At 42.4% G+C, this 57,671-nt stretch carries 47 protein-coding genes, 1 tRNA gene and 1 pseudogene (2 of these 49 cut by a window edge); 8 read left to right on the forward strand and 41 right to left on the reverse strand.

Annotated features, from left to right (window positions below):
- The 8 genes from OQ279_RS07420 to OQ279_RS07455 all read right to left on the reverse strand — a co-directional run.
- Positions 1-238 carry the start of a carboxypeptidase regulatory-like domain-containing protein gene (locus OQ279_RS07420; protein WP_266069232.1) on the reverse strand. It extends 1,265 nt beyond the left edge of the window, so the window shows 238 of its 1,503 coding nt (coding positions 1-238); its start codon is at positions 236-238; its stop codon lies beyond the left edge, outside the window.
- Between the two features lie 22 nt (positions 239-260).
- On the reverse strand, positions 261-1,640 hold the full coding sequence (locus tag OQ279_RS07425; protein WP_266069233.1) for a CsgG/HfaB family protein: 1,380 nt from the start codon (positions 1,638-1,640) through the stop codon (positions 261-263).
- 5 nt (positions 1,641-1,645) lie between these two features.
- On the reverse strand, positions 1,646-2,053 hold the full coding sequence (locus tag OQ279_RS07430; protein ID WP_266069234.1) for a curli assembly protein CsgF: 408 nt from the start codon (positions 2,051-2,053) through the stop codon (positions 1,646-1,648).
- A 5-nt stretch (positions 2,054-2,058) separates the two neighbouring features.
- Positions 2,059-2,814: a CsgE family curli-type amyloid fiber assembly protein gene (locus OQ279_RS07435; protein WP_266069235.1), complete on the reverse strand. Its 756-nt coding sequence runs from the start codon at positions 2,812-2,814 to the stop codon at positions 2,059-2,061.
- A 31-nt stretch (positions 2,815-2,845) separates the two neighbouring features.
- Positions 2,846-3,364, reverse strand: coding sequence for a hypothetical protein (locus tag OQ279_RS07440; RefSeq protein ID WP_266069236.1), 519 nt, complete (start codon positions 3,362-3,364; stop codon positions 2,846-2,848).
- 81 nt (positions 3,365-3,445) lie between these two features.
- Positions 3,446-4,843, reverse strand: a complete 1,398-nt coding sequence (locus OQ279_RS07445; protein ID WP_266069237.1) for a hypothetical protein — start codon at positions 4,841-4,843, stop codon at positions 3,446-3,448.
- A 676-nt stretch (positions 4,844-5,519) separates the two neighbouring features.
- Positions 5,520-5,593, reverse strand: a tRNA-Arg gene (locus tag OQ279_RS07450).
- A gap of 146 nt (positions 5,594-5,739) precedes the next feature.
- Positions 5,740-6,192: a GatB/YqeY domain-containing protein gene (locus OQ279_RS07455; RefSeq protein ID WP_266069238.1), complete on the reverse strand. Its 453-nt coding sequence runs from the start codon at positions 6,190-6,192 to the stop codon at positions 5,740-5,742.
- 108 nt (positions 6,193-6,300) lie between these two features.
- Here OQ279_RS07455 and OQ279_RS07460 point away from each other — a divergent pair.
- A pseudogene (locus OQ279_RS07460) lies at positions 6,301-6,456 on the forward strand (hypothetical protein); the annotation flags it as partial.
- Between the two features lie 152 nt (positions 6,457-6,608).
- Here OQ279_RS07460 and ftsZ read toward each other — a convergent pair.
- The 13 genes from ftsZ to mraZ form a co-directional block, all read right to left on the reverse strand.
- Entirely contained in the window at positions 6,609-8,600 is a 1,992-nt protein-coding gene (ftsZ, locus tag OQ279_RS07465; protein WP_266069239.1) for a cell division protein FtsZ, read from the reverse strand.
- A gap of 62 nt (positions 8,601-8,662) precedes the next feature.
- A complete protein-coding gene (gene ftsA, locus OQ279_RS07470; RefSeq protein WP_266069240.1) occupies positions 8,663-10,006 on the reverse strand; it encodes a cell division protein FtsA in 1,344 nt (447 codons plus the stop codon).
- Positions 10,007-10,009: 3 nt separating this feature from the next.
- Positions 10,010-10,729 carry a cell division protein FtsQ/DivIB gene (locus OQ279_RS07475; RefSeq protein WP_266069241.1) on the reverse strand — a complete coding sequence of 240 codons (720 nt, stop codon included), beginning with the start codon at positions 10,727-10,729 and terminating at the stop codon, positions 10,010-10,012.
- Entirely contained in the window at positions 10,716-12,071 is a 1,356-nt protein-coding gene (murC, locus tag OQ279_RS07480; RefSeq protein ID WP_266069242.1) for a UDP-N-acetylmuramate--L-alanine ligase, read from the reverse strand. Before murC ends, OQ279_RS07475 begins: the two co-directional genes overlap by 14 nt.
- Positions 12,072-13,175 (reverse strand): undecaprenyldiphospho-muramoylpentapeptide beta-N-acetylglucosaminyltransferase, encoded by a 1,104-nt coding sequence (gene murG, locus OQ279_RS07485; RefSeq protein ID WP_266069243.1) that lies wholly within the window; start codon positions 13,173-13,175, stop codon positions 12,072-12,074.
- On the reverse strand, positions 13,172-14,380 hold the full coding sequence (locus OQ279_RS07490) for an FtsW/RodA/SpoVE family cell cycle protein (RefSeq protein ID WP_266069244.1): 1,209 nt from the start codon (positions 14,378-14,380) through the stop codon (positions 13,172-13,174). Before OQ279_RS07490 ends, murG begins: the two co-directional genes overlap by 4 nt.
- Positions 14,381-14,405: 25 nt before the next feature.
- Positions 14,406-15,767, reverse strand: coding sequence for a UDP-N-acetylmuramoyl-L-alanine--D-glutamate ligase (gene murD / locus OQ279_RS07495; protein ID WP_266069245.1), 1,362 nt, complete (start codon positions 15,765-15,767; stop codon positions 14,406-14,408).
- The gene (gene mraY / locus OQ279_RS07500; RefSeq protein WP_266069246.1) at positions 15,767-17,008 is read right to left on the reverse strand and encodes a phospho-N-acetylmuramoyl-pentapeptide-transferase; all 1,242 of its coding nucleotides are present in this window, start codon (positions 17,006-17,008) and stop codon (positions 15,767-15,769) included. The genes murD and mraY overlap by 1 nt, the downstream gene beginning before the upstream one ends.
- 27 nt (positions 17,009-17,035) lie before the next feature.
- Complete coding sequence (locus tag OQ279_RS07505) at positions 17,036-18,499, reverse strand: UDP-N-acetylmuramoyl-L-alanyl-D-glutamate--2,6-diaminopimelate ligase (protein WP_266069247.1); 1,464 nt, start codon at positions 18,497-18,499, stop codon at positions 17,036-17,038.
- Positions 18,496-20,502, reverse strand: coding sequence for a PASTA domain-containing penicillin-binding protein (locus tag OQ279_RS07510; protein WP_266069248.1), 2,007 nt, complete (start codon positions 20,500-20,502; stop codon positions 18,496-18,498). Before OQ279_RS07510 ends, OQ279_RS07505 begins: the two co-directional genes overlap by 4 nt.
- Positions 20,502-20,819 carry an FtsL-like putative cell division protein gene (locus OQ279_RS07515; RefSeq protein WP_266069249.1) on the reverse strand — a complete coding sequence of 106 codons (318 nt, stop codon included), beginning with the start codon at positions 20,817-20,819 and terminating at the stop codon, positions 20,502-20,504. Before OQ279_RS07515 ends, OQ279_RS07510 begins: the two co-directional genes overlap by 1 nt.
- The gene (gene rsmH, locus OQ279_RS07520) at positions 20,816-21,718 is read right to left on the reverse strand and encodes a 16S rRNA (cytosine(1402)-N(4))-methyltransferase RsmH (protein WP_266069250.1); all 903 of its coding nucleotides are present in this window, start codon (positions 21,716-21,718) and stop codon (positions 20,816-20,818) included. The genes OQ279_RS07515 and rsmH overlap by 4 nt, the downstream gene beginning before the upstream one ends.
- Entirely contained in the window at positions 21,705-22,178 is a 474-nt protein-coding gene (gene mraZ, locus OQ279_RS07525) for a division/cell wall cluster transcriptional repressor MraZ (protein WP_266069251.1), read from the reverse strand. Before mraZ ends, rsmH begins: the two co-directional genes overlap by 14 nt.
- A gap of 286 nt (positions 22,179-22,464) precedes the next feature.
- Between mraZ and OQ279_RS07530 the strand changes: the two genes are divergently transcribed.
- From OQ279_RS07530 to OQ279_RS07540, 3 genes are all read left to right on the forward strand, one after another.
- Complete coding sequence (locus OQ279_RS07530; RefSeq protein ID WP_266069252.1) at positions 22,465-23,229, forward strand: alpha/beta fold hydrolase; 765 nt, start codon at positions 22,465-22,467, stop codon at positions 23,227-23,229.
- Between the two features lie 9 nt (positions 23,230-23,238).
- A complete protein-coding gene (yihA, locus tag OQ279_RS07535) occupies positions 23,239-23,841 on the forward strand; it encodes a ribosome biogenesis GTP-binding protein YihA/YsxC (RefSeq protein WP_266069253.1) in 603 nt (200 codons plus the stop codon).
- Positions 23,842-24,098: 257 nt separating this feature from the next.
- Positions 24,099-24,437 (forward strand): hypothetical protein, encoded by a 339-nt coding sequence (locus OQ279_RS07540; protein WP_266069254.1) that lies wholly within the window; start codon positions 24,099-24,101, stop codon positions 24,435-24,437.
- Positions 24,438-25,540: 1,103 nt separating this feature from the next.
- Here the strand turns inward: OQ279_RS07540 and gldC are convergent.
- Both gldC and gldB read right to left on the reverse strand, forming a co-directional pair.
- The gene (gene gldC, locus OQ279_RS07545; RefSeq protein WP_266069255.1) at positions 25,541-25,876 is read right to left on the reverse strand and encodes a gliding motility protein GldC; all 336 of its coding nucleotides are present in this window, start codon (positions 25,874-25,876) and stop codon (positions 25,541-25,543) included.
- Positions 25,876-26,835: a gliding motility lipoprotein GldB gene (gldB, locus tag OQ279_RS07550; protein WP_266069256.1), complete on the reverse strand. Its 960-nt coding sequence runs from the start codon at positions 26,833-26,835 to the stop codon at positions 25,876-25,878. Before gldB ends, gldC begins: the two co-directional genes overlap by 1 nt.
- 103 nt (positions 26,836-26,938) lie before the next feature.
- Between gldB and nadE the strand changes: the two genes are divergently transcribed.
- Together nadE and OQ279_RS07560 are read left to right on the forward strand one after the other, a co-directional pair.
- A complete protein-coding gene (nadE, locus tag OQ279_RS07555; protein WP_266069258.1) occupies positions 26,939-27,727 on the forward strand; it encodes an NAD(+) synthase in 789 nt (262 codons plus the stop codon).
- 139 nt (positions 27,728-27,866) lie between these two features.
- Positions 27,867-28,505, forward strand: a complete 639-nt coding sequence (locus tag OQ279_RS07560) for a response regulator transcription factor (protein WP_266069259.1) — start codon at positions 27,867-27,869, stop codon at positions 28,503-28,505.
- On the opposite strand, the gene dnaG is transcribed toward OQ279_RS07560, so the two are convergent.
- The 6 genes from dnaG to OQ279_RS07585 all read right to left on the reverse strand — a co-directional run bounded on the left by dnaG (position 28,498) and on the right by OQ279_RS07585 (position 33,611).
- Positions 28,498-30,450, reverse strand: coding sequence for a DNA primase (dnaG, locus tag OQ279_RS07565; RefSeq protein WP_266069260.1), 1,953 nt, complete (start codon positions 30,448-30,450; stop codon positions 28,498-28,500). The genes OQ279_RS07560 and dnaG overlap by 8 nt on opposite strands.
- Positions 30,451-30,571: 121 nt before the next feature.
- Positions 30,572-30,712 (reverse strand): type II toxin-antitoxin system RelE/ParE family toxin, encoded by a 141-nt coding sequence (locus OQ279_RS17935; RefSeq protein WP_370866509.1) that lies wholly within the window; start codon positions 30,710-30,712, stop codon positions 30,572-30,574.
- 136 nt (positions 30,713-30,848) lie between these two features.
- The gene (locus OQ279_RS07570; RefSeq protein WP_266069261.1) at positions 30,849-31,082 is read right to left on the reverse strand and encodes a hypothetical protein; all 234 of its coding nucleotides are present in this window, start codon (positions 31,080-31,082) and stop codon (positions 30,849-30,851) included.
- A gap of 172 nt (positions 31,083-31,254) precedes the next feature.
- Positions 31,255-32,283, reverse strand: coding sequence for a hypothetical protein (locus OQ279_RS07575; protein WP_266069262.1), 1,029 nt, complete (start codon positions 32,281-32,283; stop codon positions 31,255-31,257).
- Between the two features lie 64 nt (positions 32,284-32,347).
- Positions 32,348-33,079 (reverse strand): hypothetical protein, encoded by a 732-nt coding sequence (locus tag OQ279_RS07580; protein WP_266069263.1) that lies wholly within the window; start codon positions 33,077-33,079, stop codon positions 32,348-32,350.
- Positions 33,042-33,611 (reverse strand): RNA polymerase sigma factor, encoded by a 570-nt coding sequence (locus tag OQ279_RS07585; RefSeq protein WP_266069264.1) that lies wholly within the window; start codon positions 33,609-33,611, stop codon positions 33,042-33,044. The genes OQ279_RS07580 and OQ279_RS07585 overlap by 38 nt, the downstream gene beginning before the upstream one ends.
- 197 nt (positions 33,612-33,808) lie before the next feature.
- On the opposite strand from OQ279_RS07585, the gene OQ279_RS07590 reads away from it, so the two are divergent.
- Positions 33,809-34,708: an alpha/beta hydrolase gene (locus OQ279_RS07590; RefSeq protein WP_266069265.1), complete on the forward strand. Its 900-nt coding sequence runs from the start codon at positions 33,809-33,811 to the stop codon at positions 34,706-34,708.
- A gap of 18 nt (positions 34,709-34,726) precedes the next feature.
- Positions 34,727-37,321 (forward strand): glycoside hydrolase family 2 TIM barrel-domain containing protein, encoded by a 2,595-nt coding sequence (locus tag OQ279_RS07595; protein WP_266069266.1) that lies wholly within the window; start codon positions 34,727-34,729, stop codon positions 37,319-37,321.
- A gap of 205 nt (positions 37,322-37,526) precedes the next feature.
- Here the strand turns inward: OQ279_RS07595 and bglX are convergent, their stop codons facing one another.
- From bglX to queA, 12 genes are all read right to left on the reverse strand, one after another.
- The gene (gene bglX, locus OQ279_RS07600) at positions 37,527-39,797 is read right to left on the reverse strand and encodes a beta-glucosidase BglX (protein WP_266069267.1); all 2,271 of its coding nucleotides are present in this window, start codon (positions 39,795-39,797) and stop codon (positions 37,527-37,529) included.
- A gap of 36 nt (positions 39,798-39,833) precedes the next feature.
- Positions 39,834-41,639, reverse strand: a complete 1,806-nt coding sequence (locus OQ279_RS07605; protein ID WP_266069268.1) for a family 43 glycosylhydrolase — start codon at positions 41,637-41,639, stop codon at positions 39,834-39,836.
- Positions 41,640-42,446 (reverse strand): carboxylesterase family protein, encoded by an 807-nt coding sequence (locus tag OQ279_RS07610; protein WP_266069269.1) that lies wholly within the window; start codon positions 42,444-42,446, stop codon positions 41,640-41,642.
- A gap of 51 nt (positions 42,447-42,497) precedes the next feature.
- Complete coding sequence (locus OQ279_RS07615; protein ID WP_266069270.1) at positions 42,498-43,874, reverse strand: glucoamylase family protein; 1,377 nt, start codon at positions 43,872-43,874, stop codon at positions 42,498-42,500.
- Between the two features lie 17 nt (positions 43,875-43,891).
- Positions 43,892-45,235 (reverse strand): glucoamylase family protein, encoded by a 1,344-nt coding sequence (locus tag OQ279_RS07620; RefSeq protein WP_266069271.1) that lies wholly within the window; start codon positions 45,233-45,235, stop codon positions 43,892-43,894.
- A gap of 74 nt (positions 45,236-45,309) precedes the next feature.
- A complete protein-coding gene (locus OQ279_RS07625; RefSeq protein WP_266069272.1) occupies positions 45,310-47,022 on the reverse strand; it encodes a LamG-like jellyroll fold domain-containing protein in 1,713 nt (570 codons plus the stop codon).
- Between the two features lie 2 nt (positions 47,023-47,024).
- The gene (locus OQ279_RS07630; RefSeq protein WP_266069273.1) at positions 47,025-48,602 is read right to left on the reverse strand and encodes a RagB/SusD family nutrient uptake outer membrane protein; all 1,578 of its coding nucleotides are present in this window, start codon (positions 48,600-48,602) and stop codon (positions 47,025-47,027) included.
- A gap of 12 nt (positions 48,603-48,614) precedes the next feature.
- Positions 48,615-51,620 carry a SusC/RagA family TonB-linked outer membrane protein gene (locus tag OQ279_RS07635; protein ID WP_266069274.1) on the reverse strand — a complete coding sequence of 1,002 codons (3,006 nt, stop codon included), beginning with the start codon at positions 51,618-51,620 and terminating at the stop codon, positions 48,615-48,617.
- Positions 51,621-51,839: 219 nt separating this feature from the next.
- Complete coding sequence (locus tag OQ279_RS07640) at positions 51,840-54,584, reverse strand: helix-turn-helix and ligand-binding sensor domain-containing protein (protein ID WP_266069275.1); 2,745 nt, start codon at positions 54,582-54,584, stop codon at positions 51,840-51,842.
- Positions 54,585-54,760: 176 nt separating this feature from the next.
- Positions 54,761-55,738 (reverse strand): polyprenyl synthetase family protein, encoded by a 978-nt coding sequence (locus OQ279_RS07645; protein ID WP_266069276.1) that lies wholly within the window; start codon positions 55,736-55,738, stop codon positions 54,761-54,763.
- A gap of 66 nt (positions 55,739-55,804) precedes the next feature.
- A complete protein-coding gene (gene rlmN, locus OQ279_RS07650) occupies positions 55,805-56,860 on the reverse strand; it encodes a dual-specificity RNA methyltransferase RlmN (RefSeq protein ID WP_266069278.1) in 1,056 nt (351 codons plus the stop codon).
- 274 nt (positions 56,861-57,134) lie between these two features.
- A protein-coding gene (gene queA, locus OQ279_RS07655; protein ID WP_266069309.1) for a tRNA preQ1(34) S-adenosylmethionine ribosyltransferase-isomerase QueA crosses the window boundary here: on the reverse strand, positions 57,135-57,671 show its 3' portion. 513 nt of this gene lie beyond the right edge of the window; 537 of the gene's 1,050 nt are visible here — the last part of the coding sequence; the start codon falls outside the window, past its right edge — the gene reads right to left on this strand; it ends in the stop codon at positions 57,135-57,137.

Consider the following 57,671-nt stretch of genomic DNA (forward strand, 5'->3'; position numbering starts at 1 on the left):
TGACAGAATATTGATCAACAAGAACATCTTCAATAACAAATTCTCCATTTTCATCTGTAAAGACTGTACTTGAAGCAGGGCTGGTCGTAATTTTGACATTTTCGAGAGGTTCATTACTAGTACGTTCAACTACTTTCCCAGATATACCACCTGTTAAAGATTCCCCGACTGTATCTTCAGAACAACCTATTAGGAAGAATAAACCTGCAATTGTAATATATTTTAAGAATGTCTTCATAAGTTCTACAAGTTCAAATCAATTAAAAGTAAATATTTAGGCCTAAACCAAAATTGAAGTAGTGATCATCTCTTTTTCCATGGACAAAATTATCCAGCTTATCATTTGTAATAAGATTATGTTCAGCAAAAATTTGTGCACCCAACCTGGAATTAAATAAGTATCGCAATCCGCCCCCATATTGAAATTTAAAAAAGTTGGATTCAAGGTTCTCCTCATCAGTGGCTAGATCCGGATTCCCCAGCTCCATAAGAAATCCGGGGCCTCCGTATACAAAAGGAGCAAAATCATCTTTTGGCAAAAAGTTAAATCTCGCATTAATATCTACTCCCGCAAACTCTCCTTTAAATTGCCTGCCATTATCGAGGCTGATGTAATTTAAATTTCCACCTATACTTAGGTTCGGAAAAAGCCTTTTTTGATATCCAATCCGTGCAAAATAACCAGGTTCTTTATTTGAATAGTCGCCATCCATTAAAGATAAACCACCTGAAAAACTTAAGTTATTCTCTGGCACATCTTCAATAAGTAACCTGTCATACAAGCCCATGTCTTCCTCTGCCTTTTTTTCGGCCACGTAATTATCTACCAGTTGCTGGTTTACCTCCCTACCTCCCTGGGCAGCCCACAAGCGATCTTTAACCCCTTCAAGAATAAGATCTCTTACAGCTTTTTCTATTGCGTCCTGTACTGCTAATTGTACTGGCTCGTTCTGAGTTATTCCTGTTTCTGCTTCAAGCAATCTCTGGAACTTCACAAATCTAAAGAAACTACCATCCAGGCCTTGAGAAAGTATGGTCTTTGAAACATATACAGTTTTGAGGATTTCTCCTGTATTTGTTGAAACAGCTCTTAAGTAAACTGTAATTCTATCCTGCCTGTATTTAGCTGAACCTCCCAGACCAAAATATCTTGCTCCTATTCCACCGGTAAGAATGTTTGTATCATAGGAAATGATACCTCCTTCAAGAATAAGACCTGCATAAAGTAAAGCTGGTAAAGGTGGTTCATTAGGATTCAGGTTTTTAATATATTCCTGCTTGGTATTTCTTATAATATTTCTTTCGGTAGAAAGGTTGCTTAAATTCTCTCTCTCAATAGGAATAAACCATCCGGAATCTTCCAGAGCTTTGATTAAAATAGTAGTCGCGCCCTGGGTTACGGCTGTACTAAAAGTAGAGCCATTTTCTACGGCTTTGTATTGCCCCGTTTGGTCACTAAAGTTATAGACAGCTACTTCAACAGGATCATTAGCCGGAGGCAAGCTGGTTAAAAGATGGGAATTTGTAGATTTCTCCCCCGGCCGGGCCGGATCATTATTAAATGGTTGATTGAAGTATGCCCCGCAAGAGCTTAGAGTGCTAATTGCAAAAAATAGCACTACCTGGTAGGTCTTGTTCATAAAGCTTAATTATTTGGGATAACTATTTGTGATTCTTCCCCCGTCGAGGTGTCTAAAATATTTATTACCAACCCCTCCAGGGTTTCATATATTTCGATGCTTAAAGATCCAAAAGTAAAGGTTCCTTCCTCATCAAACTTAAACCCGTCTAACTGTTCCCGTAAGAGGGATCGTGAAATTTGTGTTAGGATCTGTCGGTTTATATCTTTTCCTAACCTGTCGAGTTCAGATTCCTGTTGAGCCTGATTTCCGGGAGCTTTTAATTGATTTTGCGCGGTAGCAGACGCCAACATCCAACTATAGTTAAGATAATTACCCCCAAACGCAGGATTGGTAGGTTGATAAGTGAGTTGTTGACATTGAACGTTTAAGCCGAAAAAAAATAAACAGCTGAGTAAAAGTAATTTTTTCATCAAATTTAATAGTGTTTAAAATTATTGGCCTGCTGTTCCAGTCTCTGTATTTGAGCTAATACACGAGCCAGTGTTACGTTGGCCATTTGCTTGAGGTATTCTTTTTTAGGTTGGGCAAAGAACCGCATCACAAGTTGATCTCCCACATTCACAGAAATACGCGTCATTCTACCCCTTCCCGGCACTTCTTCAATTTCAATATTCTGGGGACTCACAATTTCCCGATTATAGTATTCTGAATAAAAATAACGGTAAAAGTCGCGTCCTGCCTTAGTAATTGTATTTTCTATCACAAGGCCGTTAATAATTACTCCGTCCTGTGGTTTGGCCTGATCTTTTGGAAGCGCTATTACCTGCTTTTCCTGTTCCTTTATCTCCTGAATAGATTCTTCTGTTATTTTAAACTCCAGCCTGTCTTTCCCAACTGGTTTATCATCCTGATCGTAAATCATAAGAAGAATAATAATTCCCCCTTCATCACTCCTGTTGACTTGTGTTGAGGAAAGAATAACTTTTTGATTTGGCTCTAAATAGAAGCGGTTTCCCTGGTTGGATTTCGTAACGTTTCCAGCCCCATCCTTTTTGAAGAGCGTGAAATCATACCTTAAATTATGACCCGCAGGAGTCACATTCTCGGCAGTTGCACTAAAATTTAAAAATTCACCTCTGTCTTCTACTTTAATTTTAGCTACAATCTCTTTATTGTAAAACTGCGAAAAACAACTACCGGAAAGAAGAAGTGCCACAGACACTATAAACATCTTTACAATATTTGTTTTCCTAATTCTCATATTAATTATAGCTTCTAATTATTAGCGAAGGCGTGGCATCGGTTTGTATGAACTTTAAGGATTGAGTAAGATCGTTAGCCCCATTTCTCTCAAAAACCTTGTCGTCACCCCTTTGCTCAAGTTCAAGTGAGATATTTGTTCCTGCATCGTTCACATAATCCCTAATTTGATTATTATCACCTTCCTGAAGAAGCTTAGCTATAGCTGTATTAGCTATATAATCAAGTTTAGTATAATTATACCTGCCATTCTGAGTTAGTGTAATTTCACTTGAAGTTGTTTGAGTTCGAATCTCAGCTTGATTATACTCCCCAATTTGCTTCAAAGCCACAGCATTTCCCTGTACAGTATTGAAGTTGGGTTGGATTATAGATATCCCGCCTATCAAACCATTCAAATTGGCCTCCAGTACCTTCTGATCGACTTCTTCTTCATTAATGTAAGTCTGCGCTAAAACTCCAGAGCTCATAGACAGCAGAAAGCAGGACAAAATCATTTTTATAAAAACATGAACTCTCATAATAATAAATTTATCAAAATTTTATTAAAAAAGTAAACAGAAGGAATGTTTTTCCTTCTGTTTACAAATAAAACACAATTATTAGTTACAGTTTCCTGTTGCACAAGGATCACTGATAGTTATGTCTGGCACAGGAGTTGGGTTTGGAATATCCATTGGATTATCAAAACCACAACCTATTAAAGCTCCACCCCATGGTCCTGCCTGAAATATGTTGGCAGAGTTTCCAGAACCTGACTGGAACATATTAGCACTTTGACCATCATATTGTACTACCAGCCCTGAGTTATCATTTCCCCATTGTGCAGTAATGGCGTAGTTATCACTGCCTATTTGGTGAGTGTTTAATTTATTGTCGTTACCATTTTGTAGAGACCATACATAGTTGTCGTTACCATCCTGAACTTGAAGAGATTTATTTCCTTCTCCTGTCTGATTTAAGCTTGCAGAGTTATCATCACCTTCCTGATATTGTCTAGCATAATTATCATCTTGCCCAGAACCAAGACCATAATAGTTTTGAGTCATTGTAGCTGTGTTACCATCACCTAATTGAATTTGTTCCCCATGGTTTGAAGCAGAATTGTTACCACCATATTGGTTCATAGTAGCGGTATTCTCTTCACCTACCTGAGACTGGTAAGCCTCAGCATCATAAGAGTAGTATCCCTGGTTAACTGTTGCAGTATTACCTTCTCCGGCATCATCTGAAGTTGCAAACTGATATTGGAAAGACTTATTTTGATCTCCAAACTGATTTAAATAAGCCTCGTTACGAGCACCTTCTCCATCCTGCACAATTAAACCTCTGTTTGCATCTCCCTGTTGAATAGCTCTGGCAAGTTGACCTTCATTTGCATCTCCAGGATCTGGATCAGAAGACTGTTTTACCTGAACCTTATTGAAGTTTCCAGTTTGATTTGTCCAGGCGTCATTATTATCATCATTTTGCTGAATTAAAGACTGGTTGTAAAAACCATTCTGCACTCCATAAGCGTAATTTTGTGTGGATATATCAGACACTGGATTGTTAACACCTTGCTGTACTAAAATTTTATTTCTAGCACTGGAAATGCCCTGAGTACCCTGCTCTGTACGTGCGTCATTCATTAAACCTTTTTGATTAATGGAGGATTCATTGTTCCAGCCCTGTTGATTAATTTCTGCCTCATTATTGACAGCCATACTATAAGGGCCCCACCATGTAGGAATATTAGGCCCCTCTTGTGTAATGCGGGCTTCGTTGTTATCGGGACCTGCCGCGTCTGCTTGAAAAACTTTAGATGAATTCAACACTCCCACCTGAGTCACTTCCAAACGTTGATCATTGCCATACTGATCTGTTTCTGTAGTGTTTGCCAATGGCGCTCCTCCGGGGTTTTGATTGGCTACAGGTGTGGCATTGTTTGCCCCTGGTACCTGAGCAAATCCAATTGCCCCAATCATTAGCGCTGCTGCGCTTAACATAACTTTTTTCATAATAAAAATAATTTAAGGTTAAAAATTTAGTTTAGTTTACACATCCTTGTTTGGGGCAAAGACATTTTCGGCACCATCAATACAGCATCTAATAATAAAAGGGGGAATAATTGGAACTCAAAAATTGAATTCACCTGAAAGAAGTAGTAGGGTAGATTTTTTTAATCTTTATCTCTTTCACTATGCTAATTTACTTAAAATGAATTCCCTGCCAACAGTCTGATCGACGAATCGATGAACTACAATACCTACTTCTAGGTAGTTTTAATTCAAAACAACCATTCTCCCAAGAATTTCTTAAAAAGTTAAATTTGTGTTAAAGAGAAAATCGTAATTTGTTATGAGGAAAAAACTTACAAATATGTATGGTTATTAATATCTTATTCCACAAAAAGATGCTGATTTCCACACTTTTATTCAAAAATTCCTCCGTTATCAATCATACCAAAGTGAATTTTCTCATTCTTCAACCGTGAGAAGAAGAACGTTAATTCCTAATTTTTAAGAAGTCATATCAAAAAGAACTATTAAAAACATAAACAATTGTTTATCAGTATAATATGACTTTCAACTAAAAATAGACATCTCTAAATTTGATCTATAGAATCTGTAAGATGTGAGATAAAACAAAAAAGCCTGTAGAAATTCATCTACAGGCTTTTACCATATTTAAAAGTGACCCCGGAGGGATTCAAACCCCCAACCCTCAGAGCCGAAATCTGATGCGCTATTCAGTTGCGCCACGGGGCCTTTTAAGAAGGCGCAATTTACATAAATTCTTTAAACTGTAACAAGAAATTTACGCTCTTTCCATCTGAATTAAAGGTGTCAAAAATGCAATTTTTGAAAGGTATATAATCGCATACTTCTGACTTTGTAATTCTAAAATCTCCCTTCTAATTTGCCAGCTTCTTCTTTACTATTGCCGATATGGTTTTACCATCGGCCCTTCCTGCAAGTTCTTTTGAAGCCATTCCCATTACTTTACCCATATCCTGCATGCCATTGGCACCAGATTCAGATATGATCTTATCCACCTCTACCTCAATTTCCTGTTCACTCATTTGTTCCGGAAGGAAACCTTCTATAACAGCCGCCTGGTCCAATTCGGGTTGAGCTAGATCTTCCCTTCCCTGCTCCTTATATATAGCCGCACTTTCCTTGCGCTGTTTTACGAGGCGCTGTAAGAGCTTTAATTCTTCATCTTCACTCAATCCATCTTTGCCCGAAGCATCTGTGCGAGCAAGTAAAATAGCACTTTTAACCGCTCTTAAAGCTTCTAGTTTATTGCTGTCTTTTGCTCGCATGGCATCTTTCATTTCGGCCATGACCTTGTCCTGTAAACTCATTGTATTTGGATTTTTTATTCGTTATGCGAAGATAAGGAAATCGGGCAGTGCAAACTCTTCTGAAATAAAAAAACCTTTCGTTCTGTATAAGCCCTTGGTTTTTGTCCTGCCACTCTAACCTCTCCTTATATTATTCCACTTGAGGATTTAAAAAAAGGCTCCCATACGCTCCAGGTCATCATTGATCAGGGGCCCGTAGAGGGTTCGGGCTTTAGCCACTGGAATGTGTCAGGTGTGCTTGTGGGCGAAACTGTGCAGGAATAATTAGGAATGAGCTTGTCATTCTCACTTTCATTCCTGCCTGTATAAATTGGCAGGTTAAAGAGCACACATCAAAACCAAAAATCAACTTGCAGCAAATAAAAAACCCGAAGCTGGTATTGCCGCTTCGGGTTCTCATTTATTAAGGGAATTTCTTAATCTACATTGTCATGTAAAAAAGAATTATTTGTCCTAAACCTCAATTCATCATCATTGCCGCTTCCCAAAGTAGTGCGCGACAACTTTCCCTCTCCGGGCTCGGTGTGGTCAAGGTCTATACCCTGTCTTTTGTATGCAGGTTGTCTTTCATACTCGTCAACCTTACTTACGTTATTCCTGAACTTATAATTGAACTCCTTCATCTTGGCTCTTCTCTCGGCCGATCTTTTTATCAAATTCTCATTGATAGGAATATTAAAAGGATCTACGTCATCTTCTGGCGTCTCCTTATTTTCTTCGGGTGCAGGATTTCCTTTTGAAACAGGAGGCTGCACCGGTGCTGACTGACTCTTAAGTTTTGGCTCAGGTTGTGGCTGGGGCCTGCTCTTCTGCACAGGCTGAGAGCTCTTCAGCATTTCTTCCACCTGCATGTAATCCTGTAGCGAATATCGGGTCACCCCATTTTCAGTCTTTGCCTGTATCGCACTTTCCTTCTTTACAGAATTTTTTGCTTCAGTATCTTCAGAAAGCGTATGAATTATACGTTGTTCCTTTGCAGGTTCTTTATGCTCTCCTGGTGTAGGTTGTTCCTGTTGCGCCTTAGGCTCATTTCTTTCTTCTGAAGCATTGTTCTTAGGCATGTCAAAAGTAAACATAAACTGTTGCTCCTGCGGCTCTGGCTCAACAACCTCAGGTTCCGAAACCTCTACATCCCTTACGCTGTCAGTAATAATAAATTCAGGTGCTTCTTCAGGCTGAACTTCTTCGTACTCCACATGCATATCCCTTACAGCATTTGAAGGATGGTTAGTTTCGGGCTCTCCATCTATATCTTCATCTTCTAGTGATAGGGTGTGAACTATCTTATTTTCTTCTTCTGGCGCCGGTGCAGGCCCGTCGTAAACCGAAGATGTTTTCTTTGGAGAAAGCTCGTGCTCTGCCCTTTGCTCATCTTCAAGAGTGTGAATGATCTTCTTGGTTTCGGTATTTACAATATCATTTTGTTGCTCAATGTCGAAACCCGTAGCAATGATAGTTACAGAAATTGCATCATCAAGATTTTCATCTTCACCAACCCCCATGATGATGTTGGCACTGTGCCCGGCTTCTGCCTGAATATGATCTGAAATCTCCCCAATTTCATCAATAGTAATTTCTTCGGAACCGGAAATGATAAGCAGCAGCACATTTTTGGCACCTGTAATTTTATTATCGTTAAGCAGCGGTGAATCTAACGCCTTTGAAATAGCATCCTGGGCACGGTTTCCACCTGAAGCCTGTGCAGATCCCATAATGGCAGTTCCACTATTGCTAAGAACGGTCTTAGCATCCCGCAAGTCAATGTTTTGGGTATAGTGATGCGTAATTACTTCGGCTATTCCTCGAGAAGCTGTGGCCAAGACTTCATCGGCCTTAGAGAATCCTGCTTTGAATCCGAGATTTCCATATACTTCCCTTAGTTTATTATTGTTGATCACGATCAACGAGTCAACATGACTTCGCAGGTTTTCTACTCCCAGTTGTGCCTGCTCGTTTCTGGTCTTTCCTTCAAACAAAAAAGGACTGGTTACGATCCCCACCGTAAGTATCCCCATATCTTTTGCCTGTTTGGCAATGATTGGCGCAGCACCTGTTCCTGTACCACCGCCCATTCCTGCCGTGATAAATACCATTTTTGTGTTGGTATCCAAAAGGGCTCTTATCTCGTCAAAACTTTCCTCTGCTGCTTTGCGACCGACTTCAGGATCGGCACCTGCACCAAGGCCTTCTGTTTCTCTTACTCCCAACTGGATCTTGTTTGGAACAGGGCTATTTTCAAGAGCCTGTGCATCTGTATTACAAATGACAAAATCAACCCCTTTTATTCCCTGCTGAAACATGTGGTTTATCGCGTTGCTACCGCCTCCACCTACACCAATAACTTTTATGACGTTCGATTGATTCTTGGGGAGATCGAATGTGATGTTTCCGAATTCTGTGCTGCTCATAAATTCTTTTTTACTGGTTTTCTACTTCTTTTATTCTTTTTCATAGTTATTTCCTCGCCGATCTACTCGGCGTTGTCTAAAAAATCCTTGAATTTTTCAAACCATTTTTCAAATATTGTTCTGCGGGGCTGGCTTATGGTAACCGGCTCTTCCCGCTCTTCTGGCTCCTCTTGCGGCACTGCTGTAGGCGTAGCTCCAGAGGCTACTTCTTCCTGCTCGTCTTCTTCGTTTACATGGTGCCTGCTGTTAATCTCGAGGCTGTTCAATACCAACCCAACTGCAGTGGCAAAAACAGGACTTGTAGTCTCGCTGTCACTATCTCCTGCCAGGTGCTCGTTTGGATAACCTATTCTCGTGTCCATCCCGGTAATGTACTCTACCAGCTGTTTTATATGCTTTAACTGGGCACCGCCTCCGGTTAGTACAATCCCGGCGATAAGTTTTTTCTTCTGCTCTTCGTGACCGTAGTTCTTGATCTCCAGGTAAACCTGTTCAATGATTTCCACAACCCGTGCATGAATGATCTTAGAAAGGTTCTTTAAAGTAATCTCTTTTGGTTCCCTGCCTCTCAGGCCAGGGATAGAAACAATCTCGTTATCTTTATTTTCACCCGGCCAGGCCGAACCAAATTTCACTTTCAGCAGCTCTGCCTGCTTTTCAATGATAGAGCAACCTTCTTTGATATCTTCAGTAATAACTCCGCCACCAAAAGGGATTACAGCGGTATGCCTGATTATTCCGTCTTTAAAGATGGCTAAATCTGTAGTTCCACCTCCTATATCGACTAAAGCCACACCGGCTTCTTTTTCTTCCTGACTTAAAACAGCATTTGCAGATGCCAACGGTTCTAAAGTAACTGCCGAAAGCTCCAGTCCCGAACTTTTCACACACCTGCCCACGTTCCTTATCGACGATACCTGGCCAACTACTACATGAAAGTTAGCTTCCAGCCTTCCGCCATACATTCCAATAGGTTCCTTGATCTCTGCCTGCCCGTCAACTTTAAATTCCTGCGGAAGCACGTGAATAATCTCTTCTCCCGGAAGCATAACCAGCTTGTGCACCTGGTTACATAAAGTTTCAATATCCGAAGCGTCTATCACTTCATCGGGGTTAGGGCGCGTAATATAATCGCTGTGTTGTAAACTGCGAATATGCTGGCCGGCAATGCCCACCACCACATCTTTTATCTTCATGCCGCTATCGGCCTCTGCCTCCTGTATGGCCTGCTGTATAGATTGTATAGTTTGGGTAATGTTATTTACAACTCCACGATGAACCCCAAGGCTTTTTGCCTTGCCTATACCAATGATCTCCATTTTACCGTAATCATTCTTACGGCCTATCATGGCTACAATCTTAGTAGTACCAATGTCTAATCCTACTGCGATGTCGTTCTGTTCCATACCTTACTTTTTAGTGCATACAACCTGATTACCAAATTGTAGATCCACTTTTTTATATGCGTCAAGCTTTTTATCCTTAAGTGCCTTTTGATAAAAAGCTTTAAAATTTTTAAACTTCAATTCAATGTCTTTCACTTCGCCAAAAACCACCTCAAAATCAAGCCGCCTTAAATGTATCTCGTACTTCCCGTTTGGCTGGCGGTTAATACCCGTCACGTGTTGGGTAAGAAACTCATCGGCATTTATAAAGGCCATAAGCGGATGCAATTCTTCCAGCTGCTCCTCCTTCACCCCGGTCACCAGGGGCACCCTTGCCGAATGGTACTGTGACAGTGGCATCATCAACCCCTGCCTGTCCAGGTAGAACGGCGCACTAGCCATTACTCTGGCCAAAGGCTGCCTCTGGGTGATCTCTGCCCCCATCTTTCCGTCAACAGTGAGGAACACTTCAGCATTCTCAACCATATCATGCGATTCCAGTAAAGTTTCGACCCTACTCAAATCTAAAGTTTCTTTACCTATACTTCTGGGTCTCACCTCATTTTGTATTAACAATTTATTAACCGCTTCTTCAGTGAGATACAGATTTTCGCTGTTCGTAAAATGCAGATTAACTTCGGAAAGAACCCGCGCGTGATTGCGCTTTTCGGCGAATGCAAATAAAAAGAACACTACGCCAATGAGCAAGAATGTTTTTATGTAATTCCAATTAATTTTCACCACTCAGTTCTTTACGTATTTTCTCTACTTCTTCCCCTATATCACCGGCTCCCATAAGCACCACTACCTCAGCTTTTTTAGCTTTAATTACTTCGGAAAGATCTTCCTTTTGAACCAGCTCTTTTTTGTCATTTTTGATCATTTTCAGAAGCCATTCTGAAGAAATTCCATCAATTGGCTTTTCCCTCGCCGGATAAATATCCATCAGCAGCAGCTCATCAAAGAGATTTAGGCTGTCTGCAAAGCCTTCAGCAAAGTCTCTTGTACGGCTGAAGAGGTGTGGCTGAAATACTGCCAAAACACGTTTCCCCGGATGCATTTCCTGCACCGCCTGGTGTACTGCAGCGATCTCTGCCGGGTGATGGGCATAATCATCAATCAATACCAGGTCAGTACGTTTAATTCGGTACGAAAAACGCCGTTGCACGCCTTTAAAAGAAGCCAAAGCTGTGGCAAGGAACTCGGGGGGGGCACCGTATTCCATTGCCATAGCCAAAGCTGTAACTGCATTCTGTAAATTATGTTTCCCCGGAAGGCTCAATTCAAAGCCTGTGTAGGTTTTTTCTTTTGTTCTTAAATCGAAGTGATAACTGCCATTTTTGACACCTATGTTCACGGCAGCTATATCTGCATCGTCATTTACGCCTACAGATGTTCCTTTTAGAGGCAGCCCGTTAGCGTAAAACAGCTTCCCGTCTTTAGGTACCAGGGCTGCAAAGGCATTAAAAGACTCTTTTATTTGAGAATCTTCCCCATAAATGTCAAGATGGTCGGCATCCATTGAGGTAATTGCCGCAATATTGGGGGCAAGCTTCAAAAATGACCTGTCAAACTCGTCGGCTTCCACTACCATGGCCCTGTCTCCGTCCAAAATGAGGTTAGAGTGATAATTCTCGGCTATACCTCCCAAAAATGCCGTTATTGAGCTGCCTGTTACCTTGAGCAAATGGGCCAGCATACTGCTGGTAGTGGTTTTTCCATGAGTTCCGGCAACAGCAAGGGTAAAATGCCCTTTTGTGAGGTTCCCCAGTACAGCAGCGCGTTTCTCCATGGTATAACCATCGGCTGCGAAGTGCAGATATTGCGCATGATCTAGCGGAATTGCCGGTGTATAAACGATAAGCGATTGTTTATCTTCTAAAATGGCATCTGGAAGATCTTCTACTTTAGGGGAAGTGATTACCTCTATACCCTCTTTTTGAAGTTCGCGGGTAAGCTGAGTTTCAGTTTTATCAAACCCTGAAACATTTTTACCCCGGGCACTAAAATACCGGGCAAGAGCACTCATCCCGATCCCGCCGATGCCTATAAAATAGATGTTTTGTATGTTATCGTAATGTCCCATTTATGGCCAGGTTGTCAATAATTTTTCAACTTCATTTACAATATTTGCAGTTGCATTCGGCTTTTCCAGCTTCTTGATGTTCTTCCCGAGATTCCGCATCTTTTCATCAGATTGCACCAATGGAAAGAAGATCGACCTGAATCCCTGTTCCAGGTGACTTTCAGAAAGGATCACTGCAGCATCTTTTTCGGCTACTGCCATAGCGTTCTTTGTCTGATGGTCTTCGGCCACGTTTGGTGACGGAATAAAGACCACCGGTTTTCCAACAATACACAGCTCAGACACCGTACCGGCACCTGCGCGTGAGATGATCACATCTGCCGCAGCATAGGCCAGGTCCATCCTCTTTAAAAAGGCAAAAGTCTGGATGTTTTCGAGCTCTGCATATTTGCTGTAATCTTCAAAATATAAAGTTCCGGTTTGCCACAATACCTGTAGGTTGTGTTTTTCAAATTCCTTCAGGTTGTCTTCTACCAGTTGATTTATCTTTCTTGCACCAAGGCTTCCTCCCAAAACGAGCACCGTCTTCCTTGAGGGATCAATTCCGAAGAAATCCTGAGCCTCTTTTCTCTTTTGGTCAACCTTCAGCAAATCCTGGCGTACAGGATTCCCAGTAAGCACGATCTTTTCTTCAGGAAAAAACCTGCCCATATCTGGATATGCGGTGCAAATAGTATTGGCTCCTTTTGCGAGAAGTTTATTGGTGATCCCCGGATAGGAATTCTGCTCCTGTATCAAGGTGGGGATATTCTCCCTATTTGCCATTTGCAGTAAAGGGCCACTGGCAAAACCGCCAGTTCCAATAACCACATTAGGTTTAAACTTTTTAATAATATCTCGAGACCTCCACAGGCTCTTTACAAGTTTCACCGGGAATAGCAGGTTTTTGGCGGTAATACGTCGCTGTAAACCGCTTATCCAAAGACCCTCGATTTCATAACCGGCCTCGGGTACTTTTTGCATTTCCATTTTATCCTGTGCCCCAACAAAAAGGATCTCACAGGAAGGGTATCGCAACCTGAGTTCATTGGCAATAGAAATTGCCGGAAATATATGTCCTCCCGTTCCGCCACCCGATATGATCACTCTCAATTGATTTTTCATATTGCCTCACTTAATATTTCCAACGGATTGTCTTCATCCGCTTTGGTTTCCTGTTCTATTTGTTCCAGCTCCTCTTCCCGCTTGGCGCTTACACTCAACACCATCCCAAGGGCAAGGCAGGTCATCCAGATAGAAGAACCCCCGCTACTTATAAGCGGCAGGGTTTGCCCCGTCACTGGAAATAATTCTACGGCAACGGCCATATTGACCAGCGCCTGAAAAACTATGGGCAGGCCTACCCCTATTACCAGTAATTTCCCAAATACCGTATTGGCTTTTGTAGCCACAATAATTATTCTAAAAAAGAGCAGCAAATAAGCAAACATGACCCCAATGCCCCCAATCAATCCCATTTCCTCAACAATAATGGCGTAAATAAAGTCTGAAGATGACTGCGGAAGAAAATTTCGTTGTACGCTTTTTCCTATCCCCTGTCCGGTCACTCCGCCGCTGGCAATAGCTATTTTGGCCCTTTCTATTTGATAATCGGCTTCAGTGACCTCATCATTAGTAAAACTTTCCACCCGGCTTATCCAGGTATCTACCCGGTTGGGGAACAGCCCGGGAAAAGCCTTGGCAGTTAAAATAAAGATACCCAGCATAACAACCCCCACGCCTATGATGCCCAAAAGGTACTTCCACGGATACCCTCCAATAAAGGTGACCAGCAGCACCATGAGAAATAGTATAGCGGTTGTGGAAAAGTTGGCGGGCAAAATGAGCCCCATCACCACAGCCACGGGCAACCAAAGCGGAAGAATGGTCTGCTTGAAAGTATATGTCTTATCCTTGACTCTTGCCATATACTTGGCCACGTAGGTCAACAATACTACCGAGGCCAGCGTAGAAGGCTGAAAGGTCTTATTAAGAATAGGAATATTGATCCACCGGCTGGCGTTGGCACCGTCTATTACCACTCCCTGTGATACTGTGAACAGTAACAAGAGAATCAAGAGCGGAAGCGTAATGATTGAGAGGCCTACAAAATAGTGGTAAGGCACTTTGTGCACAAAGAACATAATGACAAACCCAAGGAATAAATGGATAAAATGGCTCACCAGGTAAGGCAGCGTGCTGCCGTCACCGTAAAGGTAAGCTAGGTTGCTACTTGCACTGTACACCGGCAGAAACGAAAAAATCGCCAGCAGTGCAGCCGCAGCCCAGATAGTTTTATCTCCTTTTACCCTTGAAAAAAATCCTGTCATTATCCCCTTTTTGACACTTTAGTTTTTATAAATTCCTAACGGCTTCTTTAAATTGTCTTCCCCTGTCTTCATAGTTTTCAAATAGATCAAAACTTGCACAGGCCGGTGAAAGCAGTACCGCATCTCCTTTTTCTGCCAATTTGTATGCCTGCTGTACAGCATCTTCCATAGACCTGGTTTCCAGAATAGTGTCAACACAGTTCCCAAATGCATTAATTATGGGTTCGTTATTGATCCCCAGGCATACAATAGCTTTAACTTTCTCATTGACCAAAGGCAACAGCTCGGCATATTCATTGCCTTTATCTACACCTCCAACAATCCAGATAGTTTCAGATTCCATACTCTCAAGCGCGTAGTAAGTAGCGTTTACGTTAGTAGCTTTAGAATCGTTAATATATTGTACACTATTTATTTTAAGCACTTTTTCAAGCCGGTGTTCTACCCCTTGAAAACTCTCCATGCTCTGTCTTATGGTCTCTTTTCTAATGCGTAGTAATTGCGCAACTGTTGCTGCTGCCATCGCATTCTTGGCATTATGTTTTCCCTCTATGGTTAATTTGGATGTTGACATGGTCATTTCTGAATTATCTGTACGAATAATAAGTTGTTCATCTTTAATAAAAGCTCCTTTTTCCAGTTCCTCCCGAAGGGAAAAAGGCAATTTTTGAGATAGTATCGGGTTTTCCTGGAGCCACTTCATGATCACAGGATCGTCTGCGTCATAGATGAAATAGTCTTTTTCTGTCTGATTCTTTACAATTCTGAATTTACTGGCTATGTACTGGTTAAAGTCATGCCGGTAACGGTCCAGATGATCTGGTGTTATATTGGTTAATACCGCTATGTGCGGTTTAAAATCTTCAATCCCGTCAAGCTGAAAGCTGCTTAGTTCAAGCACGTAGTGATCGGCATCGGTTTCGGCCACCTGTTTGGCAAAACTCTTCCCAACGTTACCTGCCATTCCTACATTAAGACCGCCATTCTTTAAAAGATGGTGGGTGAGTTTTGTAGTTGTGGTTTTGCCATTACTTCCTGTAATTCCCACCAAAACTGCGCTGGTATAGGTGTAGGCAAATTCAATTTCAGAAATTACGGGAATTCCTTTTCCTCTAAGCCGGCTGACGAGGGGGGCATCGTCAGGTATCCCCGGACTTTTCATTACTAAATGAGCTTCAAATATCTTTTCTTCGGAATGCTGCTCTTCTTCCCATTCAATCTCATGTTCGTCTAGCTGGGCTTTAAAGTTGTCTTTAATCTTCCCTTTATCTGAAACAAATATCTGGAAACCCTCCTTCTTGCCCAGGATTGCCGTACCCACACCGCTCTCGCCTGCGCCCAGAATGACCAGAAGATTTCGTTCTATGTTTTTAGCTCCTTTAGACATTATCTAATTTTTAGGGTTACAATGGTGACAATCGCCAGGAAGATCCCAATGATCCAGAACCTCACAACAATTTTACTTTCATGAAATCCGGCTTTTTGAAAGTGATGATGCAAAGGTGACATGAGGAAGATCCTCCTGCCTTCGCCGTACTTCTTTCGGGTATATTTAAACCATCCCACCTGCATTACTACCGAGAGGTTTTCAATTAAAAACACCCCGCAAAGTATAGGAATAAGTAGTTCTTTTCTTGTGGCCAGGGCTATAACTGCGATAATCCCTCCAATGGTCAAACTTCCCGTATCTCCCATAAAGACCTGGGCCGGAAAAGTATTATACCAAAGAAACCCTACCAATGCTCCTGCAAAAGCCGAAATATATATTGTCATTTCCCCTGTTCTGGGAATGTACATCACGTTAAGATAATCGGAAAAAATAATGTTCCCCGAAACCCATGCAAAAATTCCCAGGGCGAGAACAATAATGGCCGAAGTTCCTGCTGCAAGTCCGTCAATCCCATCAGTGAGATTGGCACCGTTTGATACGGCCGTTACAATGAAAATCACAATTGGGATAAAGATCAACCAGGCGTATTTAGCGTATTCAGGATTAATCCAGGTAATTAGGCTGGCGTAATCAAACTCGTTGTTCTTTACGAACGGAATAGTGGTCTTGGTCGATTTTTCTTCCACAGAAGTAGTGACAGGATTTTCAGCTGAAGAGATCAGTTCTACCGCCTCTGTATTTCCAGGCAACTGCGGATTTTCATTTATGGTAATATCGGGATGAAAGTAAATGGTCGCACCTACTATCACACCAAGCCCTACCTGGCCTACTACCTTAAATATACCTTTTAGCCCCGCTTTGTCTTTACGGAAGGTCTTTATATAATCATCCAGAAACCCAATGGTACCCATCCAGAGGGTAGTTACAATTAAAAGGATAACGTAAATATTGTCCAGCTTGGCCACCAGCAGCACAGGTATGAGCGTGGAAATAATGATGATGATCCCACCCATAGTTGGCGTACCGGCTTTCTGGCTTTGACCTGCCAGCCCAAGGTCCCTTACGCTCTCGCCTATCTGTTTCTTCTGAAGGAAATTGATGATCCTTTTTCCGTATATGGTCGATATCCCTAAAGACAGAATTATGGCCACAGCCGATCTAAAGGAGATATACTGGTAAAGTCTCTCCCCGGGAAAGGTATAGGCATCTTCAAGATATTCGAACAGATGATATAACATATTCTTTTGCTTCTTCTCCTGGAGAAATTATTTTTTTAACTCGTTTAAATATTCACTTACAATCTTGAAATCATCAAAATCTTTCCTCACGCCATTGATCTCCTGGTAGGTTTCATGACCCTTCCCGGCAATTAAAATGATGTCATTCCTGTTTGCCAGCTGGCAAGCTGTCTTTATGGCCTGTAACCTGTTGGTGACAGACATTACTTTTTTAAAGTGCTGCGGCTCTACTCCTGCCTCCACTTCTTCGATAATCTTATCAGGGTCTTCGGTACGCGGATTGTCGCTCGTAAAAACCACTTTCGTACTCAATGCCGAGGCAATATGCCCCATTTTTGGCCTTTTTGAGCGGTCACGATCTCCGCCGCAGCCCACAACAGTAATCAATTCTTCATTTTTTGTCCTGATGCTGTTAATGGTGTCAAGCACATTCTGCAAGGCATCGGGCGTATGAGCGTAATCTACAATAGCAGTGATCTTCCCTTCGGAAATATGATACTGAAAACGACCGCTAACTGCATTGAGCTCACTGATGTACTTCAGGCTTTCGAGGGTGGTTAATCCAAGTAATTCTGAAGCTGCGTAAATAGCAAGAATATTATAGGCATTGAAGTTTCCAATCAATTTGGTCCAAACCTCCTGCTCATTGATCTTCAGCAGCATTCCGCCGAAACCATTTTCAAGGATTTGAGCCTTATAATCGGCCACAGACTTTAGGGCATAAGTATATTTCTTCGCTTTTGTATTCTGAAGCATCACCCTTCCATTCTTATCATCTCCATTGGTCAAAGCAAAGGCTGAAGCAGGAAGCTGGTCAAAAAAGGCCTTTTTGACATCCCTGTATTCGGCAAAAGTCTTGTGGTAATCGAGATGCTCGTGGGTGAGGTTTGTAAAAATCCCACCGGCAAACTTCAAACCGGTAGTACGGTGTTGTGCGATGCCATGAGAACTTACTTCCATAAAACAGAACTCCACACCGGCCTCATTCATCTTTTGCAGATATGAATTGATGGTTAGGGAATCTGGGGTAGTATGGGTAGCAGGAAATTTCTCTTCTCCCACCATGACATTTACTGTAGAAAGCAATCCAACTTTGAACCCTGCTTTTGTGAACAATTGGTACAGGAGAGAAGCAACAGTAGTCTTTCCGTTAGTACCGGTAACCCCCACAAGCTTCAGGTTTTCTGATGGATTCCCGTAGAAATTATCGGCCATAAACGCAAGGGCTTCCTGAGAATTCTTAACCTTCACATAAGTAATCCCGTTGATCACGTTCTCTGGCATTTCTTCACAAATCACAGCCAGCGCTCCTTGCTCTACTGCTTTCTCTACATAGGCATGTCCATCGGTTTGCGTTCCGCGTATTGCCACAAAAACATCATTGAAACCCACTTTTCGGGAATCAAAATGAATGTCGTTTACAGCAATGTTGGTGTTCCCAACCACTGCCTCAAGAGAAACCCTGTATAATATGTCTTTTAAATAAATCAACTCAATTTTAATTTTATGGTGAGGCCTTCAGCAATGCTTGTTCCGGGTTTAACCGATTGCTGACTCACCTCTCCGTTTCCGGATAATTCAAATTTCACCCCCAGGTTCTCCAAAAGAGAAACCGCATCCATGGCGGGCATTCCTCTTAGATCGGGCATTACTTTCCCCGAGTTCCTGGCGGTGGCAAAATACTTTTCGTAATTCTTCTCAATAGCAGGATCAACCACCTCCAGCGTTTCAAACTCATCGAGCACGGGCGTATCAGTAAAGATCTTTTGGGCAATCCTTTTAAAAACAGGTCCGCTAACATCGGCTCCGTAGTACCCGGTTTTATTGTTAGGCTTATGAATCACCACAATGCACGAATACTTCGGATTTTCTACCGGAAAGAACCCGACAAATGATGAAATATACTGCGGATCTTGCGCCCAGCCTTCTTTCCAGTACTCTGTTTGTGCAGTTCCCGTTTTACCTGCCATAGAAAAATTAGGATCGTAAAGACTCTTTCCGGTACCTCTTTCCACCACATTTTTAAGCAAATCGGTTACTTTAGCCACTGTTTCGGGGCTGCATATTTGAGGGTCTATCACCTTCTTCTCAAACTTCTCAATGGTTTTATCCCACTCCTTTACTTCTTTAATAAAGCGTGGCTTCACCATTTCACCACCGTTAGCTATGGCATTGTAAAAAGTGAGGGTTTGTAGTGGGGTGATTTGTATACTTCCATATCCATAAGCCATCCATGGCAGGGATAAACCACTCCAGGTCTTGTCTCCGGGTGTAGGGATATAAGGGGTACCTTCACCTTTAATTGCAAGGCCAAGACCTTCATCAAGATGCATTGCTTTTAGTTTGTCTACAAACTTCCCGGGCTGGTCTTTATAATTTTCATAAATAAGTTTCACGATCCCCACATTAGAAGAAACCTCAAAGGCCTTCCCTGCCGAAATTTTCCCGTAACCCCCGTGTTTGGAATCACGTACTCTTCTTCGGTAAATAATCATCTGCCCCTTCTCTGTATCTACCACGGTGCTGGTATCAATCACCTTATCTTCCAAAGCCACGATCATAGACATCAGCTTAAAGGTAGAGCCTGGCTCATGAGCTTCCCCTACTGCGTAGTTCAGCTTCTCAAAATAACTGCCTTTGGAAGTACGCCCCAGGTTTGAAATAGCTTTGATCTCGCCGGTTTCGGTTTCCATTACCACTACAGAACCATGATCGGCTTCATATTTTTCGAGCTGCTTCAGTAAAGCGTGATGAGCGATATCCTGAATTTTAACATCTATGGTAGAAATAAGGTCATAACCATCTTTTGGTTCCACTTCATTATTGTCGCTTATAGGCTTCCACTGGCCTTTTGCGATACGCTGCTTAAGGCGTCTGCCTTCCTTACCTCTAAGGTAGGGTCCAAAAGCACCTTCAAGACCTACACGAGTGTAGTACCCGCTGTCGTCCTGCCGTTCATAGCCCACAGTACGTTCGGCCATTTTCCCTAAAGGATGCTCCCGCACTGTTCTCTGTTCCACAATAATTCCTCCCCGGTTTGAACCCAGTTTAAACATGGGGAAATTCTTTACCTTAATATATTCTGAATACCCAAGGTTGCGTGCAATAAGCAAATACCGGTGTTTATTAGCCCTTGCCGAACGCAGTTTTCTCGCCCAGCGCGAAGAAGATTCCCCAAACATTTTAGCTAATTCTTCGGCCAGGGGACCTACATTCTCCTGAAAGTTCTTATCTGAAACAGTAACCGCATCAAACCTAATGTCGTACTTGGGAATAGACGTAGCCAGTAAATTGCCGTTTACATCATAGAGATTACCGCGGTTTGCAGGAATAACAAAATTCCGGTAAGTGCGCTGTTCGGCCATCTTCCGGTAATTATCCCCCTCAACGATTTGTATATTGAGAAGCTTAAATCCCACAGCAACAGCGAGCAGGAACATAAAACCTGCCACAACATAGATGCGGTAAAGTATGTGCTTCTCGGTAGTCGCCATTACTCTTTTTCTTTAACTATAATCTTAGTAGGCGGCACATCGGAAGGTTTAATTCCCTTTTGCGCCATTCTCCCTGTAATTGTTGATTCCATTTTAAGCTTCATGAGGTTAGACCTGCCGTCAAGAAAAGCTGTTCTCAACTCCAGCACCTCATCATTAAGCCTAGCGATCTCGTGTACTTTTTGCTCTGCACTGTGAGAGCTGCCAATCATAAAAATGGCCAGCACGGTACAAAAAAGTATAAAACGCCAATTATTAAAGGCGTCGTTACTAATAAGAAATTTCCCTTTCAGGATGTTATATAAGCTCTCTTTCATTCCGCTATTCTTTCAGCTATTCTCAATCTTGCACTTCGCGCCCTGTTGTTCTCCTTAATTTCTTCGGAAGAAGGCACTATCATTTTTCCCACTTTTTGAAACGGAACTGAAATATTTCCGTAGAAATCTTTTTCCGGCTCCCCTTCAAACATGCCGCTTCTTATGTATCTTTTTACCAGCCTGTCTTCCAAAGAATGGTAACTTATAAGACTCAACCTTCCTCCGGGATTCAGCAAAGTCTCTGTTTGAAGCAAAAATTCTTTAAGCACCTCTATCTCCTGGTTCACCTCTATCCTTATAGCCTGGTAAACCTGGGCCAGCACTTTATGCTCGCGCCCCACAGGCAAAAAAGGATGCAATATCTCTTTCAATCTTTCACTGGTTACGATCTCCCCCTCCTTACGGGCAGAGATTATTGTACGGGCTATTTTTGGCGCACTTCTTAATTCTCCATAATTAAAGAGCACTGCCTGCAGCTCCTTTTCTTCATAGTTATTAACCACATCAAAGGCACTAAGCGTACTGTTCTGGTTCATTCTCATATCGAGATTTGACTCAAAGCGCGTAGAAAATCCGCGTTCGGCTACGTCAAACTGATGAGAGGAAACTCCAAAATCCCCCAGAATACCATCTACTTTCTTCACATTATAGAATCGCAGAAACCGCTTTATAAACCTGAAGTTCTCGTTGATAAGCGTAAATCTTTCGTCTTCAATCTTATTCGCCAAAGCATCCTGATCCTGATCAAAAGCAAAAAGCTTTCCCTGCGGACCCAATCTTTTAAGGATCTCGCGGGAATGTCCGCCGCCACCAAAAGTAACGTCTACATAAACTCCCGAAGGCTGAATATTCAAACCATCTACACTCTCCTTAAGCAATACAGGATTATGATAAGCCATTTCCTTCTACACTTTTATTACCCATTACACGTTCGGCGAGTTCCGCAAATTCTTCAGGCGGCGTATCTATAGCCTTCTCATACTCGTCCTTATCCCAAATTTCTATAGTATCAATTGGAGAAGTGATCACCACTTCTTTATTGATCCCCGCAATGCGAATAAGGTCTTTTGGAATGAGAAGCCGCCCGTTGGTATCCACTTCTACAATTTTAACACCTGCCGTAAATTTTCTTATAAAATCCATATTCTCTTTGACGAACCTGTTAAGCTTCCCTACCTCCTGCATTACCTCGGTCCAGCGTTGCATGGGATAAAGCTCCAAACAGTTTCCAAAAAGGGAACGTTTAAGCACAAAACCGTCCTGAATGATAGGTACAAGCTGCTTTTTCATAGGCGCAGGGACCATCAAACGGCCCTTCGCATCTACTTTGCATTCGTATGTACCAATGAGATTTACCACTCCTCCAGTTTATGATTCAAATATATTGAATTTTAAACCACATTTTACCACTTTTTACCACATTGTTGATAAATTTTCCCCTTCTGCCCACTTAAGCACCTGTTAAACCAACTACTTGAAGCAGTTTTAGTTGTATGAAGAATTTGTTAAAAAATTTTTGATTTTTTTTAGGGGTTAACCGGGAAAAATGTGAAAATTGGACCATTGAAAATTATGGCAGCTTCTGCAAAATCGATATACTTGTAGGGAAATCATTATATTTGCGAAGCTAACAGCAAAGGCATCAATGGAAAATAATCTAAGGGAAGAAGGAAAATTTAGTTATGTGGAGGAAGGTGAAGGAACACCAATTATAATTCTCCACGGTTTAATGGGAGGGTTGAGCAACTTTGAAGGTGTCCTTGATTTTTTCCCGAAACAGGGATATAAAGTTATTCTGCTGAAGTTACCCCTGTACGAATTATCCCTCTTAAAGACGAGTGTTGCAACCTTTGCCAAGTACCTGAAGGAATTTATCGATCACAAGAATTATTCTCAAGTCGTTCTTTTGGGAAATTCCCTTGGCGGGCATATCGCATTACTTTGTACCAAACTTTATCCTGAATCTATAAAAGCACTGGTAATTACCGGGAGTTCTGGCCTCTACGAGAGCGCAATGGGCGAAAGCTACCCAAAAAGGGGAGATTACGAGTACATCAGGAAAAAAGCCGAAAATGTTTTTTACGATCCAAAAGTAGCAACAAAAGAAATTGTTGATGACGTTTTTGAAACGGTAAACGACCGTAATAAATTGATCAAAACCTTGGCCATTGCCAAGAGTGCCATTCGCCATAACATGTCTAAAGACCTTCCAAAAATGCAAACTCCAACCTGCATTATTTGGGGCCGCAATGACAATGTTACTCCTCCCGAAGTCGCTGAAGATTTTCATCGCCTGCTACCCGATTCAGACCTTTACTGGATAGAAAAATGTGGCCATGCAGCCATGATGGAACATCCCGATGCCTTCAACGAGATCCTCTTTAGGTGGTTCACTACCCGAAAATACTAAAACTACCTTATGAAGATCAAATCGGCCGAATTTGTGATCAGCAATTCCGATGTTTCCAAATGTCCGGAAACTAAGCTGCCCGAATATGCTTTTATTGGCCGCAGTAATGTTGGGAAATCTTCCCTCATCAATGCTTTAACCAATAGAAAAGATCTCGCAAAGACATCAGGCAGGCCGGGAAAAACCCAGCTTATCAACCATTTCCTGATCAACCAGAGCTGGTTTCTGGTAGATTTACCCGGTTATGGATATGCCCGCGTATCAAAAACGGCTAAAAAGACCTTTCAGAAGTTTATCACGCAGTATTTTGAGAAACGCGAGCAAATGCTTTGCGCTTTTGTACTCATAGACAGTCGCCATAAACCACAGGCTATAGACATGGAGTTCATGACCTGGCTGGGCGAGCACCAAATCCCCTTCTGCATCATCTTTACCAAAGCCGATAAATTAAAACCCAAAGCCCTGGAGCGCAACATTCAAAATTACCAGGAAGAAATGCTGCAGGTGTGGGAAGAAATGCCGCAGTATTTCGTGACCTCCTCGGCAAATGGACTGGGAAGCGAAGAAGTTTTGGGATACATCCAGAACATCAACGACAATCTTCAGAAATAGGTACTCAAAAGTGCCCTTTTTAAAGGGTGACTTTTCAGCCACGAATGCACGAATAATTTCTTCTGAAAAACCTGCTTACTCTGATCTACCCGATCAAAAGTTTTAGTCTGTTTTTTCTGAAAAGAGTTCTGAAAATGGCATTTTTGGAGGGTGACTTTTCGGCCACGAATGCACGAATAATTTCTTCTGAACAACCTGTTTACTCTGATCTACCCGACCAAAAGTATTAGTCTGTTTTTTCTGAAACGGTTCTGAAAATGGCATTTTTAAAGGGTGACTTTTCTGCCACGAATTCACGAATAATTTCTTATGAAAAACCTGCTTACTCTGATCTACCCGACCAAAAGTATTATTCTGTTTTTTCTGAAAAGGGTTCTGAAAGTGTCACTTTTGGAAAGAATTTAGCCACAGATGCACAGATAATTTCTTTTCTTATTCTCGCTCCTTCTCAAATGCTAAGACCAAACTGTAAGGACCATTTTCCGAATAATGTTCTGAAACTGCCCTTTTTGAAGGGTGACTTTTCGGCCACGAATGCACGAATAATTTCTTCTGAACAACCTGTTTACTCTGATCTACCCGATCAAAAGTGTTAGTCTGTTTTTTCTGAAAAGGGTTCTGAAAATGTCATTTTTGAAGGGTGACTTTTCGGCCACGAATGCACGAATAATTTCTTCTGAACAACCTGCTTACTCTGATCTACCCGACCAAAAGTATTACTCTGTTTTTTCTGAAAAGGGTTCTGAAAATGGCATTTCTGAAGGGTGACTTTTCGGCCACGAATGCACAAATGATCTCTTCTGAACAACCTGATTACTCTGATCTACCCGATCAAAAGTTTTAGTCTGTTTTTTCTGAAAAAGGTTCTGAAAATGCCTTTTTGAAGGGTGACTTTTCTGCCACAGATGCACGAATAATTTCTTCTGAAGAACCTGCTTACTCTGATCTACCCGACCAAAAGTATTATTCTGTTTTTTCTGAAAAAGGTTCTGAAAATGGCATTTTTGAAGGGTGACTTTTCTGCCACGAATGCACGAATAATTTCTTCTGAAGAACCCGCTTACTCTGATCTACCCGACCAAAAGTATTAATCTGTTTTTTCTGAAAAGGGTTCTGAAAATACCATTTTTGAAGGGTGACTTTTCGGCCACGAATAGACGAATAATTCCTTCTGAAGAACCCGCTTACTCTGAAATGCTCAACAAAACTTATTAGCCCATTCTTCCTGAAAAAGGTTCTGAAAATGTCATTTTTGAAGGGTGACTTTTCGGCCACGAATGCACGAATAATTTCTTCTGAAGAACCCGCTTACTCTGATCTCACCCAAACGTCTTAGTGATTTTCTGAAAAAGGTTCTGAAAATGCCTTTTTGAAGGGTGACTTTTCTGCCACTAATTCACGAATAGTTTTTATCAGTTTCCTTTTCACTCTGTCCCAATACTTTTTCTCTTTATTGCTGATTGTTAATTGCTCATTGATAATTGAGAAATTGCCACAGATGCACAGATGATTTTTTTTCAAATACTCGTCCCTTCTGAAATGCTAAGACCAAACTGTAAAAACCATTTTCTGAATAATGTTCTGAAAATGTCACTTTTGAAGGGAAATTTTTCAGCGGCAGATGCACAGATGATCTCTTTTCAAAAATTCTGATTACTGCCTACTTGATTCCTAAAAACTGATTACTGATCACTAAAAATCACTTCTTAATTTCCATTTTTTCAGCGAAGAAATCGCAGAAGTCTTTCATGGTATCGCGCATTTTTTCATCTTGTGTAGCCCTGTAGAAGGTGTCGCTCATAGTAACCATAGTCTGGTGAAAGAACATCTTCATATCGTCAAGCGGCATATCTTTGGTCCACAGGTCGATTTTTAGCGTCTCTTTTTGTTCGGCATCCCACATAGAAAGCAGCATGGCCTTGGCCTCTTTGTTTTCTACTCCCCCATCTTCGGCACTCCAATGGAGTTCTTCGGGTACGCGGTTTTCGTCTAGAGATACTTTAATATTGATGTTTGATTTTTTTGCTATAGCCATTACTTTCGGGGTTTGTATTTTGATTTTTTGAATATTGTTTCGGCATCTGTTTCTATCATCTCCTTAACAGAAACGTCTTTTTTTTCCATGAATTGTTGCACTATTTGCCAGCCTAAAAATTGTCCCAACCTGGGCGGTGCCTCAGCATCGAGTTCCAGGAAGAATTTTGAGAAAGGTGCGGGGTACAAGAATCGGGTCTGCAGATCGGAATCTGACGAATACAGCAGTTCCCGTTCTACAAAATACCTCCATATCTGGTCTTCATTCGCCTGGGCCCACGAGAATTCTTCAGGCAGATAGGTCATTTTTTCAGCATCGGTTTTAAACGGCAATAAAATATCTTTCAGGTAGAGCATTTTTCCGTAGTAAACCATGTGCGCAAGAAAACTGCGTGAAGACGGCCCCGGCACTACGGTTTGAGCAAAAGCCCCGGCCGCATCAACAGCAATTTGATCTTTCTGCATCTCCTTTTTTATGTAATCCTGCACCCCTGTGTACAGCGGGTGATCCATCCCCAGGTAAGTATCAAGCGCTACCAGCAGCAAGGAATCTGCCCACACCACCTGGTTGCGATAGTCAACATCAGAAGTGAGGGTAATTACCTTCGGAATGTTGCGCTGCGGGAAATAGTATTTTATATGCTGAAAAAGCTGCTCCAGTTCATCTTCTGTCTCCCTGAGATCGGGGAATTGTGTAGCCACGGCTTCATTGAGCTCCAGTTGTATGGTGTCCTCCATTTTTTGCACCCAAAGAATGTCGGGATACTGTCGCGGAAAAAGGAATGAAAATTCCTTTTTGAGTGCCGGAAGACTGTCAGCCGTTGCATTTGCAAAGCGCTGATCGAATCTTTTCAGCTCAAGATCAATGGGAATAGCCGTAATTTCCTTCTCCTTACTGTCGTTTTCGGCGCAAGATAAAAGGCTGGCAAACAGGCAGTAAAAAAGGATTTTTTTGAACATAGGCAAATTAAGAATGGTTTAACGCAAGCTATTTCCAGATAATTAACTGAACAACTATATTTGTTAACAAAGATATACCTCCAAAAGAAACTGACCAACACTTATGAAAACTAAACAGGTAATTGACCATATTGTAAACTGGTTAAAAGAATATGCTTCTCAGGCAAAGATGAATGGTTTTGTTGTTGGAATAAGTGGCGGGGTAGATTCGGCAGTGGTTTCTACACTTTGCGCAAAAACGGGATTGAGAACGCTGTGCGTAGAGCTTCCTATCCACCAGTCGCAAGACCAGGTGACCAGAGCACAGGAACATATTGCCAATTTGAAAAAGCAATTTGCCAACGTAACCGATGTACAGGTAGACCTTACCCAAACCTTTGATGTATTTTCACAATCTGTACCCCAGGCAGAAGAAAGCCCAAAGTTACATCTTTCTATGGCCAACGTGCGGGCAAGACTACGCATGACCAGCCTTTATTACTTCGCAGGTTTGCACAACTACCTGGTAGCAGGAACGGGCAATAAGGTTGAAGATTTTGGCGTGGGATTCTTCACCAAATACGGTGACGGCGGCGTAGACCTATCTCCCATTGCCGATCTTATGAAAAGTGAAGTCTACGAAATTGCCAGAGAACTGGATGTGATAGACAGCATTGTGATCGCGGCACCCACCGACGGACTTTTTGGAGACAGCAGAAGCGATGAAGACCAGATTGGTGCCAGCTACGACGAACTCGAATGGGCTATGAAAGAAGCTGAAAAAGGTAAGACCGAAGCCGATTTCACGGGACGCCAGCAGGAAGTTTTTCGCATCTATAAGTCCAGGCATAATGCCAATAAACACAAAATGGAACCTATCCCGGTATGCACCATTCCTCTTGACCTGAAATAATTGCAGTTTATCGAAAAAATTATTTTTCGAGTAAATAAGGCAGTAAATTTCATTCTCCCCCTGACTTTACGATTAAAACTAATAATCAGCAGATTGCGATGGGATAGCCCATGGAATTTCTTGTGCTAAAATTCGAACAATGATTAAAATTCTAATTGCAGACCACCATCCCATAACACGAATGGGGATATCTTCTCTGCTAGAGAAGGAAGGTGTATATGAAGTAGTGGGAAAAGTTACCAATGGCCGGGACCTTTTTAAGGCCTTAAAAAGCAAAACGCCCGATGTACTTATCCTGGAAATTGACCTGCCCGAAATTAACGGGATTACCGCTCTGCGGACAATAAAATCTGAAAATCCGGGTACCAAGATCCTCATCCTTAGCTGTCATCCCGAAGAAATGTATGCTTTGAACTCCATCAAGGCAGGTGCCTCCGCTTACCTCTCAAAAACGGCATCTACAGATGTGCTTCGTGAAGCAGTGCACCAGGTGGCACGGGGAGGTATTTACCTCAACAAGGAGATTAGTGAAAAGATCAACTCCGGCACTACCAGATCCAACAACATTGTTTCCCGCTATAAAAAACTCTCAACCCGTGAGATCGAAGTACTCAACCTTCTTTCTACCGGAAAAAGGAATAAAGATATAGCCGAAGCCCTGGATATTAATGAAAAAACGGTGAGCACCTATAAGACCAGGCTGCTTAAAAAATTAAGGGTAGATAACCTTGCCGATCTTATTAACCAGGCGCGCCTGTTACAGATAAGACCTACATAACCCGGTTTAACTTGCCCGAAAGTACCTTTTTAAGAGTTATGTAATCCATGATATCCTGTAAGACACCCGTAGACTCTTCGGGAGGAACTTCTTTTATTGTCCGGTTAAGTTCGTTTATCTTCTTATTGACCAAAAACCTTCTCAAAGAAAGGATAGTTTCATTTACAAGACGACCAATTTCCGCTTTTTTACCCTTCACAAAAATCTCCATCCTTTCCCAGTCGTGAAGCACATACTGCTCTTCATCCATTAAGATACTGGTTACTTCCGAAGCATTTTCGGGAGTGAGTTCATTTATAAAAGTATCTATAGAAAATTCCTGCTCCTCATTGTATTTCTTGATCACCAGTTGATAGATCTTCTGGAAATGTTCGTTGGCAAAAGCCACCTCATCTTCCTGTAGATCAAGAAAGATCTTTTCATAAACCTTTGCCGTCATCATTTCGGGCTCCAGTGAAATTTCACCCTTGTCATCTACCTTCACCACCAGGTCTTCAAAATCTTCTTCCATCATACCGTAATGCAGCAGAAGACTAATAATGGTTCGCTCCAGCACATACAGCTCATCTACTTTCACCTGGGGCCCCGGTTCATCCCTCACCACTTCAAACTGCTTTGTCTTCTTTGGAGCTGTTTTAGCCGCTGGTTTTCCGGCCAGTTGAGCTAAAGTGGTAAACAAAACATCTTCAGAAATGTCCATGATGCGTGAAGTCTCCTGCACATAAACTTCCTGCTGAATATTATCGGGGATCTTTGAGATACTGCTCACCATATCCCGTATGAGCGAAGCTTTCTTTACCGGGTCGTTCTTAGCTTCCTCCATTAACAGGGAAGCCTTATAATTGATGAAATCCTTGGAATTTTGCTCCAGGTATAACCTTACATCTTCTTCGGAATTCTTCTTTGCAAAACTATCGGGGTCTTCCCCTTCCGGAAAAGCACACACTTTCACGTTCATGCCCTGCTCCAGAATAAGATCAATCCCCCGAATGGAAGCACGCTGCCCGGCAGCATCGCTGTCAAAAAGTACCGTGATATTCTTGGTGAGCCGGTTAATAAGCCTAATCTGCTCTGGCGTCAAAGCCGTTCCCGAAGAGGAAACTACGTTCTCAATACCCGCCTGATTAAACTGTATCACATCGGTATACCCTTCAACCAAATAGCAATTATCCTCTTTTGCAATTGCTTGTTTAGCGTGGTAAATCCCATAAAGCACCTTGCTTTTATGGTAGATCTCACTCTCGGGACTGTTGAGATATTTCGCAGCTTTTTTGTCATTGGTTAAGATCCTTCCACCAAACCCAAGCACTCTTCCACTCATGGATTGTATTGGAAACATCACCCTTCCCTTGAACCTGTCAAACTGCTTATCTTCTTTAACAATAGTGAGCCCGGTTTTATCGAGGTATTCCAGCTTATAACCTTTGCCAAGAGCTTCGTTGGTAAAAGCGTTCCAATCATCAAGACAGTAACCCAATCCAAATTTCGCAATGGTTTCATCTGTGAATCCGCGTTCCCTGAAGTAGCTTAGGCCAATTGCCTTGCCGAGTTCGGTTTTAAGCAGGTTATTCTGAAAATACTTTGCAGCAAATTCAGAAACCAGGTACATGCTTTCCCGTTCATCGGCCTGCTCCTTTTGTTCCTGGCTTTGTTCGGTCTCCTCCACCTCAATATTGTACTTCCTGGCGAGGTACTTTATGGCTTCAGGATAAGTAAAATGTTCGTGTTCCATCAGGAAAGCCACGACATTGCCTCCTTTGCCGCTGGAAAAATCTTTCCATATCTGCTTCACCGGGGACACCATAAAGCTGGGCGTGCGTTCCTCACTAAAAGGGCTCAATCCCTTATAGTTACTACCCGATTTCTTCAGATTCACAAAATCACCAAGCACCTCCTCTACCCGGGAAGCTTCAAAAACCTTATCTATGGTGTTTTTTGAGATCAATTTTTACTGCGGAAATTTTGGCAAATGTAAGGTATATATAAAAACCAGAAAGGAATTTGGTTATTGAAAATGCTTGCCTGGTTCTCTTGTGGGCCTTACATAAATTCTCTTCTAATGATCCTTACAACTTCAATTTAACAGGATTTTGCCGGCTGTCCCAAATTGTGAGGATGAGGATATGACTTTCTAATATTTCATAAAACATCAGGTAATCTTTAATAATATACATTCGAACACTCTTTAGGGAGGTAGGTTTTCCCATTGTTGGATTTTCCCTTATCTGGAGAACAGCCAATTGAAATAACCTGAAAAGCTTTTTACTATAAACTTTTGATTTGTCCTTTGATGCCAGTATTCCAGAATTTTCCTTCTATCATCTTTGGCACGACGTGACCAGACTATTCTTTTAGCCATTCTTCAGTTCCCCGATCTACTTCTTCATTTGTAAAAAATTCTCCTCCTCTGTATTGCTCTCTTGCTTCATTTATAGCTGAAATCTGTGCCTCATTTAGAACATAATCCTTTTCAATCACCTCTCCAGTTAGCATGTTATAAAGCACTTTCAGTAACTTCACGTTCTCAACTTGCTTTATTTCTGCAATCAATTTCTCCCTTATTTCCATTTTATTCATCTCCATCCTTTTAATTTTTAAAGCAAATTTTAATTTTCTTTATTTTCTCGTGAAAGCAGTAATTGATATTTTTAGTATATCATCTTAAATATAGCAAAAAACATGCTGTAATAATCTCAAAAAAAAGGACACCCGAAGATGTCCTTAATCAAATTATAACCGGTGGCTAATTCTAATTCACGTCAAATCTAAGTCCTACAGAAACATTATGTAGATCTGTAGCCTGATCTTTAAATATTGGGTTGAGATCGTATTTCACGTACAGTGATGTTCCCCCAAAGCCCATGTAACCACTGAGTCCGTAGATAAAATCATTCGTATTGTAATCTCCTTTAAGCTTCTCCTTTACCTTCTCTCCATCTTCTTCATACTTCAGTTTTTGACGTTCTCCCAGGTTTATTCCGGCATACCCCCCAAGTCCTATTTTAAATTGATTTCGGGTAGAGAACCAAACACTTCTTGAAGATTCCACCTTCTTCGACGGACCAAATTCAAAGTGTACCGGAAAAACAAGGTTATCCATCCTAAACTTCGATTTGTCTAACTTCAGCGGAAATTCTTCAAGCGCAGTCACGCCTTCGTCTTCAACAAAATACCGGTTATCTGTAGGTTTCAAGCCATTAAACTGAAATGAAAATCCGTACCTAAGCCTCATAAAATTCGATTTTTCGAACACCCTTGTTCTCCATGCCATCCCAATTTCAAAGAAACGGCTGCCTCCTACTTTGAAGTCTGAATCATTGACCGACTGCCCATCGCTCAAAGCATTATTAAACCCAACCGCCATAATGAGGTGGGTAGAGGTGCGGCTGTACCGGCTCTTGTCAAACCAGTTGTCATCATGCTCATCCTCCTCATCATCTGCATCTTCCCACGTCCATTCATCGGTTGTCTCTTCTCTTGTGAGCAGCGCGATTTGATTATCAATAATAGCCACCCGGTTTTGAATATTCATTGCGTGTTTACGGGCAGCTTCACTTTTAAGTTTTTCCGCTTCTTCCCAGTCAATTTCCTTTGCTTCGGCGCGACGGTTTATGGCCTCCACTTCTTTTTTAAGAGCTTCTTTCTCTTCATTGATGATCTGCTCCTTTTGCTTTTCCAATTGTTCGATCTTTTCAGGATTTGTTTTTTCCTGCGCAACAGCAGGATTCACAACTACCGAACAAAAGATGAGGAACATTAAAAAGATATTTTTTTTCATGGTTCTGGTTTTTATAGGCTTTTTTAAAAGCCCGTTAATTGATTGATTGATGAATTATTTGAGATTAAAAATCGCGATTGGCCACTGCCGTTTTAGCTCGTGAAATGCCTTCTTTTACCACCTCAAAAACCTTTTGCCTAAAAGACTGCTCCAGCTCGTATTCTACCTGGTAAAGCAAATCTTTAGAATTTACGGTAAAGATGGTGTCAGCTTTTAATTCGGCTGTTGCCAGCAATAACAGGGCTTCCACCTCATTATCACTCACTGCAGCACGGTTTTCATTTACGGCAACTTCCAAATTATCTTCGTCGGAATGGATTTCTTTTAAAGGCTTTTTTTCTTCGGTTGCTTCGGAAAAATTCCCCGAAGCTACCTCGTTTTCTGCTTCAGAAACACTGGCTACAGGGGCCTCAAAAATGGCATTTTTGACAGGTCTTTCTGCGGAAGGTTTTTCTTCCTCTTCTAATTTTTCGTTTTCTTCAGAAGCAGCTATCTGAATCACTTTGGGTTCTGAGGTCTTTTCCTGCAGTACAGGAGGTGCAGGATTTTCCTCAACTACCTGCGGCGCTTCCGAAGTAAAAGGCGAATCAAAGAAAGTGCCCAGCACAAAAAACAAGGCAGCAACGGCTGCAACTGCGGTTATCCACAGCAGGTAAGTCGGTTTTTTTCTTCCTTGCTCCAGGCGCTCTTCCAGCTTTCCCCAGCCGGCGGCCGATGGCTGGATCTCCCGGCCCTCAAGCAGCTTTTTTACGTTATTTTCAATTCTTTCCGGTTCCATATTCTGTCTTGTTTTCATGTTCCAGCTTTTCCTGAAGCATTTTTCGGGCTTTAAATAGCTGTGACTTAGAAGTTCCTTCTGTGATGTTCAGCATTTTTGCTATTTCATGGTGCTTATAACCTTCAACAGCATACATCAAAAACACCATTTTATAACCTTCGGGCAAACCGTCAATCACCTCCTGGATGTGCGCTGCATTGAATTCCGAAGTAAAGCAGTACGAAAAATCTACATTTTCGGGCACCTCATCTTCAGCAAACATGCTGCGTTTATCGGTACGAAGAAAAGAGATAGATTCCCGTACCATGATTTGCCGCATCCAGCCTTCAAAGCTGCCTTCATCCCTAAAATCTTTCAGGTGCGTAAACACCTTGAAAAAGCCGTTGAGCATCACTTCTTCGGCATGATGCAGGTCTTTCACGTACTGCCTGCAAATGCTTAACATCTTCGCCGAATGTTTCTCATAGATCTTTCGCTGCGCCTGCCGGTTTCCCGCGGCTGCACGTTTTATCAAAAAAGCATCGTTCTTAAAGAGTTGAATTACTTTCACCTGCTTAGCTTTTCAAAAGGCCTTCTATTAACATAGACGAGTGAAAGTTACAAAAGGTTGCCTGAGGGTTTAGATTTTTTTAAAAATAAGCTGTGGCAGCTTCATTCAAATCTTCTCAAAAAAGGGAAATCCGCAGGCCTCAGCCCAATAAAAACTGGGAAAAAACTTATCTTAGAGGCTTTTAACATCCCTACAATATGCGCTATTTTTTAAGCTTTTGCTTCCTCTTTATTTACTGCCTCTGCCCCGCTCAGGAACGATTTTTAGACAACATTTTTGAAGTTGATCCCGCCATTACCGAAACTTACGCCACAAAAGATGGTGAAGCTTTGAAACTGGATATTTATACCCCAAAAAATGATACCGCCCGCTCGAGGCCTTTGATCGTTTTTATGCATGGCGGCGGATTCTCTGGCGGCTCCCGCACCCATGAAGATCTGGTAAAGTTTTCGCAACAAGCGTCCCGCAAAGGCTATGTGGCGGTGCAAATCTCTTACCGCCTCACCCGAAAAGGCCAGTCTTTTGGCTGTGATTATGAAGCTTCCGGAAAAATAGAAACCTTTCAAAAGGCTGCTGAAGATTTTATGGATGCCGTGCAATTTCTGGTAACAAACGCAGATAAATACCGCATAGACCCCCAACAGATCATTGTGGGCGGCAGCAGTGCCGGTGCCGAAGCTGTTTTAAATGCGGTTTACAACCCCCAGCTCATGTTAAGCGAACCGAATAAATATCAGGATATAGATATCGACGGGGTTTTCTCCCTGGCCGGCGCCGTTGTTGATGCCCGCTACCTTACCTCCAAAAATGCGGTTCCCGGAGTATTTTTTCACGGCACTAAAGACAACCTTGTGCCCTATGCCACCGCGCCACACCATCTTTGCGAACCTGGTGCGCCCGGTTACCTGATGCTGGACGGCTCAAAAACCATCGTTCAAAAACTGAAAGAGCTCAATACCTCCTACCTGTTGTACAGCTTTGAAGGCGGCAAACATGAACATTCGGGTGTGCCTTTTAACGAGCTGGACAACGTTTTTGATTTCTTTCAGCGGGTGTTTCTCAACAACGAACAGCTACAAATGGAAGTTTGGCGCTAACATTTAAAAAGCCTTAAAATGAAAATCTTCACCTATCTTTTTTGCTTTTTCACATTTTTGGGCACGGCAATCGCCCAGCGACAGGTGCAAAGCCTTAATTCGGCCTGGCGTTTTTCTTCGGAAGTTCAGCCTGAAAAAAATGTGAATATTCCCCATACCTGGAATGCCGAAGATGCTTTTAAAGACGGGAAGGAATATTTCCGCGGAAAAGGCACGTATAAAAAGACCCTCTTTGCCCCTCAAAAATGGCAAAATAAACAGGTGTTTCTGAAGTTTGAAGGCAGCAACCAGGTGACCGAAGTTTTTGTAAATGGCACTTCTGCCGGAAAACACATTGGCGGCTACACCGGATTTGTCATTGATATTTCTGAAGAATTGAAGTTGGCTTCCGAAAATGAGCTAAAAATAGTTGTTGACAACAGCCACAACACCAATATTCCGCCGCTGGATGCCGATTTCAATTTTTACGGCGGAATTTATCGTGATCTTGAACTAATTATCATCGATAAACTCCACTTTGAACTGGAAAATGCCGCTGCAGGAAATATTTTGGTTCGTACGCCCCAAGTTTCAGAAGAAAAAGCCCTGGTACAGGTAGAAGCCAGAGTGGTAAATGACGGTGAAGCTTTCAGAAATGCCACTGTGGCATTAGAAATATTGGATCCCAATGCTAAAAAATTAAAAACACTCACTAAAAAAATCAGGCTAAAAGCAAAGGAGTCAAAAAATGTCATTTTTGAAACCTCAGTAAAAAACCCCGCCCTATGGTCTCCCCAAGATCCGCAGCTTTACAGCTTTGAGATCAGTTTAGCGAGCGGAAATCCTTCAGAAAAGCTGGATGAATTCAGTTCTAAATTCGGATTTCGCTGGTTTGAAGCCGATCCCGAAAAAGGCTTTTACCTGAATGGGAAACCTATCAAACTTATTGGTGCAAACCGACATCAGGATCTACAAGGACTTGGAAATGCGCTTCCCAACACCATTCACAAGAGCGATTACAGGCTGATCAAAGAAATGGGGGCGAATTTTGTGCGAACTGCTCATTACCCACAAGACCCCGAAGTTTACAGGACCTGTGACGAGCTGGGGCTTATCGTGTGGTCTGAAGTGCCGGTAATCAATGATGTTACCGCGACAGACGAGTATCACAACGTGGCCCTGCAAATGCAGAAGGAGCAGATTCAGCAGTTTTTCAACCACCCTTCGGTGATCTTCTGGGGTTATATGAACGAGATCTTTATCAGGCTGGTTTTCAACAACGAGATGACGGAAAGCGAAAAAGAAGATAAAATTGAAACTTCTGTAGCCCTGGCCAAAAAGCTTGAAAAGCTCACCAAAGAACTCGATCCTCACCGGCTAAGCGTGATGGCCCTGCACGAAAATGAACTCTATAATACTTCGGGAATTGCCGATATACCCGATGTGATTGGCTGGAACCTTTATTTTGGCTGGTATTCACCGGGACTTGAAAACTTCGGGAAATTTCTTGATGAGCAGCACGAACGCTATCCAAACCGGCCACTTATCATTTCGGAGTACGGGCCGGGCGCCGATGTACGTATCCAGACAGAAGATCCAAAACCCTGGGATTACAGTGAGGCCTACCAATTAAAATTACACCGCAGCTACATCAACCAGGTGCTTGCCCGCGATTATGTAGTAGGAATGGCGGCCTGGAATTTCGCCGATTTTGGTTCGTCTTTCAGGCAGGACGCCATTCCGTACATCAACCAAAAAGGCCTGCTGAATTTTGACCGCAGTAAAAAAGATATTTACTATTACTACCAGGCGAGACTGGTCGATGAATCCATGATCTATATTGCCGGTGAGAATTATGAACAAAAATTTCCGAAGAGCGAAAACCACAAAATCAGCATTCCGGTATTTTCAAATGCTGAAAAGGTGAACCTAAGCATCAATGACAGCCTTAAAATTTCTTCGGAAGTAACCGACGGAATCTCATTTTTCGACCTAAAACTTCCTGAAGGAACTCACCGGCTCACTGCCACCACAGGCGACATCTCCCATTCCAGAACCATCCATGTGCTCCCCAGAAAAAACCTGCTGAAAAAACTCGAAACGCAAGATTTGACCATCAACGTGGGCACACATGTGAATTACAAAGATCCTGTAACAAAAGAAATCTGGATGAGCGACCAGCAGTATGAACCGGGCGGCTTTGGTTATGTGGGCGGTGAGGTATACCAAAAATCGGCTGCCAAGTTCCAGGGTACGGCTTCAGATATTCAGGGAACCGGGAATGACCCACTGTTCCAAACCATGCGCGAAAGCATTGAAGCCTATAAATTCGATGTAGAAGCAGGTACCTACAGAGTCACCTTATTGTTTGCAGAACCCGAGTTCAATGCTTCCGAAGAGAACATTTACAACCTCAACACTTCCGAAGAAAAGAAACCGGAAGGAGTGCGGAGTTTTGATGTGAAGGTTAACGGAAAAATTGTTTCTGAAGACCTTAACCTGGCACGCGATTACGGCCGAATTCGCGCTGTAGAAATTTCTTATACGGTGAAGACAGAAAAAGGGATTGCGATCGAATTTTCTGAAAATGCAGGAAAATCGCTGCTTTCTGGAATTAAACTGGAAAAATTATAACTGAATGTTTGAATCAATTTTAAAACCCGGCTTCCAAAAATGGCATTTTAAATACCCTTTTTGGAAGCTAAGCTACTTTCATTTACAGTTTTCATAAGCTTCAGTTTAAAATTAGGTTTCAAAATGACCTGCACGGGTTGCCGCTAAAAAAAAGCCCTGTTCCGCTTCCGCAGCAACAGGGCTCTGTAAATTTAATTCATTGGTATTATTCTACCACGGTAAAAGTGCCGTCAAAATCACTGTTAGAGCTACCTGCCACAAAGAAGTCAAATTCTCCCGGTTCATATACATATTCCAAAGACCCGTTGTAAAACTTTAGGTCTTCTACAGTGACCGGAAATTCAACAGTCATAGATTCTCCCGGTTTCAGCTCGATCTTTTTGAAAGCAATAAGTTGCTTTTTTGGAGGGGTAAGGCTTCTCACTTTGTCGTGAATATAAAGCTGTACAACTTCTTTACCTACTTTTTTCCCGGTGTTGGTCACGGTGGTGCTAATGATAATTTCTTCGTTTGCACGCAAATTTTCGCTGCTGGCTTTACTTTTACCGTACTCAAAACTGGTGTAGCTCAACCCGTAACCAAACGGCAACAGCGGGGAATTGACCACATCGAGATAATTCGATTTAAACTTTTCAAATTCTTCTGAAGCAGCAGGTCTTCCGGTAATTCTTTCCCCGTAATACACAGGGATTTGCCCTACGTTTCTAGGCCAGCTCATAGTTAGTTTTCCTGAAGGGTTTACATCTCCAAAAACCACATCGGCAATAGCGTTTCCTGCTTCCACACCCGGGTGCCAAACCTGCAGGATGCTTAGGGGCATCTCCATTTCTTCGGAAATATCAAGTGGGCGACCGCTCATGAGTACAAGAGCAACAGGCTTTCCGGTAGCAACAAGTTCTCTAATTAGCCTTTTTTGGCTCTCCGGAATCTGAATGTTGGTACGGCTGGCCGCTTCCCCACTCATTTCGCTGGCTTCTCCCACCACAGCTACAATTACATCGGCAGCTTTGGCAACTTTTAAGGCTTCCTGAAGCAATTTTTCGGGAGAGCGATTGGAAATCTCTACTTTGGGGCCAAATACATTTACTTTTTTCGCATAAGCCGTATCGTTGGTGATGTTCGCACCTTTAGCATAAGTGATTTTCGCCTTTGGCGCTACATTTTTAAAACCTTCAAGTACGGGAACCGAAAGTTTGAAGTCTCCGGTTGGAGCCCAGGTTCCAAGCATATTTGTTTGATCATCGGCCAACGGACCAATGAGTGCGATTTTTGCCTTTTTTGACACCGGTAGTACCTGGTTGTGATCTTTCAGTAAAACAAAAGACTGGGTTGCTGCAAGACGTGCCAGCTGCCTGTTCCCTGCCGTCAAAATATCTTTTTCGGGCCTGCTTGCATCAGAATATCTATAAGGATCATCAAGTAAACCTAATTTATGCTTGGCTTCAAGGATACGACGGGCGGCAGTAGTGATCTCTTCTTCGGAAACCCTTCCTTCATCTACAGATTTTTTCAGGGTTGTTAAGAATCCTTCGCCAACCATGTCCATATCCAAACCTGCTTTTAAAGCCATTGCCGATACATCCTGAAGGTCTCCCATTCCGTGGGCGATCATCTCGTTTACCGAAGTATAATCTGAAACTACAAATCCGTCAAAGCCCCATCTTTCGCGAAGCAGGTCGGTAAGCAGCCATTTGTTCCCGCTTGCCGGCACTCCGTCAATATCGTTAAAAGAAGTCATTACACTACCCACGCCGGCATCTACAGCAGCTTTGTAAGGCGGCAGGTATTCATTGAACATCTTGGTGCGGCTCATGTCTACGCGGTTATAATCGCGACCCCCTTCGGGAGCGCCATACAGCGCAAGGTGTTTAACGGTTGCCATCATGGTTTGAGGCTGTGTAAGATCATCCTGCTGGTAACCTTCTACCATAGCAATCGCAATTTGAGAACCTAAATATGCATCTTCACCGGCACCTTCGGCTACACGGCCCCATCTTGGATCGCGGGAAATATCTACCATAGGAGAAAAGTTCCAGTTAATACCATCAGCCGTAGCTTCTTTTGCAGCCACTTTAGCAGTTTCTTTTATCAACTCCATATCCCAGCTGGAAGAAAGCCCCAGCGGAGTAGGAAAAGTGGTTTTGTAACCATGAATAACATCTGACCCGATAAGCAGCGGAATTCCCAGGCGCGAGTTTTTAACTGCAATTTCCTGGGCCTGGCGCACCCTCTCTGGACTCGACACTCCAAATACACCACCTACCTGACCGGCCTTGATCTTGGCTTCAACATCTTCACTCACTACAGATCCTGTAGCTACTCCGCCACCGGGAGTGAGCAGGTTGAGCTGCCCTATTTTTTCTTCTAAAGTCATTTTCTCAAGGAGGGCCTCCACCTGCGGAATTCTTTCCTGTGCCTGGAGATATGAAAGTCCCATAAAAAACAAAAATGCGACTGAAAGATTAATTTTTCTCATTCTTATATTCTTTAAAAATTATTAAATTGTCTATTCTTACTTTACTTCCCGGATCTCAGTTTTTTCTGAAATCCCGTTCTCATTAAATGCTTCAATACTGAAGTAATACGTGGTACCCTTATCAAGATTCCGCATAAAATGTTCGTTTTCACCGTAAATCAACCACGACTGGTATAATTTATCGGGCGCTATTCCCCAGCGAATAGTGTAACCCTGGGCACCTTTCACCGGCCCCCACTTAAAGGCAGCATCTCTTCGGTCTTCCTGGCGGTTTATAGTAAAACATTTGACTTTTGCCGGTTTCTTACCCAATCCTTTTCCAAACACCCTGATTTCAGAAAGAGCCAGATTGTTCCCCGGAACTTCTATGTTGTTATAGCGCACGTATTTTGCCTTTACAGGCTCATTTAGCGGCAGGTAAGCGTTTGGCGCATCTATATAGCTATTACTTCTATCTACGACTGTTTTCCAGTCTTTTCCATTTTCTGAAACTTCAAGGGTAAACCTATGTCTTAAGCCTTCGGTACGGGTATAAATGCCTGAGTCTTCATCATGAAAATTCAGCTGAAAAGCGTAAATATTTCCGGGAGCCAGCATTTCTATCTCCACCCATTGTTCCTCATCATTGGCTTCAGCAACCCAGAAAGATTTAGGGCTTTCATCTGTAAGCACTTTAGAGATGATCTCTCCGTCGCTGTTCTTTTCGAGCGGCATTTCGGTGATATCAAAATCGCCATCGGTAGAGGTGCTCTTCCGAATTTGCATTTGCGAAGAGGAAACTGTCGCTTTCCCATTGTAAGAAAGCAACATCCAGCCGGTATGCTGGCCTGCTTTAGTAGGATGACTAGGCGCATGTAATGGATAATCTCCATAGCTGGTGTTGGTATACATCAAACCTTCATCATCAAAGTAAGTTGGCCACATGGCCAGCCGCCGCTCCCAGTGAGAATTTGAAGCCAGGGCCATAGTTGCAAAATGCCAGTACTGTCCATTGGTTTGTTTTACTGTAATCCCGTGACCGGCACCATTGGCGAACCCACCGGGCTTAAAACTGTAGGGGTTGTTCTTCATGTATTTGAAGGGGCCCAGTGGGGTTTCACCAACGTAAGCTGCATCGGCATATACATTGAATTGGGTGCCCGGCGCAGCATACTGCAGGTAATATTTGCCGTTGTGTTTTGTCATGGAAGCACCTTCCATATAGCCTTCCTTTAAAGTTGGATGGAAATTATTTTCACCAAATCGCTCCCAGCCGTGCTCTTCTTCAACCAGGTTGATCAATTCTTTTTCAACACCGGTTTCAAGAAAACGATCATCTTTATCTAACATCTTCACCTTAAGCGGGTAAACATTTGAGGAACCCCAGTAGAGATAGGCCTTGCCGTCATCATCTATGAACAATTCGGAATCCTGGATATTACTGGTAATGGAAGCCGTGGGCGTCCAGTTTCCACTTTTTGGATCATCGGTATATAAAATACTTCCGTAGCCCGCAGGATCTCCGGCGAAATACACCAGCGAATCTTTGTAATTAAAAGCGGTGGGCGCATTGGAGCCTTCAAAAAACCACTGTTTTGGTTTAATGAATTCCCAGTTAACCAGGTCTTTTGAATGCCAGTAACCAAAGGAGCGGGTGACAAACATGTAATATTCCCCTCGGAATTCAATTACCGCAGGATCTGCACCCGAACGATAAGAAATATTCTTGCTGGAATTATAAACCATATAGGAGTAGTCAATATCCAGCGGATTGATATAGGTTTTAGGTACTTCTTCCTGCGAGTGCGCAAAGAAGCTGAAGAATACGGCTACTGCTGTGGTAATGTGGGTGAACCCTTTCATTTATCTAATCATTTTTTGATGAGAAAATAACCAGGGCAGAAGATAAGGTTCAGAAAAAGCCGAATCCCAGCTGTTGTGGTTATCATTTGGATAAAGGGACAGTTTTGCATTACCGCCGGCCGTGTTGATCTCGCGGGCCATGGTCTTTGAAAGTTCGGCAGGAACTACATTGTCCTGTTCGCCGTGAAAGATCCAGATATTAAATCCTTCAGGATATTTTTTAACGATGCCGGGATCTGCGCCGCCACAAATAGCAAAAGCCGCGGCAAAGGTTTCGGGCATTCTGGAAAGGATCTCGTAGGTCCCCATTCCTCCCATTGAAAGTCCGCCCACATAAATCCGGTCTTTATTGATATAATCTTCCGAAGTAACAGAATTCAGAAGAGCCATCACCAAATGTAGGGCTTTGGTAGGCTCCTCCTCGTTCTTAAAATTAAATTCCAAAGGAGTTTTATTTCGCTCAACCTCCACTTTTGCCCAATAATCTTCTTTTGGGGCCTGCGGAAAAATAACCACAGCCGGAAAATCTTCCCGGTTTGCCTCTTTCAGGAATAAATCGCTCCCGTGCACGAGTTGCGCTTCATTATCGCTTCCCCTTTCTCCCGCGCCGTGTAAAAAAAGCACTAACGGATACTCTTTTTCTTCGGAAAAGTTCTTCGGAAAGAGAATGCGATAGTTTAAAGTATCGTTTTGCTGAATAAACTGCTTTTTTTGAAACTCTGACCGCTCCTGGGCCATTCCTGAAGCTGAAATAAGCATAAAAAAGCCTGCGAACAGAAGAAAATTAAGGGAAATGTTATTTTTCATAATTGTAATATTTAAAGCTGACAGATAATAAAAAAACCTGTTCTAAAAATGTCATTTTTGGATGGTAAAATCCAGTTTTTTCAATCCTTCCTGTATTTCGGGAGCCTGCATAAAAAGATCCCAAATAAGTCCAGACCGATAGTTCTCGATCATGACCACCTGCGGCCCCTGGTCTATTGCAAGGTAATAAGGTGCCACCCAATCTTCACCCTCAAGGCTGTAGGCGTCATAAAATCCTGCAGGTCCCCACAATAACTCATGCAAATCTTCATAAAAATACCTCATGGCATCCAAAGATTTCTCTGGGGTGTAAGGGAGTGAACTAATGGCCGCAGTTGGCGAAACCACGCCACGGTCATCATCGGGTGAGTGTGCAGAATATCCTATACCATCGTCTTCATTTCGGGTGTAGCTGGCGGTAAGGCCCCAGGAATTCTTGCTGTAAGTTTCAAAATCTTTCGGATTTTCCAGGGCATATTCATAATTGATGAGGCTGTGGTTTACATTCACATCCCAGTAATTGGCATACCGGTCGCTAAGCCCTTTCGGATTTAACCCAAGGTAGGAATAATGTGCCCAGAAAAGGGGACCACCCCTACTTCCGGAAGTGTTGTGCTTCAGAATTAGCGGCAAACCATAAGCTTCTTCTTCAGAAACAATTTCACCGCCCCTGGCCCAGCCCTCGTGATAGGCTGCAGGTTCAATTGCGTGGCCTGGTGACGATGCCGCCATGATATAGGTGATCAAACATTCATTATAACCTTCTATCATAAAATCCATCTCCCATTCATACACAGGCGACCAGTGCCAGTAGATCCCGTTCTTGTTATTGGTGTACCAATTCCATTCGATGCCTTTCCAGAGGTCGTCGTACTTTTTGGCTACGGTCTGTTCTGCTTCAGTGCCATTTTTGAGATACTCTCTTACCACAATAAAACCCTGTGCGAGAAAGGAAGTTTCCACAATATCCCCGCCATTATCTTTTTTTCCGAAGGCCTTGGTGTCGCCGGTTTCCCCGTTGATCCAATGCGGCCATGCGCCATGGAACCTCGGAGTTTTGTCAAGAAAATCGGCAATCTTATTTAGTCGGGTAACGGCAGAATCCCGAGGGATGAAATTCCTTTCCATTCCTGCCACTATAGCCATGAGCCCAAAGCCTGAACCGCCGGTAGTCACCACATGCGAATCATTGCGCGGGTAATTGCCATCGGGGTGAAAGCGCTCGCGGGCCATGCCGCTGTTGGGTTCGGCATAATCCCAGAAATATTTAAGGGTTTGCTTTTGCACGGTATCCAAAAGTGCCTCTTTTGACAGACTTTTTTGCTGAGATTTATCAGCTGCAAACTCCTGCTCCTTTGTCTGGCCTTCTTTGCAGCCCACACTTAAAAGTAGTAGTAAAATAGCCAGTATAGAATATTGTTTCAGCATTTAATTGTTTTTGTGATTTAGTAGGTAAATCCAAGTTTATCAAGTCCCGCCTGAATTTCTTCATTCGCCATAAAAAGCCGCCACGGAAGCCCGGTGCGGTAATTTTCGATCATGGCTACTATAGGCCCCTGATCTATGGCCAGGTACCCGTTAGAAAACCAGTTGTGTTCTTCAGAAAAAGCGTCATAAAATCCATATTCGCCCCAGAGTTCATCATTCAAATCTTCATAAAAATGCCGCAGCGCAGCCATAGATTTTTCCGGTGTATAGGGAAAAGAAGACAAAGCCGCAGTTGGCGTAATGACTCCTAAATCGTTTGTAGGGCTGTGCGCGGCGTAGCCCTGGTGATTATCGGAAGCTGTAAGGCCCCAGGAATTCTCGCCATAGCCTTCAAAATTCTTCGGATTACGGACCGCGTATTCATAGTTGATCAATGTATGATTGGTATTTTGCTGCCAGTAATTGGCGTACTGATCTTCCAGGTTACGCGGATCTAAACCAATGAAGGAATAGTGGCTGAAAAATAGCGGTCCGCCGTAAGATGGCCCCAGGGGCAGGTTTAGGCCGTAATGGTTCCTGTTGGTAAGGATCCCTCCGTTTGAGGCCCAGCCATTGGTGTAAACTTCCGAAGAAATTGGATGTGTTGGCGATGATGCGGCTAAAACGTAAACAATTAAAGATTCGTTCCAGCCTTTAATGGGAAGGCCAATCTCAAATTTATAAGAAGGCGACCAGTGCCAGTAAAGCACATTCTGCCCGTTTGTGTACCAGTCCCACTCTACATTTTCCCACAAAGTGGTAATTCGCTCATCAATTTGGGCGTCGTCGAAATATTCACGGTTGATCAGAAGTCCCTGCATCAAAAATGCCGTTTCCACAAGATCACCGCCGTTATCAAGATTACTAAAAGGTCTTGTTTTTGCGGTATTCCCCATGTACCAGTGAGAGAATGCCCCGTGATAAATAGGGACTTCTTCTAAAAAGGACAAGATCCTGTCCAATCGATCCAAAGCTTCAGCTTCACTAATCCAGCCGCGTTCTACAGCCGTGGGAAATGATGCCAGACCAAAACCTGTGCCCCCGGTGGTAACTATATGCGGAGCATCGCCGCCATAGGCATCATTTTGAGACCTTTCGCGGGCCATGCCGCTGTTGGGTTCGGCAAAATCCCAAAAATAATTGAAAGTGCGCTCCTGCACCAGGTCCAGCAGTTCTTCATCGCTCAATTGTGGTACCGGTTCTTCGCCGTTACCAGGGTCAGGAATGTAGGGTTCCTGATATCCCGGTCCCGAATCATCTGAACATGCAAGGAAAAGCACGACAATATTCAGCAGGGAAAAGTATTTTAGAAGACTTTTCATTTAGTAGGAGTTTGTAAATATTTAGAAAAACACTCCTCAAAAATGGCATTTTTGAGGAGTGTCAAAGCTTATGATCAATTATTCATATCGGCTTCAATTTCCTCTTCTGTTAGCGCAACCCGGTAGAAACGCAGGTCGTCTATAGCACTTTGATCGGAAAGGTGGTTCCATTCCACAAAACGTGGAGCACCAGACATTACCGAAACAAGATCGGCACCGGTCCAGTCAACCCCTCCGGTAACGGGAGCTTCGGTTGCAAGTTCCCCATTGATGTAGATCCTGCTCTTATTTTCGGTGATCACAAATCCAATATGCACCCATTCACCGGCAGCCGGATCTATTAATCCGCCGTCATTCCAGCTATTTCCGTCTCCTGTACCCACACTTGCTTTTATTCGCTGACTGTCGCCAGATGCTTCCCTAAATAACTGGAAGCCTTTGGTGAGGTTATTTTTATTGGCCCCTTCAGGATTTACGGCACTAATGGAAATTATACCCGCACGATCTGGGCTGGCATTTACCTTGTACCAGAAAGTGGCACTGAACTCTTCGTCTAAAAGATTTTGAGAAGGGAAGGTTAGATAAGCTCCATCGGCCCCTTTATAAGCTTCACTTCCTTCTTTAGCATCCTGCGTAAACTTAGGAGACCCAACCACGTTAATGCTTCGGCCGGAGACCTGTTCGTTATAATTTCCATCGAAAGGCAGGTAAAGGGATATATCTTCGGAAGGAGGGTTCACCATCAGGCTTACTTCTTCCGCAGTCATTGCCTCATCAAAGATCCTTAGCTCATCGATAAGACTTGGATCTGAATTATGTCCCCAATCACTAAAGTTGAGTCCGGAGCCTATCACAAGATTTTCAACACCTGTCCAATCTATAGCAACATTATCAACCGTAGTAGCTCTTACGAGTACGCCATTAAAATAAATTGCTGTTCCTGTTGGGGAAACCGTAACGGTAATGTGCGTCCATTCGGGTTCTACGGTAGAAATAGTACCGCCATCGTTCCAGATATCACTCTCACCGGTACCTACATTTAATTTCACTACCTGGGCATCGGCGCCAGCAGGTTCTCTAAATAACCTGAAGCCCTGATTTCTATCACTGTCATCGGTCGCTGTTAAAATTCCAGCTCTCTCTGTGCTGGGATCGATCTTGTACCAAAAAGCAAGAGTAAACTCATCTTCTAATTCAGCAAGAGGTATAGTGAGGTAAGAATCTACAGCCCCCTTGTAAGAACCTGTTCCTTCTTTGGCTTCATCTGAAAACCCCGGGTCTCCAACCTGAGTGGGCTCTTCCAGCTCTATAAGCTCCATAAAACTTTTATCAAAAGCCATGTAGAATATCTCGTTTTCAAAAACAGGCGTATATGGAGGTTCTTTGCTGAAGGTTGTGGTTTGTACGGTCTCTTTACCTTCAATATCTGTAGCCCTCACGGTCACTGTATGCTCACCCATTGAAAGCCCTTCAAAAGTGACCTTTTTGAGCGCTATACGGTAATCGGTAAATTCGGTGAAGGTTTCTACCTCCTGCCCATCTACAAGAACCACGATCTCCTGAATCTCTATGTCATCTTCAACCGCAAGATCTATGGTAATATTAGAAAGCTCTGAAGCTTCTTTGATCACGGTTCCCTGCTGGGGGTATTTTATATTGACTTGTGGAGCTCCTTCATCCTGCCCTGGTTCTACCTTTGTGATAGGATCAATCCCTTCGCGCTCACAACCTGCCAGGATAAACAAGAAGGCAAGAAAGCCAAAAATTCTGATATTTAAATTTTTCATTTTTACCTGTTTAAAGTTGATAATACATCATTAAGTGCCGTATTAGTATCTACGTTGGTAGCTTCTAAAGGTAAGGCGTCAACCTGTGCCTGTGGGTAAGGCAGGTACTCATCGGCGGCGGTGAATGTTCTGCCATCGTAGCTTAGTTCCTGGTATTTGTCAAGACGAATCATATCGTAATACCTTATTCCCCATTCCATAGCAAGTTCGGCAAATTTTTCATCGAGCACCTGTTCAGTAGTCACCCCTGATAGTGCCGGCATATCGGCACGTTCCCTCACCAGGTTTACGGCCTCATCGGCAGGAATTGCTGTAGCACTGGCACCTCTTGTCACTGCTTCGGCATACATAAGCAGGATCTCGGCATATCTTATCACGATAAAGTTCTTACCGGCCCCGTAGTTATTACGCCCATCGGTAAGTTGCACAGAGGGCAGGTAATGTTTACCACTGGCAAAATTTGCTCTTACATAATTGTTGATCACATCATCGGAAGGAGTCACATTGCTAACAAACGCAGGGATGGTATAACCCTCTGCCTGAAGTTCTGCGATCCCTTCGGGAGTGAATAACACGCTGGTTTCAAGACGTACGGTTTCATTCCTGTCAATCATGAAGCCAATGAACTTGTTGCTTGGCTCATAGAATCCCCATCCAGCCTCGGCGTTGTCTCTCGCAGGATCCCAGTTTTGTGGACCGAAAGGCGCATAAAGGTGGTAAAAAGCCTCTCCCGACTCAGATCCATAATCTGAATATTGGAACTCAAGTAAACTTTCGTTGCTCAATTCTCCCGGCTTCTTAAACAGCTGATAAAAATCGGGGTAAAGAGAAAACAAGCCTGAATTTATAATAGCACCTGTAGCATCGGCCACGCCCTGGTAATTCTGAAGTTCCTGTTCAGAAAGGGCTTTCATAGCATAAGCGGTGTAACGGGTAATTCCTCCCGGCAGGTCTGTGCGTTGATTTGGTCTTGCATCTGGAAGAAGCGGTATCACCTCATCCATCTCATTAGAGATAAACTGCATCACTTCATCTTTTGTCGCTACTCCCTGCTCTAATTCGGCTTCAGGTTGATTTGAAGTAATGATGAAAATATCTTCCCAGTTCCTGGCAAGATTGAAATGAAGCCAAGCTCGTATTACCTTGATTTCAGCAATGTATTGCTCACCACGGGCAAAATTTGTTTCGTTGGCGTATTCCATGAAATTCTCGATCTGCAAGATGGCAGTATTCATGTTGATGATGTCATTGTAATGAGAATTCCATACCTGGTTGTACATCCAGAAATCTTTATTGTAATTAAAAAGATCGGTTTCGGTATAAAGGGGCTGGTCACCCAACCCTCCAGAATTCACATCATCACCACGAACTCCCAATAGCAAAGGTTCTTCCCAGCCAAGACTGCTAATTTCATAATAAGCACCTATTAAAGGGTCTATCATCTGGCTGGCATCGGTATAATCAATGTCTCCTGTATTGAGCTGACCTTCCTGTGTATCGAGTTTATCGGAACAGGAGCTTACTGCCAGTGCCAAAACCAGTACAGAAAGACGGATAAATATATTTTTTGAAGTTTTCATTTCGTCTGTCAATTAAAATTTAACATTTATTCCCACTGTATAGATTGATGGCACCGGATAGGTTTGTCTATCTACACCATCGGGCACTTCAGGAGTAAATCCGTTATAGTCGAAGAAAGAGAAAGGCCTTTCAGCAGTAACATATACCCGCATCCATGGTAAATCTTCCTGTTCTACAGTATAGCCCAGTTGTATGGTTTGAATTCTGAAGAATTCTCCATCCTCAACCCAAAAATCACTTAGGCGCTGGTTCCATGCCTTGCGCATTCCGGCAGCAGAAGGATAAATATTACTTGTGCCTTCCCCATGCCACCTGTTATTGGCAAGATCGGCATCCATATTGGTATCATTGGTAAAAATAATCTCCCCTCTTCTTCGGTTAAGGATTTTATTCCCGGCCTGGCCATAAAAGCTCATGGAAAAATCTAAAGCTTTATAGTTCATTGCAATATTTCCCCCATAAGTGAAATCGGGCAGGAATGATCCTAATACCACCCTGTCTTCATCGGTAATCATGCCGTCGTTGTTTTGATCTCTGTATATAAGATCTCCGGGAACAAGGTTATTACTTACTGCAATAGGATCTGCATCGATTTGCGCCTGGTTTTGATAAACCCCCACTCTTTCATAGCCATAGAATCCAAAAAGAGGACCGCCTTCAATAGTTCTTTGACGGAATTCTGCCGATCCGGAATCAATGTACCCTCTATCATCTTCAATTTGGGTAGCTTCATTTTTAAGGGTGGTGAAGTTTGCTCCTATAGAAAATTCAAAATCTTCTCCAATGTTTCCGAAGTAGTTACCACTGAATTCAAGACCCTGGTTTCTAATTACTCCAGAATTCCTCTCAATGCTTTGGTCTACAATAGGAATATAAACCGGAAGAATGGCATTTTCGGTATCCCTGATGTAATAATCGGCAGTAAGAGACAACCTGTTTTCCAGAACTTCAAGATCAACCCCAAAGTTAAGTTCTTCTATGACCTCCCAGGTGTTATTTGAAAAAACGCTGGTAGAGACAATCCCTGTGCGCGGGTTATCGCCAAAAGGTGCAGAAACCACATCAATAGTATTAGAACCGGCACTGGCAGCAACATTGTCATTACCAAGTTTACCCCAGGCAGCACGTAATTTCAGGAAATCAATTACGCCTACATTATCCATAAAATTTTCTTCGGAAATTACCCAACCTAAACCAACTGAAGGGAAATAACCCCATGGATCTAGTGTAAATTTGGAAGATCCGTCGGCCCTGAAGGTTCCATAAAGCAGGTACCTGTCCATAAAGCTGTAGGAAACCCTTCCAAAATAGGACATCCCGTAATATCTTTTTCCTATTTCTTTCACGTTATTATTGAAAGACTCGGGATCGGCAAAATCTAAGTACCAGCTCGACTCCAGGCCTATACCCCTGATTCTTTCTCCGGTTACTTCAAGTTCATTTACAGCCTCATCTCTAAAAGAAGTACCTACCATAGCCGTAAACCTGTGGTCGCCAATCTGGTCTTTATAGGTTAAAACATTATCCCAGTACTGGTTGGAGAAAGAGTTGTTTTCCCTCTTTATTGAAGATTGAACCTCATAGTTGTTCCCCAGGGTATATGGAAGGTTCACATAACGCTCTTCTAAAGCCGAGAAGTTATGACTGTAAGTGGTCTTTATATCCAGCTTATCTTCAATGATTTCATATTGAAAATCCATAGTAGCCAACAACTTCCTGATCTTTAGACGATCTTCATTGAATTTGGTGATTGGAAGCGGGTTTTGGGTATTCCTGTAACCCAAAAGCTGGGCATTGGCATATCTCACAGGCGAAGCTGCCGTGTTAAGAGGGTCAATAACCGGAAGGATGGGCACCGCGAAATATGCATTAAACCAGGCCGCATTATCGGGCTGAAACTGGGTTGCGTTACTAAAGACCATGTTCACGCTGGTTTTAAACCTGTCGGTAATATCAACATCCATCTTAGAACGAATATTGAATCTTTCATACTCATTCTTCATGTCGAGGATACCTTCCTGTGCAAAGTAGTTAGCACCAACCGAATAGGTTACGTTATCTCCCCCACCCGAAACGCCAATACTGTGACTTTGTATAAGGCCTTCTCTTAAAATCTCATCATACCAGTCGGTATTCACATCGGGAACATTGGGATTAACCCTGCTGCGCCCAAAGCGTTGCATGGCATTAAGAACGAACTGGATATCGGCTTGTGAGCCAGATTCGTACACCATAGTGGTAAACTGTTCGGCATTAGCCATTTTAACCACATCCTGAGCCCTCTGTACCCCTGTATAACCATCATATTCAAACTGGGGCTTCTGGTTTATACGACCAGATTTGGTCTCTACAATAATCACCCCGTTTGCAGCTCTCACGCCGTAAATGGCTGAAGAAGATGCATCTTTTAAAACATTGATAGATTTGATGTCTTTTGTACTTAAAAAGTCAATGTTGTCATAAAGGGCACCATCAACAACATAAAGAACATTAGTACCACTTGTGTAAGTACCTAAACCTCTCACCCGCACGTTAGGCGAATTACCCGGAGATCCTACAGAAGTGATTTGCACCCCTGCCACTTTTCCCTGTAATGACTGCATGACGTTTGAAGTTGGCGTCTTTTCTATTTCTTCAGACTCAATAGTAACAATAGAACCGGTAAGATCAGCTTTTCTCTGGGTACCATAACCAACTACCACTACCTCGTCTAGGGCAGCAGCGTCTTCCTCTAAAGTAATCTGATAGTCATTAGCTCCAACTACTGGTAATTCCTGAGGCTTAAATCCCAGGAAAGTAACTCTGAAGGTATCACCTTCAACCACTCCTTCGAGAACAAAATTTCCGTCGAAGTCGGTAATGTCAAAAATATTCTTCCCAATCACCTTCACCTCCGCACCCGGTAAAGGCATACCATCGGCACCAACAATGGTTCCCGAAATAGTTTTTGGTTGTTGAGCAAAGCCTATTCCGCAGAACAGGAGAGCTACAAATGTGAGTAATAATCTAATTTTCATAGGGTAAACCGTTTACAAAATTTGACATGAAAGTACATTACAACCCTGCTACCCGAAAACGTTATAGTACACAATTGCTACATCAAAGGCAAACACTCATAAAGTTACTGTTTTTAAGCAGCTTACGAGCGTGATGAAGTAATATTTAAATCAAAAAATTATAGTATGACGTAGTAATGATGTAGTGGTTTTTGGACTTTTTGCAGGCTATTTAACCTTCTAAAAGTTGGCAATTAACCAGTTCGTGAGGTTTTCTGAAGTATCTACATTTATTTTCTTTCTAAGCCTGTACCTGTGTACTTCAACCCCCCTAACACTTATCCCCATTAAAGGTGCAATTTCCTTTGAAGTGAGATTCATCTTGAGGTAGGCACAAAGTTTAAGATCTCTATTACTTAAGTTTGGAAATTTACTTAGTAAATCTCTGAAGAAATCTTCATGCAGCTCATTAAAATTAGTTTCAAAGACTTTCCACTCATCATCATTCTGTACGGCATTATTTATCTTATTCATAATGTGTTTGAGCCTGTACTGATTTGAAAATTTTGCTTTGTCTTTATTCAATTCCCCCTGTATCTGCATAAGAACTTCATTCTTCTTTGCAGCGATCACGGTAGAATTTGCCAGCTCTTTGCGCTTCATATTAATCTCATTAATAAGCTGCTCCTTCTCAAGCTTGTTCATTCTCTCTTCATGCTCCTTTTGATACCTGACCTTGAGTATCTTTCTATGTTGCTGAAGTTTCAGCTTATTTATATAGTAGATGAGCACAACCAGCATCAACAAAGACAGGAGGTACAACACCTTCATGTAATCTTTTAAATACCATGGAGGATCTACCACAAACCTGAAAGCACTAAATACCGAAGCTTTTTGCTGAGATCCCACGGCTGTTAACCTCAGCTCATACTGGTCGTATGGTAAATTCTGAAACTGAATCTTTCCTTCCTGCACTTCCCCACGCACGGCAGCCGTATTATTACCCACGAGTTCGTATTCCATTCCCACCGCATCCGAAACCGGTAAACCGGTAAGAATCGTCACCTCCCTTGCCTGCCTGGAGGGAATATGGGGAATAACATTAAGGTCATAGTAATTAGTCCCGTCGTACAGCTTCTGCACTACCGGTGTACTCAAAAATTCCCGGGAACTAAAATCCTTTAACTCATTAAGATTAAGCCTGGCAAAACCGTCGTGAAGGGTGATGTAGTAAATGGAGTCGTTCAGCTTTATGAGCCGCTCATTTTTCTTTACGGTACGCTTGTTTAACATACCTGCCGTTACCAGGATCTTATCATCTTTAAAATTTGTGACGGTTAAAAGATTCTTTTCGGAATCCATGAACCAGAAATATTTACCATCCTGTCCTAAAAGCCTTTTGCCTTCATATTCCTGCCATTCAGATAATAATTCGAGATCTTGAGTAAAGGGATTATAGTGGTACCACTCTCCACCAGTAAAAGCAACAATTTGCCCATTCACCCTGTACAGTTCAGCTTCCTGCTTCCCTACTCCGGTTGAGGTGCTTATCTTCTTTACTGAAGTAATACTGTCGCCTTCACTAGTTAGGCCTACCCTGTAGATACCTTCATAAGAATCTGTCACCCACAGGGTAGAAGTATTCTCTAGCAGCATCTGCTTTACAGGAAAGTCTATTCCCTTAAGGCGCTGCACTTCGCCGGTATTTTCATTAAAAAGATCTATTCCCGTGTAACTTCCTATGAGAAATCTTTTGTTACCATTCTTTAAGATTTGGAAACTTCCTGTACGCCTGTCGATAGGTACAAAACGGTCATTTACAATTTTAAAAGTTCCGTTGTTATGGTTACTGTACATCACCCCGTCGTGAACCTCCAGATTCCAGGAATGACCTTCGGCCCCCTCCAGTAATTCTATCTTCTCATCATTCATCCTGAAAACGCCGGTATTACTGGCGAGATAAAGATCGTCCTCCTTAAAATTTAAATCATATACAGAACCCAATTCTCCACTTTCATCGGTAAAGAACCTGAAAGGAGAATATATATCAACGACATCAATTCCATTATCAAGCCCCAACCAGATTTTACCTTTATTTTGGGCCAGGGCAAGAACAGTGTTATTTTGCAGGCCGTCCCACCTGTTATACGAGAAGATTTCACCGGTGTCTTCATTAAACTGAATAATGCCATTTTTAAGTGTTCCAATTAGAATTTCCCCTGAAGAAAGAGATAATACATGGTTGAGCTCATACTGCTGAAGTTCCTCCTGAAGTCCTTTATCAACCAGCCTTCGAATATGCTCACCGTCAAAAAGAAAGATATCGTCCTTTAAGCCAATTAACAATTCATCCCCATGCACAATAAGTTCTCTTACAACCCCATCTTTTAGAACTTCCTGGTTGGGCAACGGCTCCATTTCACCATTGTTATTTAAGTAAAAGAGCCCGGAATCTCCTGTCGCCAACACAAGCCTGTCCTTATAGATCTCCATTTGATTGACATTCACTCTTTGCACAGGAGTGATTTTATCATTTTCGTACCGGTAAACTGCTCCAAAAGACCTGAAATAAATAGCATCTTTATGTGCAATAATTTCCCAGAACTCCTCACTCTGCAGTTCATATTCGCCCAAAAGGGGAATAAGGGAAGTATAACACATATCACCCCTGGTATCTCTTTCCCAGTAACCAAATTCCCGGTAAGAACCTGTGTAGATCTTTCCTTTATGAGGAAGCACAGATCTTATAACCGAACGGTTCTCGAGATCAAATAATTCCCATCGCTGCCCGTCAAAAGATAAGAGGCCCTGGTTGTTCGCGACATAAATCACCCCGCTTTCATCAAGTGCAATATCCCAATTCTGGCTGGCCGCCTTATAACTAAAAGAAGAGTAGTTATGTATAGGTGGAGAAAGCTCCTGTGCTGTAGTAGATGTAAATGATAAAATAATGATTACCAATACATTAAATCGAAATATTTCCATAGCAAAAAAATATTTGAGCAAGTAATGTGCAAGTACTTTTAATGCATAAAAGTACAATTTTTTTCCTTCTGGTATATCAGAACCAATCCCACTGAAAAATGGAAGTGTATTTCGCACTTCTACCTTAACAAAAAAAATAATGGAAAAATTTAAAAAGGTTTTAGAAAACCTGGAAGTTACTTTTTACGTTCAATAACGTAGTTTACCATGAGGATGAGAGAATCCTTATATGGAGAAGGAGGATATTCTTCGAGCATAGTCAATGCTTCTTGTTGAAATGCCTGCATTTTTGAAACAGCGTATTCAAGACCTCCTTTTTCTTTTACAAAATCAATGACTTCTCTTACCCGTTTCGCATCCTTATTATGGTTTTTCACCGAGTTGATGACCCAGGCTTTTTCTTTTGCCGAAATCTTATTTAAGACATGTATCAATGGCAGCGTCATTTTTTGCTCTTTAATGTCTATCCCTGTGGGTTTGCCTATACGTTCATTGCCGTAATCAAACAGGTCATCTTTTATTTGAAAAGCCATTCCTATAAGCTCCCCAAAATGCCTCATCCTTTCTACCTCTTTAGAATCGGGTTGAACAGAGGCAGCTCCAAGGCTACAACAGGCCGCAATTAAGGTGGCTGTCTTTTGCCTAATGATTTCGTAGTAGATCTCTTCAGTGATATCGAGGCGGCGGGCTTTTTCTATTTGTAGCAGTTCCCCTTCACTCATTTCCCTTACAGCAACCGAGATGATCTTAAGAAGATCAAAATCATTGTTATCTATAGACAGTAAAAGACCTTTTGAAAGCAGATAATCTCCTACCAGAACGGCAATTTTATTCTTCCAGAGTGCATTGATGGAAAAGAAGCCACGACGGCGGTTGGAATCATCTACAACATCATCGTGAACAAGAGTAGCGGTATGGATCAATTCAATTACCGAAGCCCCCCTGTAGGTGCGTTCGTTCACCTTCCCATCTGCAACCATTTTGGCCACGAGAAAAACGAACATAGGGCGCATTTGTTTGCCCTTTCGGTTTACAATAAAGTGCGTGATCCTGTTTAGCAAGGCCACTTTTGAAGACATCGACTGAGTGAACTTCTTTTCAAAAAGTTCCATCTCCTTCTCTACCGGCAGCTTTATTTTAGAAATTACCTTCATTAGGGCTGCTAAGATAGTTAAAAGAATAATTTTTCAGCACCTTCCAAAAAAGCCATTTTTGGATCTCTAAACTGCAACTTCTTTAGACTTATTGGCAAGTTGACCACAGGCCGCATCTATATCCTTTCCGCGCGAACGGCGCACGGTACAGGTGATACCATTGCGCTCCAGCTCCCTTACATACAGGTTAGTTGTTGATTCGGGAGCCTGTTTAAAATGATCATCGCCAATAGGGTTATATTCAATGAGGTTGACTTTGCACGGTACATACTTACAGAACCTTACAAGGGCTTCTACATCCCTCCTGCTGTCGTTAATATCTTTCCAAACCACATATTCGTAGGTAATTCTGCTTTTTGTTTTAGCATACCAGTATTCAAGCGCTTCCCTAAGATCATTTAAAGGAAAGGTGGCATTAAATGGCATAATAGAAGTTCTCACTTCATCTATTGCTGAATGAAGGGAAACAGCTAGTTTAAATTTCACTTCTTCATCGGCCATTCTTTTTATCATTTTTGGCACCCCTGAAGTAGAAACTGTAATACGTTTTGGCGACATCCCCAATCCTTCGGGGGAAGTGATCATTTCAATGGCCTTTAGCACGTTATTATAGTTCATGAGGGGTTCTCCCATGCCCATAAACACAATATTGGAGAGGGGCTTATCAAAATACAGCCTGCTCTCATTGTCTATTGCCACTACCTGATCATAAATTTCGTCAGGATTCAGGTTGCGCATGCGCTTAAGTTTGGCGGTTGCACAAAATTTGCAATCCAAACTACAACCAACCTGCGAAGAAACACAAGCAGTAGTTCTTGAGGGGGTAGGGATCAACACAGATTCTACCGTGAGATCATCATGTAATTTTACAGCGTTTTTGATTGTCCCGTCACTGCTTCGCTGCATCTGGTCTACCCGAATATGGTTGATGACGAAGTTTTCATTCAGCATTTGACGCGTATCCTTTGAGATATTAGTCATATCTTCAAAAGAATGGGCTCCTTTGCCCCAAAGCCACTCATAAACCTGAGTTCCGCGGAAGGATTTATCCCCCTGAGAAACAAAGAATTGCTGAAGTTGTTCTTTGGTCAATGCCCGTATGTCTTTCTTCTTGTCTTTCACGCTGCAAAAATACTAAAGTAAAAGGGATTTATAATACCTCTTTAAAAATGCCATTTTTGAGGATCAATAAGTTAGCCAGAATTTAATTCTGCACTAAAATTCCGGAATCAAAATTTTTCTGAAAATTCTATCTGGATACTCTAACAAATCTGCTGCCGATAGGCAGGTTCAGCATGTTAATAAAAAACCTCACAGGTTTTTAAAACCTGTGAGGTTTGGTTATATTTCTTTAGAAGCAACTGCCCACTTTATATTGAGCACTGAACACTCTAAACTATAGGATCAACATAGCGTCTCCGTAAGTGTAGAATTTGTATTTTTCTTTCACAGCTTCAGCATAAGCCTTCTTCATAAAATCGTGCCCTGCAAAAGCAGAAACCATCATCAATAAAGTAGATTTTGGTGTATGGAAGTTGGTGATCATACAGTTTGCAATACTAAAATCGTAAGGAGGAAAAATAAATTTATTTGTCCAGCCCTGGAATTCATTCAGGGTTCTGTTTGAAGAAACCGAACTTTCCAAAGAACGCATTACCGTAGTTCCTACCGCACAAACTTTGCGTTTTTCCTGGATCGCTTTGTTAATGGTGTTCACTGCAGGCCCTTCAATATAAGCTTCTTCGCTGTCCATTTTGTGCTTGGAAAGATCTTCCACCTCAACCGGACTAAAAGTTCCTAAACCAACGTGAAGGGTAACTTCAGCAAAATCAATTCCCTTGATCTCCAACCTCTTCAAAAGATGCTTTGAGAAGTGAAGGCCGGCAGTAGGGGCCGCAACAGCACCTTCGGTCTTTGCATAAATGGTCTGGTA

Origin of the sequence: Salinimicrobium profundisediminis, assembly GCF_026241755.1 — a bacterium.
GTDB classification, from domain to species: Bacteria; Bacteroidota; Bacteroidia; order Flavobacteriales; family Flavobacteriaceae; genus Salinimicrobium; species Salinimicrobium profundisediminis.

Coding starts and splice junctions, on each gene's coding strand:
- OQ279_RS07425 (WP_266069233.1), bottom strand. CDS start 1,640: ATGAACAAGACCTACCAGGTAGTGCTATTTTTTGCAATTAGCACTCTA.
- OQ279_RS07430 (WP_266069234.1), bottom strand. CDS start 2,053: ATGAAAAAATTACTTTTACTCAGCTGTTTATTTTTTTTCGGCTTAAAC.
- OQ279_RS07435 (WP_266069235.1), bottom strand. CDS start 2,814: ATGTTTATAGTGTCTGTGGCACTTCTTCTTTCCGGTAGTTGTTTTTCG.
- OQ279_RS07440 (WP_266069236.1), bottom strand. CDS start 3,364: ATGAGAGTTCATGTTTTTATAAAAATGATTTTGTCCTGCTTTCTGCTG.
- OQ279_RS07445 (WP_266069237.1), bottom strand. CDS start 4,843: ATGAAAAAAGTTATGTTAAGCGCAGCAGCGCTAATGATTGGGGCAATT.
- OQ279_RS07455 (WP_266069238.1), bottom strand. CDS start 6,192: ATGAGTTTACAGGACAAGGTCATGGCCGAAATGAAAGATGCCATGCGA.
- ftsZ (WP_266069239.1), bottom strand. CDS start 8,600: ATGAGCAGCACAGAATTCGGAAACATCACATTCGATCTCCCCAAGAAT.
- ftsA (WP_266069240.1), bottom strand. CDS start 10,006: ATGGAACAGAACGACATCGCAGTAGGATTAGACATTGGTACTACTAAG.
- murC (WP_266069242.1), bottom strand. CDS start 12,071: ATGGGACATTACGATAACATACAAAACATCTATTTTATAGGCATCGGC.
- murG (WP_266069243.1), bottom strand. CDS start 13,175: ATGAAAAATCAATTGAGAGTGATCATATCGGGTGGCGGAACGGGAGGA.
- OQ279_RS07490 (WP_266069244.1), bottom strand. CDS start 14,380: ATGACAGGATTTTTTTCAAGGGTAAAAGGAGATAAAACTATCTGGGCT.
- murD (WP_266069245.1), bottom strand. CDS start 15,767: ATGTCTAAAGGAGCTAAAAACATAGAACGAAATCTTCTGGTCATTCTG.
- mraY (WP_266069246.1), bottom strand. CDS start 17,008: ATGTTATATCATCTGTTCGAATATCTTGAAGATGCCTATACCTTTCCC.
- OQ279_RS07510 (WP_266069248.1), bottom strand. CDS start 20,502: ATGGCGACTACCGAGAAGCACATACTTTACCGCATCTATGTTGTGGCA.
- OQ279_RS07515 (WP_266069249.1), bottom strand. CDS start 20,819: ATGAAAGAGAGCTTATATAACATCCTGAAAGGGAAATTTCTTATTAGT.
- rsmH (WP_266069250.1), bottom strand. CDS start 21,718: ATGGCTTATCATAATCCTGTATTGCTTAAGGAGAGTGTAGATGGTTTG.
- OQ279_RS07530 (WP_266069252.1), top strand. CDS start 22,465: ATGGAAAATAATCTAAGGGAAGAAGGAAAATTTAGTTATGTGGAGGAA.
- yihA (WP_266069253.1), top strand. CDS start 23,239: ATGAAGATCAAATCGGCCGAATTTGTGATCAGCAATTCCGATGTTTCC.
- OQ279_RS07540 (WP_266069254.1), top strand. CDS start 24,099: ATGGCATTTTTAAAGGGTGACTTTTCTGCCACGAATTCACGAATAATT.
- gldC (WP_266069255.1), bottom strand. CDS start 25,876: ATGGCTATAGCAAAAAAATCAAACATCAATATTAAAGTATCTCTAGAC.
- gldB (WP_266069256.1), bottom strand. CDS start 26,835: ATGTTCAAAAAAATCCTTTTTTACTGCCTGTTTGCCAGCCTTTTATCT.
- nadE (WP_266069258.1), top strand. CDS start 26,939: ATGAAAACTAAACAGGTAATTGACCATATTGTAAACTGGTTAAAAGAA.
- OQ279_RS07560 (WP_266069259.1), top strand. CDS start 27,867: ATGATTAAAATTCTAATTGCAGACCACCATCCCATAACACGAATGGGG.
- OQ279_RS17935 (WP_370866509.1), bottom strand. CDS start 30,712: ATGGGAAAACCTACCTCCCTAAAGAGTGTTCGAATGTATATTATTAAA.
- OQ279_RS07570 (WP_266069261.1), bottom strand. CDS start 31,082: ATGAATAAAATGGAAATAAGGGAGAAATTGATTGCAGAAATAAAGCAA.
- OQ279_RS07575 (WP_266069262.1), bottom strand. CDS start 32,283: ATGAAAAAAAATATCTTTTTAATGTTCCTCATCTTTTGTTCGGTAGTT.
- OQ279_RS07580 (WP_266069263.1), bottom strand. CDS start 33,079: ATGAAAACAAGACAGAATATGGAACCGGAAAGAATTGAAAATAACGTA.
- OQ279_RS07590 (WP_266069265.1), top strand. CDS start 33,809: ATGCGCTATTTTTTAAGCTTTTGCTTCCTCTTTATTTACTGCCTCTGC.
- OQ279_RS07595 (WP_266069266.1), top strand. CDS start 34,727: ATGAAAATCTTCACCTATCTTTTTTGCTTTTTCACATTTTTGGGCACG.
- bglX (WP_266069267.1), bottom strand. CDS start 39,797: ATGAGAAAAATTAATCTTTCAGTCGCATTTTTGTTTTTTATGGGACTT.
- OQ279_RS07605 (WP_266069268.1), bottom strand. CDS start 41,639: ATGAAAGGGTTCACCCACATTACCACAGCAGTAGCCGTATTCTTCAGC.
- OQ279_RS07610 (WP_266069269.1), bottom strand. CDS start 42,446: ATGAAAAATAACATTTCCCTTAATTTTCTTCTGTTCGCAGGCTTTTTT.
- OQ279_RS07615 (WP_266069270.1), bottom strand. CDS start 43,874: ATGCTGAAACAATATTCTATACTGGCTATTTTACTACTACTTTTAAGT.
- OQ279_RS07620 (WP_266069271.1), bottom strand. CDS start 45,235: ATGAAAAGTCTTCTAAAATACTTTTCCCTGCTGAATATTGTCGTGCTT.
- OQ279_RS07625 (WP_266069272.1), bottom strand. CDS start 47,022: ATGAAAAATTTAAATATCAGAATTTTTGGCTTTCTTGCCTTCTTGTTT.
- OQ279_RS07630 (WP_266069273.1), bottom strand. CDS start 48,602: ATGAAAACTTCAAAAAATATATTTATCCGTCTTTCTGTACTGGTTTTG.
- OQ279_RS07635 (WP_266069274.1), bottom strand. CDS start 51,620: ATGAAAATTAGATTATTACTCACATTTGTAGCTCTCCTGTTCTGCGGA.
- OQ279_RS07640 (WP_266069275.1), bottom strand. CDS start 54,584: ATGGAAATATTTCGATTTAATGTATTGGTAATCATTATTTTATCATTT.
- OQ279_RS07645 (WP_266069276.1), bottom strand. CDS start 55,738: ATGAAGGTAATTTCTAAAATAAAGCTGCCGGTAGAGAAGGAGATGGAA.